Source organism: Microbacterium wangyouchuni (assembly GCF_054072595.1).
Window position 1 is genome coordinate 57,672 of the sequence record NZ_JBSVRM010000005.1, and the last position, 54,153, is coordinate 111,824.

The 54,153-nt window shown below is 64.9% G+C and carries 61 protein-coding genes and 2 tRNA genes (2 of these 63 running past the window's edge); 33 read left to right on the forward strand and 30 right to left on the reverse strand.

Features of this window, described 5'->3' with window-relative positions; translation table 11 throughout:
- Positions 1-1,410, forward strand: partial view of a long-chain-fatty-acid--CoA ligase gene (locus ACW5CM_RS09800; protein WP_457124886.1) — the 3' portion only. The gene continues 288 nt to the left of window position 1, outside the view; the window shows 1,410 of its 1,698 coding nt (coding positions 289-1,698); the start codon falls outside the window, past its left edge; the stop codon is at positions 1,408-1,410.
- A gap of 158 nt (positions 1,411-1,568) precedes the next feature.
- Here ACW5CM_RS09800 and ACW5CM_RS09805 read toward each other — a convergent pair whose 3' ends face one another.
- From ACW5CM_RS09805 to ACW5CM_RS09840, 8 genes are all read right to left on the reverse strand, one after another.
- Complete coding sequence (locus ACW5CM_RS09805) at positions 1,569-2,474, reverse strand: type IV toxin-antitoxin system AbiEi family antitoxin domain-containing protein (protein WP_457124887.1); 906 nt, start codon at positions 2,472-2,474, stop codon at positions 1,569-1,571.
- A 237-nt stretch (positions 2,475-2,711) separates the two neighbouring features.
- On the reverse strand, positions 2,712-3,491 hold the full coding sequence (pstB, locus tag ACW5CM_RS09810) for a phosphate ABC transporter ATP-binding protein PstB (RefSeq protein ID WP_438255476.1): 780 nt from the start codon (positions 3,489-3,491) through the stop codon (positions 2,712-2,714).
- Positions 3,492-3,524: 33 nt separating this feature from the next.
- Complete coding sequence (gene pstA / locus ACW5CM_RS09815) at positions 3,525-4,625, reverse strand: phosphate ABC transporter permease PstA (RefSeq protein WP_457124888.1); 1,101 nt, start codon at positions 4,623-4,625, stop codon at positions 3,525-3,527.
- Between the two features lies 1 nt (position 4,626).
- A complete protein-coding gene (gene pstC / locus ACW5CM_RS09820) occupies positions 4,627-5,598 on the reverse strand; it encodes a phosphate ABC transporter permease subunit PstC (RefSeq protein ID WP_438255474.1) in 972 nt (323 codons plus the stop codon).
- A 116-nt stretch (positions 5,599-5,714) separates the two neighbouring features.
- Complete coding sequence (locus ACW5CM_RS09825; protein WP_438255473.1) at positions 5,715-6,827, reverse strand: phosphate ABC transporter substrate-binding protein PstS; 1,113 nt, start codon at positions 6,825-6,827, stop codon at positions 5,715-5,717.
- Positions 6,828-6,945: 118 nt separating this feature from the next.
- Entirely contained in the window at positions 6,946-7,923 is a 978-nt protein-coding gene (locus ACW5CM_RS09830) for an NUDIX hydrolase (protein WP_457124889.1), read from the reverse strand.
- Positions 7,920-10,085: an RNA degradosome polyphosphate kinase gene (locus tag ACW5CM_RS09835; RefSeq protein WP_439255895.1), complete on the reverse strand. Its 2,166-nt coding sequence runs from the start codon at positions 10,083-10,085 to the stop codon at positions 7,920-7,922. The genes ACW5CM_RS09830 and ACW5CM_RS09835 overlap by 4 nt, the downstream gene beginning before the upstream one ends.
- Before the next feature lie 52 nt (positions 10,086-10,137).
- On the reverse strand, positions 10,138-10,824 hold the full coding sequence (locus ACW5CM_RS09840) for a winged helix-turn-helix transcriptional regulator (protein WP_438255470.1): 687 nt from the start codon (positions 10,822-10,824) through the stop codon (positions 10,138-10,140).
- Between the two features lie 131 nt (positions 10,825-10,955).
- Between ACW5CM_RS09840 and ACW5CM_RS09845 the strand changes: the two genes are divergently transcribed.
- The 4 genes from ACW5CM_RS09845 to ACW5CM_RS09860 all read left to right on the forward strand — a co-directional run bounded on the left by ACW5CM_RS09845 (position 10,956) and on the right by ACW5CM_RS09860 (position 14,114).
- Positions 10,956-11,246, forward strand: coding sequence for a hypothetical protein (locus ACW5CM_RS09845; protein ID WP_457124890.1), 291 nt, complete (start codon positions 10,956-10,958; stop codon positions 11,244-11,246).
- A gap of 169 nt (positions 11,247-11,415) precedes the next feature.
- Positions 11,416-12,018, forward strand: a complete 603-nt coding sequence (locus tag ACW5CM_RS09850; RefSeq protein ID WP_457124891.1) for a nitrobindin family protein — start codon at positions 11,416-11,418, stop codon at positions 12,016-12,018.
- Complete coding sequence (gene ygfZ / locus ACW5CM_RS09855) at positions 12,015-13,151, forward strand: CAF17-like 4Fe-4S cluster assembly/insertion protein YgfZ (RefSeq protein ID WP_457124892.1); 1,137 nt, start codon at positions 12,015-12,017, stop codon at positions 13,149-13,151. The genes ACW5CM_RS09850 and ygfZ overlap by 4 nt, the downstream gene beginning before the upstream one ends.
- A gap of 24 nt (positions 13,152-13,175) precedes the next feature.
- On the forward strand, positions 13,176-14,114 hold the full coding sequence (locus tag ACW5CM_RS09860; protein WP_457124893.1) for a hypothetical protein: 939 nt from the start codon (positions 13,176-13,178) through the stop codon (positions 14,112-14,114).
- A 42-nt stretch (positions 14,115-14,156) separates the two neighbouring features.
- Here the strand turns inward: ACW5CM_RS09860 and ACW5CM_RS09865 are convergent, their stop codons facing one another.
- Positions 14,157-14,984 (reverse strand): class I SAM-dependent methyltransferase, encoded by an 828-nt coding sequence (locus tag ACW5CM_RS09865; protein WP_439255899.1) that lies wholly within the window; start codon positions 14,982-14,984, stop codon positions 14,157-14,159.
- A gap of 47 nt (positions 14,985-15,031) precedes the next feature.
- Here ACW5CM_RS09865 and ACW5CM_RS09870 point away from each other — a divergent pair, with 47 nt between their 5' ends.
- Positions 15,032-15,781, forward strand: a complete 750-nt coding sequence (locus ACW5CM_RS09870) for a phosphoglyceromutase (RefSeq protein ID WP_438255464.1) — start codon at positions 15,032-15,034, stop codon at positions 15,779-15,781.
- Positions 15,782-15,853: 72 nt separating this feature from the next.
- Here the strand turns inward: ACW5CM_RS09870 and phoU are convergent, their stop codons facing one another.
- Complete coding sequence (gene phoU / locus ACW5CM_RS09875) at positions 15,854-16,567, reverse strand: phosphate signaling complex protein PhoU (protein ID WP_438255463.1); 714 nt, start codon at positions 16,565-16,567, stop codon at positions 15,854-15,856.
- Positions 16,568-16,756: 189 nt separating this feature from the next.
- Between phoU and ACW5CM_RS09880 the strand changes: the two genes are divergently transcribed.
- Together ACW5CM_RS09880 and ACW5CM_RS09885 are read left to right on the forward strand one after the other, a co-directional pair.
- Positions 16,757-17,983: a sensor histidine kinase gene (locus tag ACW5CM_RS09880; protein ID WP_457124894.1), complete on the forward strand. Its 1,227-nt coding sequence runs from the start codon at positions 16,757-16,759 to the stop codon at positions 17,981-17,983.
- A complete protein-coding gene (locus tag ACW5CM_RS09885; RefSeq protein WP_438255461.1) occupies positions 17,980-18,663 on the forward strand; it encodes a response regulator in 684 nt (227 codons plus the stop codon). The genes ACW5CM_RS09880 and ACW5CM_RS09885 overlap by 4 nt, the downstream gene beginning before the upstream one ends.
- A gap of 64 nt (positions 18,664-18,727) precedes the next feature.
- Here the strand turns inward: ACW5CM_RS09885 and ACW5CM_RS09890 are convergent, their stop codons facing one another.
- Positions 18,728-19,204: a DNA modification methylase gene (locus ACW5CM_RS09890; protein WP_438255460.1), complete on the reverse strand. Its 477-nt coding sequence runs from the start codon at positions 19,202-19,204 to the stop codon at positions 18,728-18,730.
- 135 nt (positions 19,205-19,339) lie between these two features.
- Here ACW5CM_RS09890 and ACW5CM_RS09895 point away from each other — a divergent pair, with 135 nt between their 5' ends.
- The 5 genes from ACW5CM_RS09895 (at position 19,340) to ACW5CM_RS09915 (ending at position 24,293) form a co-directional block, all read left to right on the forward strand.
- On the forward strand, positions 19,340-19,822 hold the full coding sequence (locus tag ACW5CM_RS09895) for a CarD family transcriptional regulator (RefSeq protein WP_438255459.1): 483 nt from the start codon (positions 19,340-19,342) through the stop codon (positions 19,820-19,822).
- A 121-nt stretch (positions 19,823-19,943) separates the two neighbouring features.
- Complete coding sequence (gene ispD / locus ACW5CM_RS09900; protein WP_457124895.1) at positions 19,944-21,143, forward strand: 2-C-methyl-D-erythritol 4-phosphate cytidylyltransferase; 1,200 nt, start codon at positions 19,944-19,946, stop codon at positions 21,141-21,143.
- Positions 21,144-21,178: 35 nt separating this feature from the next.
- Positions 21,179-22,582 carry a cysteine--tRNA ligase gene (gene cysS, locus ACW5CM_RS09905; protein WP_457124896.1) on the forward strand — a complete coding sequence of 468 codons (1,404 nt, stop codon included), beginning with the start codon at positions 21,179-21,181 and terminating at the stop codon, positions 22,580-22,582.
- On the forward strand, positions 22,575-23,603 hold the full coding sequence (gene rlmB, locus ACW5CM_RS09910) for a 23S rRNA (guanosine(2251)-2'-O)-methyltransferase RlmB (RefSeq protein WP_457124897.1): 1,029 nt from the start codon (positions 22,575-22,577) through the stop codon (positions 23,601-23,603). The genes cysS and rlmB overlap by 8 nt, the downstream gene beginning before the upstream one ends.
- A 51-nt stretch (positions 23,604-23,654) precedes the next feature.
- Positions 23,655-24,293: an NAD(P)-dependent oxidoreductase gene (locus tag ACW5CM_RS09915; protein ID WP_457124898.1), complete on the forward strand. Its 639-nt coding sequence runs from the start codon at positions 23,655-23,657 to the stop codon at positions 24,291-24,293.
- A 98-nt stretch (positions 24,294-24,391) separates the two neighbouring features.
- Here the strand turns inward: ACW5CM_RS09915 and ACW5CM_RS09920 are convergent, their stop codons facing one another.
- The gene (locus ACW5CM_RS09920) at positions 24,392-25,693 is read right to left on the reverse strand and encodes a DUF4032 domain-containing protein (protein ID WP_438254868.1); all 1,302 of its coding nucleotides are present in this window, start codon (positions 25,691-25,693) and stop codon (positions 24,392-24,394) included.
- 67 nt (positions 25,694-25,760) lie between these two features.
- Positions 25,761-26,867: an ABC transporter ATP-binding protein gene (locus tag ACW5CM_RS09925; RefSeq protein WP_457124899.1), complete on the reverse strand. Its 1,107-nt coding sequence runs from the start codon at positions 26,865-26,867 to the stop codon at positions 25,761-25,763.
- A 214-nt stretch (positions 26,868-27,081) separates the two neighbouring features.
- On the opposite strand from ACW5CM_RS09925, the gene ACW5CM_RS09930 reads away from it, so the two are divergent.
- Positions 27,082-28,038: a thioredoxin domain-containing protein gene (locus tag ACW5CM_RS09930; RefSeq protein WP_457124900.1), complete on the forward strand. Its 957-nt coding sequence runs from the start codon at positions 27,082-27,084 to the stop codon at positions 28,036-28,038.
- 28 nt (positions 28,039-28,066) lie between these two features.
- Here ACW5CM_RS09930 and ACW5CM_RS09935 read toward each other — a convergent pair whose 3' ends face one another.
- Entirely contained in the window at positions 28,067-28,777 is a 711-nt protein-coding gene (locus ACW5CM_RS09935; RefSeq protein WP_457124901.1) for an AAA family ATPase, read from the reverse strand.
- Positions 28,778-28,873: 96 nt separating this feature from the next.
- Here ACW5CM_RS09935 and ACW5CM_RS09940 point away from each other — a divergent pair.
- A tRNA-Thr gene (locus ACW5CM_RS09940) sits at positions 28,874-28,949 on the forward strand.
- 141 nt (positions 28,950-29,090) lie between these two features.
- Entirely contained in the window at positions 29,091-29,657 is a 567-nt protein-coding gene (locus ACW5CM_RS09945; protein ID WP_457124902.1) for a hypothetical protein, read from the forward strand.
- Between the two features lies 1 nt (position 29,658).
- Here the strand turns inward: ACW5CM_RS09945 and ACW5CM_RS09950 are convergent, their stop codons facing one another.
- Complete coding sequence (locus tag ACW5CM_RS09950) at positions 29,659-29,958, reverse strand: hypothetical protein (protein WP_439255906.1); 300 nt, start codon at positions 29,956-29,958, stop codon at positions 29,659-29,661.
- Positions 29,959-30,019: 61 nt separating this feature from the next.
- Between ACW5CM_RS09950 and ACW5CM_RS09955 the strand changes: the two genes are divergently transcribed.
- Positions 30,020-30,742 carry a tyrosine-protein phosphatase gene (locus ACW5CM_RS09955; RefSeq protein WP_457124903.1) on the forward strand — a complete coding sequence of 241 codons (723 nt, stop codon included), beginning with the start codon at positions 30,020-30,022 and terminating at the stop codon, positions 30,740-30,742.
- A gap of 11 nt (positions 30,743-30,753) precedes the next feature.
- On the opposite strand, the gene ACW5CM_RS09960 is transcribed toward ACW5CM_RS09955, so the two are convergent.
- A complete protein-coding gene (locus ACW5CM_RS09960) occupies positions 30,754-31,410 on the reverse strand; it encodes an SOS response-associated peptidase family protein (protein ID WP_457124904.1) in 657 nt (218 codons plus the stop codon).
- A gap of 56 nt (positions 31,411-31,466) precedes the next feature.
- Between ACW5CM_RS09960 and ACW5CM_RS09965 the strand changes: the two genes are divergently transcribed.
- Positions 31,467-32,408 carry a DMT family transporter gene (locus tag ACW5CM_RS09965; RefSeq protein ID WP_457124905.1) on the forward strand — a complete coding sequence of 314 codons (942 nt, stop codon included), beginning with the start codon at positions 31,467-31,469 and terminating at the stop codon, positions 32,406-32,408.
- Positions 32,409-32,432: 24 nt separating this feature from the next.
- Here ACW5CM_RS09965 and ACW5CM_RS09970 read toward each other — a convergent pair whose 3' ends face one another.
- Positions 32,433-32,990, reverse strand: coding sequence for a nitroreductase family protein (locus ACW5CM_RS09970; RefSeq protein WP_457124906.1), 558 nt, complete (start codon positions 32,988-32,990; stop codon positions 32,433-32,435).
- Positions 32,987-33,397 (reverse strand): peptide-methionine (R)-S-oxide reductase MsrB, encoded by a 411-nt coding sequence (msrB, locus tag ACW5CM_RS09975; RefSeq protein WP_438254880.1) that lies wholly within the window; start codon positions 33,395-33,397, stop codon positions 32,987-32,989. Before msrB ends, ACW5CM_RS09970 begins: the two co-directional genes overlap by 4 nt.
- Before the next feature lie 75 nt (positions 33,398-33,472).
- On the opposite strand from msrB, the gene ACW5CM_RS09980 reads away from it, so the two are divergent.
- The 4 genes from ACW5CM_RS09980 (at position 33,473) to groL (ending at position 37,095) form a co-directional block, all read left to right on the forward strand.
- Positions 33,473-34,465 carry a DUF2332 family protein gene (locus tag ACW5CM_RS09980; protein ID WP_457124907.1) on the forward strand — a complete coding sequence of 331 codons (993 nt, stop codon included), beginning with the start codon at positions 33,473-33,475 and terminating at the stop codon, positions 34,463-34,465.
- 9 nt (positions 34,466-34,474) lie between these two features.
- A complete protein-coding gene (locus ACW5CM_RS09985; protein ID WP_438254883.1) occupies positions 34,475-34,732 on the forward strand; it encodes a DUF3263 domain-containing protein in 258 nt (85 codons plus the stop codon).
- Positions 34,733-34,790: 58 nt separating this feature from the next.
- The gene (locus ACW5CM_RS09990; RefSeq protein WP_439255913.1) at positions 34,791-35,366 is read left to right on the forward strand and encodes a LytR C-terminal domain-containing protein; all 576 of its coding nucleotides are present in this window, start codon (positions 34,791-34,793) and stop codon (positions 35,364-35,366) included.
- Between the two features lie 109 nt (positions 35,367-35,475).
- Positions 35,476-37,095 (forward strand): chaperonin GroEL, encoded by a 1,620-nt coding sequence (gene groL / locus ACW5CM_RS09995; protein WP_438254885.1) that lies wholly within the window; start codon positions 35,476-35,478, stop codon positions 37,093-37,095.
- Positions 37,096-37,214: 119 nt separating this feature from the next.
- Here groL and ACW5CM_RS10000 read toward each other — a convergent pair whose 3' ends face one another.
- The 5 genes from ACW5CM_RS10000 to ACW5CM_RS10020 all read right to left on the reverse strand — a co-directional run bounded on the left by ACW5CM_RS10000 (position 37,215) and on the right by ACW5CM_RS10020 (position 41,896).
- Positions 37,215-37,502: a WXG100 family type VII secretion target gene (locus ACW5CM_RS10000; RefSeq protein WP_438254886.1), complete on the reverse strand. Its 288-nt coding sequence runs from the start codon at positions 37,500-37,502 to the stop codon at positions 37,215-37,217.
- A gap of 126 nt (positions 37,503-37,628) precedes the next feature.
- On the reverse strand, positions 37,629-39,341 hold the full coding sequence (locus ACW5CM_RS10005) for a sensor histidine kinase (protein WP_457124908.1): 1,713 nt from the start codon (positions 39,339-39,341) through the stop codon (positions 37,629-37,631).
- An 18-nt stretch (positions 39,342-39,359) separates the two neighbouring features.
- Positions 39,360-40,046 carry a response regulator transcription factor gene (locus ACW5CM_RS10010; protein ID WP_438254889.1) on the reverse strand — a complete coding sequence of 229 codons (687 nt, stop codon included), beginning with the start codon at positions 40,044-40,046 and terminating at the stop codon, positions 39,360-39,362.
- Positions 40,047-40,064: 18 nt separating this feature from the next.
- Entirely contained in the window at positions 40,065-40,760 is a 696-nt protein-coding gene (locus ACW5CM_RS10015) for a response regulator (RefSeq protein WP_457124909.1), read from the reverse strand.
- Complete coding sequence (locus ACW5CM_RS10020) at positions 40,748-41,896, reverse strand: sensor histidine kinase (RefSeq protein WP_457124910.1); 1,149 nt, start codon at positions 41,894-41,896, stop codon at positions 40,748-40,750. Before ACW5CM_RS10020 ends, ACW5CM_RS10015 begins: the two co-directional genes overlap by 13 nt.
- A 279-nt stretch (positions 41,897-42,175) precedes the next feature.
- On the opposite strand from ACW5CM_RS10020, the gene ACW5CM_RS10025 reads away from it, so the two are divergent.
- Positions 42,176-42,367: a hypothetical protein gene (locus ACW5CM_RS10025; protein WP_457124911.1), complete on the forward strand. Its 192-nt coding sequence runs from the start codon at positions 42,176-42,178 to the stop codon at positions 42,365-42,367.
- A 154-nt stretch (positions 42,368-42,521) separates the two neighbouring features.
- Here the strand turns inward: ACW5CM_RS10025 and ACW5CM_RS10030 are convergent, their stop codons facing one another.
- The 3 genes from ACW5CM_RS10030 to ACW5CM_RS10040 are packed head-to-tail and all read right to left on the reverse strand — an operon-like array spanning position 42,522 to position 46,189.
- A complete protein-coding gene (locus ACW5CM_RS10030; RefSeq protein WP_438254893.1) occupies positions 42,522-44,165 on the reverse strand; it encodes a DNA repair helicase XPB in 1,644 nt (547 codons plus the stop codon).
- A gap of 27 nt (positions 44,166-44,192) precedes the next feature.
- Positions 44,193-45,911: a helicase-associated domain-containing protein gene (locus ACW5CM_RS10035; protein ID WP_457124912.1), complete on the reverse strand. Its 1,719-nt coding sequence runs from the start codon at positions 45,909-45,911 to the stop codon at positions 44,193-44,195.
- A gap of 2 nt (positions 45,912-45,913) precedes the next feature.
- Positions 45,914-46,189: a multidrug ABC transporter ATPase gene (locus tag ACW5CM_RS10040; RefSeq protein WP_438254897.1), complete on the reverse strand. Its 276-nt coding sequence runs from the start codon at positions 46,187-46,189 to the stop codon at positions 45,914-45,916.
- Positions 46,190-46,283: 94 nt separating this feature from the next.
- Here ACW5CM_RS10040 and ACW5CM_RS10045 point away from each other — a divergent pair, with 94 nt between their 5' ends.
- Positions 46,284-46,664, forward strand: a complete 381-nt coding sequence (locus tag ACW5CM_RS10045) for a cold-shock protein (RefSeq protein ID WP_438254898.1) — start codon at positions 46,284-46,286, stop codon at positions 46,662-46,664.
- Positions 46,648-47,259: a DUF3027 domain-containing protein gene (locus ACW5CM_RS10050; RefSeq protein WP_457124913.1), complete on the forward strand. Its 612-nt coding sequence runs from the start codon at positions 46,648-46,650 to the stop codon at positions 47,257-47,259. The genes ACW5CM_RS10045 and ACW5CM_RS10050 overlap by 17 nt, the downstream gene beginning before the upstream one ends.
- 21 nt (positions 47,260-47,280) lie before the next feature.
- Here the strand turns inward: ACW5CM_RS10050 and serC are convergent, their stop codons facing one another.
- Positions 47,281-48,393 carry a phosphoserine transaminase gene (gene serC, locus ACW5CM_RS10055; protein ID WP_438254901.1) on the reverse strand — a complete coding sequence of 371 codons (1,113 nt, stop codon included), beginning with the start codon at positions 48,391-48,393 and terminating at the stop codon, positions 47,281-47,283.
- A 102-nt stretch (positions 48,394-48,495) separates the two neighbouring features.
- Between serC and ACW5CM_RS10060 the strand changes: the two genes are divergently transcribed.
- The 5 genes from ACW5CM_RS10060 (at position 48,496) to ACW5CM_RS10080 (ending at position 51,539) form a co-directional block, all read left to right on the forward strand.
- Entirely contained in the window at positions 48,496-49,197 is a 702-nt protein-coding gene (locus tag ACW5CM_RS10060; RefSeq protein WP_438254902.1) for an iron-dependent transcriptional repressor DtxR, read from the forward strand.
- A 172-nt stretch (positions 49,198-49,369) separates the two neighbouring features.
- Positions 49,370-50,251 (forward strand): M23 family metallopeptidase, encoded by an 882-nt coding sequence (locus ACW5CM_RS10065; protein ID WP_457124914.1) that lies wholly within the window; start codon positions 49,370-49,372, stop codon positions 50,249-50,251.
- A gap of 328 nt (positions 50,252-50,579) precedes the next feature.
- Entirely contained in the window at positions 50,580-51,077 is a 498-nt protein-coding gene (locus ACW5CM_RS10070) for an HNH endonuclease (RefSeq protein WP_457124915.1), read from the forward strand.
- Between the two features lie 46 nt (positions 51,078-51,123).
- Positions 51,124-51,195: transfer RNA gene (locus ACW5CM_RS10075), tRNA-Arg, on the forward strand.
- A 2-nt stretch (positions 51,196-51,197) separates the two neighbouring features.
- Entirely contained in the window at positions 51,198-51,539 is a 342-nt protein-coding gene (locus ACW5CM_RS10080) for a DUF7882 family protein (protein ID WP_457125045.1), read from the forward strand.
- A 10-nt stretch (positions 51,540-51,549) separates the two neighbouring features.
- On the opposite strand, the gene ACW5CM_RS10085 is transcribed toward ACW5CM_RS10080, so the two are convergent.
- Positions 51,550-51,774: a hypothetical protein gene (locus ACW5CM_RS10085; protein ID WP_438254908.1), complete on the reverse strand. Its 225-nt coding sequence runs from the start codon at positions 51,772-51,774 to the stop codon at positions 51,550-51,552.
- Between the two features lie 171 nt (positions 51,775-51,945).
- On the opposite strand from ACW5CM_RS10085, the gene ACW5CM_RS10090 reads away from it, so the two are divergent.
- Both ACW5CM_RS10090 and ACW5CM_RS10095 read left to right on the forward strand, forming a co-directional pair.
- A complete protein-coding gene (locus ACW5CM_RS10090; protein ID WP_457124916.1) occupies positions 51,946-52,944 on the forward strand; it encodes a YihY/virulence factor BrkB family protein in 999 nt (332 codons plus the stop codon).
- Between the two features lie 94 nt (positions 52,945-53,038).
- Complete coding sequence (locus tag ACW5CM_RS10095; RefSeq protein WP_438254910.1) at positions 53,039-53,356, forward strand: DUF7882 family protein; 318 nt, start codon at positions 53,039-53,041, stop codon at positions 53,354-53,356.
- Here the strand turns inward: ACW5CM_RS10095 and ACW5CM_RS10100 are convergent.
- Both ACW5CM_RS10100 and ACW5CM_RS10105 read right to left on the reverse strand, forming a co-directional pair.
- On the reverse strand, positions 53,346-53,582 hold the full coding sequence (locus tag ACW5CM_RS10100; protein WP_438254912.1) for a hypothetical protein: 237 nt from the start codon (positions 53,580-53,582) through the stop codon (positions 53,346-53,348). The two genes, ACW5CM_RS10095 and ACW5CM_RS10100, sit on opposite strands and share 11 nt — an antisense overlap.
- Positions 53,579-53,788 carry a hypothetical protein gene (locus tag ACW5CM_RS10105; protein ID WP_457124917.1) on the reverse strand — a complete coding sequence of 70 codons (210 nt, stop codon included), beginning with the start codon at positions 53,786-53,788 and terminating at the stop codon, positions 53,579-53,581. Before ACW5CM_RS10105 ends, ACW5CM_RS10100 begins: the two co-directional genes overlap by 4 nt.
- A gap of 112 nt (positions 53,789-53,900) precedes the next feature.
- On the opposite strand from ACW5CM_RS10105, the gene ACW5CM_RS10110 reads away from it, so the two are divergent.
- Positions 53,901-54,153 carry the 5' portion of a hypothetical protein gene (locus ACW5CM_RS10110; RefSeq protein ID WP_457124918.1) on the forward strand. The gene runs 128 nt beyond the window's last position, so only the first 253 of its 381 coding nucleotides appear in the window; it begins with the start codon at positions 53,901-53,903; the stop codon falls past the right edge of the window.

The following is a 54,153-nucleotide window of genomic DNA, read 5'->3' on the forward strand; positions in this document are numbered from 1 at the left end:
GCGGCGCTCCGGCTGGGCGCAATCGTCATCGAACACAACCCGCTCTACACCGCCCGTGAACTGCGTCACCAGTTCGAGGACCACGGCGCCCGCGTCGCGATCGTCTGGGACAAGAGCGTCGACACGCTCGCCGACTTTCCCGCGGATCTCAAGCTCGAGCGCATCATCAGCGTCGACATCACCACTGCACTCCCGTTCGCAAAGCGGCTGGCTCTGCGTCTGCCGTTGAGGAAAGCTCGCGAATCGCGCAACAAGCTGACCGGAACGCCCCAGGCGAGGGGGACGCTCACCTGGAAGAAACTGCTCGACAATCGTCGGATCTCGCGGCGCACTGCCGGTCCCCGGCTTGAGGACGTCGCCCTGCTCCAGTACACGAGTGGCACGACCGGTGACCCGAAGGGCGCGATCCTCACACACTCGAATCTGCGCGCGAATGCCATGCAGGGCCGCGCCTGGGTGCCAGGACTCGTCGACGGTGAGGAGACGTTCTATGGCGTACTGCCGCTGTTCCACGCGTACGGGATGACGTTGTGTCTCACCTTCGCTATGAGCATCGGCGCGAAGCTCGTGCTGTTCCCCACCTTTGATCTCGACCTGGTGACGGATGCTGCGCGCACGAGTCCGCCGACCTTCCTGCCTGCGGTGCCACCGATCTACGACCAGCTCGCCCGTGCTGCATCCCGCGGCTCCATCGACCTCTCGACGGTGCGATTCGCGATCTCCGGCGCCATGAGCCTGCCCGTCGAGACGGTCCGGCGCTGGGAGGAAGCCACCGGAGGTCTTCTCGTCGAGGGGTATGGCATGACGGAGGCCTCACCGGTGGCGCTCGGCAACCCGATGGGTCCCACTCGACGGCCCGGCACCGTGGGCGTGCCCTTCCCGAGCACGGAGATTCGTGTCGTCGATCCGAGTGATCCCGCTGTTGATCTGGCGTTCGGTGAACGAGGCGAACTCCTCATCCGCGGGCCGCAGGTGTTCCAAGGTTATTGGCGGCGCCCTGGCGACACGGCAGCGGTGCTGCTCGCTGACGGATGGCTGCGAACGGGCGACATCGCTGAGGTCTCTGCAGACGGTTTCGTGACGATCGTCGATCGGCTCAAGGAGCTCATCATCACCGGCGGCTTCAACGTATCGCCCACCGAAGTCGAGCAGGCTCTCGAGGCACATCCAGACGTCGTCTCCGCAGCCGTCGTTGGAGTCCCGCGATCGAACGGCAGTGAAGACGTCGTGGCGGCCGTGGTGCTTCGTGAGGGAGCGGTCCTCGATGCAGGGGCGCTGCGGGACTTCTGCCGCACCCGACTCGCGTCCTACAAGGTGCCCCGGCGAATCACCGCTGTCGATGATCTGCCTCGGTCACTCATCGGCAAGGTGCTGCGGCGTCAGGTTCGAGACCGGATGCTCTCGGCATAGCCCGACCCGCCCCCGACCCGACGGTCTCGCCGCAGGGCTGATCCGCGGGTGCCGAATCCCAGACGCCTCCGGTCGGCCTCGGCGTGTCGGCGGGGGATCGGCGCCTGACACGCCGCGTGTGCAACGGCGCGTCTGGGATTCGGCGCACCGTATGCCGATCACCCTCGGAGATGAGCGCCCGCCTGCACCTTCGCGATGATCGCCGCAGCCACCGTCGGCCAGTCATGCACGATCAAGGCGTAGTCGAACCGCAGGGTCTCATAGCCGAGCGCAGCAGCCTTCGCGTCGCGCACAAGGTCTTTATGGCGACGCGAGGTTCGCGCGGCCGTGGCCGATGGATCATCGTCGTGGTTCTCCTTTCCGTCTGCCTCCACGATCAGTCGATCGCCGATGACGAAATCCACTTCGCCGACTCCTTCGATGGACACCTGCGTGCGCACCGATATCCCGAGAAGATGCAGGCGGAGCCTGATCAGAGACTCGAGACCGCTGTCGGCATCTGCGCGCGCGAAGCCGAGCATCCAACGCAGCTCACTCGGAAGGCGCGCACTCAGCCAGGTCATACCGCTCGGCGGGATCAGCGACTTGCGCAGAGCCGACTCCAGCGCGGCGAAGAAAGTCTCGTCGTCTGCGCACACCGCGATCTGCAGAAGCACATTCGCAACAGGAGGAAGATCCCCAGGCACGGCATCGCCGTCGTCCCAGTGCCAGATGAGTGATTCATCACACCCATCGCCAAAGCATGGATGACGTTGCCCCGCGTGACCGATCCACACGTGGCGCGGCGACGAGACAGCAGCGCACGGCTCTCGCTCGTCGAGGATCCACAAACCGTGCATCCGTCCGGCGACCAGGCAGGACGGTGTACCGCCGTGCCATGCGGCATGCAGAAGCTCCTCCGAGGTGTCATGAGCCGCATACAGTCCTTGCCGGATGCGAATGATCTCGCCGGCGGCGCGAGCCCGGGAGATCTCCCGTTTCGTCACGCCGTGAGCACGCAGTTCGTGTGTGCGGACGATCGGGCCGTAGACAGCGAGGGCAGCGGATGCAAGGACGAAGGACATCGTCCGAGCATCCGCTCGTCAGGTCACAGCCGAACCCTCAGAACCCACGATTCGTGGAAAACTCGGCCGTTCCTAAAGATGTGCAGAACGTGTCGGCGGTGCCGAATCGCAGACGGTTGCGTGCTTGTGCGGCGTGTCGCGGGTCCGACGGAGCGCGGCACGCCGAGGCGAACCCGAGGCCTCTGGGATTCGGGACAGGGGCGGGAACCGACCGACGAACCGGCGGGAACCGACCGACTACCCGAACCGGCCGGAGACGTAGTCCTCAGTGGCCTGCACGGTCGGGGTGGTGAAGATCGAGGTGGTGTCGCCGTACTCGATGAGCTTGCCGGGCTTGCCGGTACCGGCGATGTTGAAGAACGCGGTCTTGTCCGAGACGCGGGACGCCTGCTGCATGTTGTGCGTGACGATGACGACGGTGTACTGGTTCTTCAGCTCGCCGATCAGTTCCTCGATCGCATAGGTCGAGATCGGGTCCAGAGCCGAGCACGGCTCGTCCATGAGGATGACCTCGGGCTCAACCGCGATCGCACGGGCGATGCACAGACGCTGCTGCTGGCCGCCGGACAGGCCGGAACCGGGGCGGTCGAGCCGGTCCTTGACCTCATTCCAGAGGTTCGCGCCGGTCAGCGCACTTTCGACCAGTGCGTCCTGATCGCTCTTCGACATCCGGGTGTTGTTCAGCTTCACGCCGGCCAGCACGTTCTCCTTGATCGACATCGTCGGGAACGGGTTCGGGCGCTGGAACACCATGCCCACCTGGCGGCGTACGAGCACCGGGTCGACGCCAGGACCATACAGGTCCTTGCCATCGAGCAGCACTTCACCCTGCACGCGAGCGCCCGGGATGACTTCGTGCATGCGGTTCAGGGTGCGCAGGAACGTGGACTTGCCGCAACCGGACGGCCCGATGAACGCTGTGACACTGCGCGGCTGGATCTCGAGAGAGACGCCCTCCACGGCGAGGAAGTCGCCGTAGTAGACGTTGAGGTCATTGACTTCGATGCTCTTGGACACGTGTGGTTTCCTTACGAACGGATCGGGTGCGGCTCAGCGGCCGGATGTCTTCGGGGCGAACCACTTCGCGATCAGGCGCGCGAGCAGGTTCAGGACCATGACGATCAGGATCAGGGTGAGAGCAGAAGCCCATGCTCGGTCGAGAGCAGCATCCGGGTTCGTGCCCTGGTTCATGTACTGGTTGTAGGCGAACACAGGCAGAGTCATCATCTGCCCGTTGAAGATGTTCGTATTCATGCTCATCGTGAATCCGGCGGTCAGCAGCAGCGGTGCGGTCTCACCGATCACGCGAGCGATGGCGAGGGTGATCGAGGTCATGATGCCCGCGATCGAGGTGGGCAGCACCACCTTGAGGATCGTCAGCCACTTCGGCACACCGAGCGCGTAGGCGGCCTCGCGCAGCTCGTTCGGAACGATCTTCAGCAGTTCTTCGCTACCTCGAACGACCACCGGGGTCATGAGAACTGCCAGCGACAGTGCACCCATGATGCCCATCGAGATGCCGGGCCGGAAGATCAATGAGAAGACCGCGTAGATAAACAGACCGGCGACGATCGAGGGGATTCCGGTCATCACATCGACGAAGAACGTGATGCCCTTCGCGAGCTTTCCGCGGCCGTACTCGACCAGGTAGATCGACGTCATCAGCCCGATGGGCACCGAGATCACGGCGGCGGTGAGCGTGATCAGCAGCGTGCCCCAGATAGCGTGCACGATGCCGCCGCCGTCACCGACGACATTGCGCATCGAGAAGGAGAAGAACTCGGCGTCGAAGCGGTTGAGGCCGTTGGAGACCACGGTCCACAGTAGTGAGACCAGGGGCATCAGGGCGATCAGGAATGCTGTTGCCACGAGTGCCGTCATCAGCCGGTCGACCGCCTTGCGGCGGCTTTCCACGATCATCGACAGCACCGTGATCAGCACCATGTAGATCAGGATGCCGATGATCGATGCGCCCACGATGTTGAAGTCGGCGAGATCCTCACCGATGCTCGTAACGCCGAACACAGCGAACGAGATGACCCACGAAAGCAACAGCAGTGCCCAGGGTGCCCACTTCGGGAGCCTGCCCGATGTGAGCGAGACGTTGGGGGCGCTGGCGGGTGAGACGTCGGGCTCGACGGTGGTGGTCATATCAGTTCGCTCCCGAGAACTCGGCGCGGCGGGCGACGATCCAGCGTGCCAGCGCATTGACCGCGAAGGTCACGACGAAGAGGATGAGGCCGGTTGCGACCAGTGTGTTGACGCCGGTGCCGTGCGCTTCCGGAAAGGCGAGGGCGATGTTCGCGGGGATCGGCGTCGGGTTGGTGGCGGTGATCACCAGGAAGCTGATGACGGCGGACGGTGAGAGCACCATCGTCACGGCCATCGTCTCGCCGAGTGCGCGGCCGAGAGCGAGCATCGCGGCCGAGACCATGCCGCCGCGAGCGAATGGCAGCACAGCCATCCGCACCATCTCCCAGCGCGTTGCGCCGAGCGCGAGCGCCGCCTCTTCGTGGAGGGTGGGCGTCTGCAGGAAGACTTCACGGCAGATCGCGGTCATGATCGGGATGCACATCACAGCGAGCACGAGAGCTGCCGTCAGGATGGTCTTTCCGGTCGAGGAGACCTGGCCTTGGAAGAACGGGATCCAGCTCGCGTTCTCGCTCAGCCACGCATAGATCGGCTGGAGCATCGGGGCGAGAACGAGGCCGCCCCACAGGCCGAAGACGACCGAGGGGACCGCGGCGAGCAGATCGATGATGTAGCCCAGGAGCGAGGCGAGCTTGCGGGGTGCGTAGTGGGAGATGAACAGCGCGATGCCGATGGAGATCGGAGCTGCGATGACCAGCGCCATGAATGCGGCCCAGAGCGTGCCGAAGACCAGCGGCCAGACGTATGTCCAGAACGACTCGCCCTTGAGGATGTGGTTATCGCTGGTATCGGCCTGAAACGCGGGGATGCTCTGGATGATGAGGAACGTCGCAACAGCGGCCAGGACGATGAGGATGATGACCCCGGCGCCCAGCGCGGTTCCGGAGAATACCCGGTCGCCGAGGCGCTGCTTGGCTTTGATCGTGGCCGGCGGATCGGTGCGCGCGGTCTTTACCTGCTCGGTCGTGCTCATGGTCTCCCTGTTTCGGGCGGAGGAGTCGGAGTGAATCGTAGCGTGCTCGTCGATGCCCCCGCACCCTAGTCTGGGTGCGAGGGCATCGACGTCAGCTGTATGCCATCAGGGCGTTATCAGCCGACCTGGATGAGGTCGATCGCAGCAAGGACCTTGTCGCGCAGGCCGTCCGAGATGGGGGCGTTGCCGGCGTTGTCTGCGGCGGCATCCTGGCCCTCGGGGCTGGCGATGTAGGTGAAGTACGACTTGACGAGCTCAGCGACGTTCGCGTCCTCGTACTGCTCGCAGCCGATCAGGTAGCTGACCAGGGCGATCGGGTAAGCGCCGTCGGCTGCAGCAGCAGGGTCAACAGCGAACGCAAGGTCGCCGGCCCCGCGGCCCTCTTCGAGCTCTGCGCCCTCGACGAGCTGCGATGCGGCCTCCGCCGAGTACGCGATGTACTCGCCGTTGACGCCGACGTGTACCTGGCCGAGGTCGCCGACCTGGGAAGCGTCAGCAAAGCCGATCGCACCGTTGCCGGCCGTGATGGCCTGAACGACGCCGGAGGTGCCCTGTGCGGCCTCGCCACCCTCGATCGGCCACTCGTCGGAGACCTCGTAGGTCCAGATGTCGGGAGCGGTCGCCGCGAGGTAGTTGGTGAAGGTCTCCTGCGTGCCCGAAGGGTCGGAACGGTGAACCGGCGAGATGGCCAGGTCGGGGAGCGTGGCGTCGGGGTTGAGCGTCGCGATCGCGGAGTCGTTCCAGTTGGTGATGGTGCCGCCGAAGATGCTCGCGATGGTGGCGGCATCCAGGTTCAGCGTGTCGACGCCCTCGAGGTTGAACGCGACGGCGACCGGCGAGATGTAGACGGGGATTTCGACGATGTCGTCCGTGGTGCAGGCGCCGAATCCGCCGGCGGCGATCTCCTCGGCGTTGAACGCACGGTCGGAGCCGATGAAGCTGCTGCCACCCTCGAGGAAGTTCTCGCGGCCGGTGCCCGAGCCAGTGGGCTCGTAGTTGACGGTGACCTCAACGTTGGCGGTCTGGAACGCGGCGACCCAGGCTTCCTGGGCTGCTGCCTGCGAGGAGGCGCCAGTGGCGTCGATGGTGCCGGAGAGTGCGGTTGCGCCGGTCTCGGCGGGTGCATCGGATGATTCGCCTGCAGGGGCTTCGTTCGCGGCGCAGCCGGCGAGAGCGAGAGCGGCCACGGCGCCGACGGCGCCGATTCGTGCGATTCGGGAGATCTTCACTGTGGATCCTTCGATCGTGGATGGTTGGGCCCGGTGCAGGGCACACAGTGACGCTAAGTGCGACAGTTAACGAGACTCTCCCGCGGAGGTAAACAGAAGGTGAACGACTGGCGAAGCGTCAGACTTTCGGGACGTGCGTCTCGATCGAGATGATCCCCGAGCCGGGGTTGGTCGCCGACAGATGTGCGACCGAGAAAGCCGCCACTTCGAGCGCGGAAGCGCTGCCCAGGTACGACCCCGGCATGGTGCCGGTGGCCAGGGCGAGTTCGCTGAAGATGTCGGGGAGTACCGGGCCATGACTGCACAGCACCGCAGGTTTTCCGGCGCGCACGCGTTTGCCGATCACCATCCGTGTGTCCGAACGCCCCTCTTCCCAGGCATCCTGGCTGATGAGCTCGGTCTGTACGGGCTTGCGATCGAGCGCCTTCGCCAGCGGCGTGATCGTCTGCACGCACCGGACGGCGTCACTGGTGATGATCTTGCGGACCCCGAAAGCGAGGAGCGGTGCGACGATGGCGGCGGCCTGCTTCTTGCCGCGCTCGGTCAGCACCCGCGAAGCATCCGACATCTCCCAATCGGAGCGTCCGACAGCTTTCGCGTGACGCAGCGCGATGATCGGAAAGGTGCGCAGGATGCCGTCATCGACGAGTTTTTCGAACCCATCCAGGATTTCCAGATCCACGGGGTAGCTCAGGCACTTTCGGGCCTTCTTCACACTCACCCATTCCAGACCCGAGATCTCGTGGTTCGGGACGAAGGCCGAGTTGCGGATGGCCTCCTCGGTGGCCTCAGCAGCCCAGTAGTGCACGACTTTCTGCCGCTTGGGTCGCATGAAGTACCTGCTCACCCCGACGGGGACGCCGAGGGCGACGCGGATGCCGGTCTCCTCGAAGACCTCGCGCACCGCCGTCTGGGCGAGCATCTCGCCGGGATCGACCTTCCCCTTGGGAAGGGTCACATCCCGATACTTCGTGCGGTGGATGAGCAGCACGCGGAGTTTGCCGTCCACCAGCCGCCAGACCACGGCGCCTGCCGCGTACACAGCCTTGTCGTCTTGCACGATCTCGGTCGCTCCCTCAGCCGATCGCAACGTCATCGAACCGAACGCGGACGCCGACGGCGTCGAACCTGGTTCATGGTCTTGTCCTGCAGGTCGACCAGCGGGTTGCCCTCGGCGTCGACGGCGTGCCGCTCCCACGTGCCCTCGGCTCCGAGATGCCACGAACTGGTGCCGTCATCCATTGCCAGATCGAAGAAGGTGAGCAGTTCCTTGATGTGGGCGGGATCGGTCACGCGCACCAGCGCCTCAACTCGTCGATCGAGGTTGCGGTGCATCATGTCGGCGCTGCCGATGTGCACCTGCGGGTCGCCACCGTTCTCGAACGCGAAGATTCGCGAGTGCTCGAGATATCTGCCCAGGATGCTGCGCACGGTGATGTTGTCACTGGTTCCGGGCAGATCGACCTTGATGCTGCAGATGCCGCGCACCCAGATGTCGACTTTCACCCCGGCCTGGCTGGCGCGGTAGAGCGCGTCGATGATCTCTTCGTCGACGAGCGAGTTCACCTTGATGCGGATGTGCGCCGGGCGACCCTCGAGGGCATTCGTGCGCTCGTTGTTGATTTGGCGCAGCAGTCCCTTGCGCAGGTGCAGCGGGGCGACGAGCAGGCGCTTGAACTTCTTCTCGATCGCGTAGCCGCTGAGCTCATTGAACAGTCTGGTGAGATCCTTGCCGACCTGTGCGTCGGCGGTGAACAGGCCGAAGTCCTCATAGACGCGGCTGGTCTTCGGATTGTAGTTTCCGGTGCCGACGTGCGAGTAGTGGCGCAGTTTGCCCTCTTCCTCACGGATGACGAGGGCGAGCTTGCAGTGCGTCTTCAGCCCCACAAGGCCGTAGACGACGTGGACGCCGGCCTTTTCAAGCTTGCGGGCCCAGACGATGTTGTTGGCCTCATCGAAGCGAGCCTTCACCTCGACGAGCGCGAGCACAGACTTTCCTGCCTCTGCCGCATCGATGAGCGCCTGCACGACGGGGCTGTCACCGGAGGTGCGGTACAGAGTCTGCTTGATGGCGAGGACATGTGGGTCGCGAGCTGCCTGCTCGAGGAATGCCTGCACGCTGGTGGCGAAGGACTCGTAGGGGTGATGCACGAGCACATCCGCCTTGCCGATCGCGGCGAAGATATCGGCGCGGGTGGCGGAACCAGCCGGCTGGAACGCCACCGCCGTCGTCGGCAGATGTGGCGGGTACCGCAGATCAGGGCGGTCGACCCTGGACAGTGAGAACAGTCCGCGGAGGTCAAGCGGGCCGGGAAGTCGGTAGACCTCCTGCTCGGTGATGTCGAGCTCTTTGATGAGCAGATCCAGGGTGAGATCATCCATGTCATCGTTGATCTCGAGACGGATCGGCGGCCCGAAGCGGCGACGCAGCAGCTCAGCTTCGAGCGCCTGGATGAGGTTCTCGCTCTCATCCTCCTCGATCTCGACATCCTCGTTCCGGGTGAGTCGGAACGCGTGATGATCGAGTACTTCCATGCCGGGGAACAGATCGCCCAGGTGATTGGCGATCAGCTCTTCCAGACGCAGGAACCGCTTGATCTCGCCCGTGCCCGGAACCTCGACGAACCGCGGCAGCATCGGCGGTACCTTCAGACGCGCGAATTCCTGCCGGCCGGTGCGGGCATTGCGAATGCGAATGGCGAGGTTCAACGACAGTCCCGAAATGTACGGGAAGGGGTGCGCCGGATCCACGGCGAGCGGCATGAGAACGGGAAAGACCTGCAGCTGGAAGTACTCGGTCAGAGCTTCGCGCTCCGAGTCGACGAGTTCGTCCCACTCGGTGATCTCGATTCCGGCATCCGCGAGCGCCGGGCGCACCAGATCGATCCACGCGGCGGCATGGCGCAGCTGCAGCGCATGGGCGTCGCGGGAGATGTCTGCGAGAACGTCAGAGGGGGAGCGGCCGACATTGGAGGGCACCGCGAGGCCGGTGACGATACGGCGTTTGAGCCCGGCGACGCGCACCATGAAGAACTCATCGAGGTTGCTCGCGAAGATCGCCAGGAAGTTCGATCGTTCCAGCTCGGGAAGGCTCGTATCCTCCGCCAGTTCGAGCACGCGCTGGTTGAACGCGAGCCAGCTGATCTCTCGGTCGTGGAAGCGGTGGTCGGGTAACTGGGAGTCCGGAGATTCGATGGCGTCGAAGTCATCGTCCTCGGCGTCACCCAGGCCGGCGTCTGCGAGAGCTGGATCGATCATGCTGTATATCTTGGCATCGAGACGTGGCTTAGGTGTGAACGAATCCGGTGTCTTACCGCGACGTGGCGGTCAGTTGGTCTTCGTCGTACACATTGAAGCGGTAGCCGACGTTGCGCACAGTGCCGATGATCTGCTCCTGGTCGCCGAGTTTGGCGCGCAGGCGCCGGACGTGCACGTCGACCGTGCGGGTACCGCCGAAGTAGTCGTATCCCCATACCTCGCTGAGTAGCTGCTCACGAGTGAAGACCCGTGCGGGGTGCGTTGCCAGGAAGTGCAGCAGCTGAAACTCCTTGTATGTCAGATCCAGCGGTTTGCCGCGGAGCTTCGCCGCGTACGACTGCTCGTCGATCGTGATGCCGGATGCCTGCACCCGACTTGATTCAGCCGTCACCGTGCTGCGGGCCAGAGCGAGCCTGATGCGCGCATCGATCTCGGCGGGACCGGCACCGGTGAGCAGGACGTCATCAATGCCCCAGTCCCCGGAGACAGCGCTCAGCCCACCCTCGGTGACCACGAGCAGCAGCGGCGCATCCTGGCCCGTTGTGCGCAGGAGCTTGCACAGCGATTTCGCTCCCACCAGGTCATTGCGGGCATCCACGATCACGACGTCACTGTCCGGAGCGGTCACCAGCTGCGCGGGTTCTGCCGGGATCTGGCGCACCTGATGGCCGAGCAGCTCCAGGGCGGGCAGAGCGTGCTCCGCAGGAGGAGCCGACGACAGAATCAGGATCAGGGCCACGCACTTTCCTCTCGGACGACGTGTGCGACGCCCAGTACGGCAGTCAATACCGTGCGCCAATAATACCGACCGAGCTTGCGCCTTCGCACGCAGAGAAGAGCAATGCGCGTCGAATGCGTAACAATGGACTCATGTCGGAACCCGCTCTCGCGCCACGCAGCCCGCTCAGCGGTGTGCTCATCGTCTGGGCTATCGCACTTGCCGCTGCCATCGCCATCGGCATCTTCGTGCCGGAGATCTGGCGGGTGCAATGGTTGCTCGTCGCCTTCGGCGGCTCGATTCTGCTGTCATTCGCCGTGCAGCTCTGGTACGGCCAGGCGAAGGGCTTCATCTTCCGGCTCGCGGTGAGTGTGACCGGTGCGCTGCTGCTTCTGGGTGTGGTGTCCGCAGGCTTCGCGCTCGCCGCCCTCGTGCCTGCGTAACACAGCTTCGTCTTCATCCGTGGCAGCGGGGGTAGAGTGGGGCTATGGATCTCGTCGCTCTTGAACTCTTCTTCATCGGTCTGCTGGGCCTTGCGAGTCTCGCGATCGTCTTCGTCGCAGGCGTCGTGCTACGCAACCTCTTCCGCGGCCAGCGCTGACCGAGGATTCCGTGCTCGAGCTTCCCGCTGATCTTCCAGCAGACCTCGCCCCGCTGAGCTGGCTCATCGGGGTCTGGGAGGGCACCGGAGTCATCGAGTACACCGCGGGCGACCACCGATTCCAGGGCGAGTTCACCCATCGGGTGAGTTTCAGCCATGACGGAGTCGGGTACCTGAACTATGCGGCCACCGCTTCGATGAACACCGACGGCGCTGAAGCCGCGGTCCCACTCGTCGCCGAGAGCGGATTCTGGCGTCTGGCGCGTCCGGCGACCACGGCGGATGCCGGTCCCGCACTGCTGCCACCGAGCGCCGCCGCAGCCGTGCGCACGGTTCACGACGTCGAGGAGCTGCGTCTGGAATCCGGCGGATTCCCGTTGGAAGTGTCGATCGCGCACTCCGATGGCACTCTCGAGCTCTATCTCGGCGAGGCCAACGGCCCGCGCATCGACATTGGCACCGATGCGGTCATCCGTGGTGCCGGTGGCAAGGCCTATAACGCCGCCAGCCGCATGTACGGCCTGGTCGAGGGGCATCTGCTCTGGGCCTGGGACATCGCGGCGCTCGGCGCTGAGATGAGTTCGCACGCTTCGGCACGTCTGGCGCGGGTATGAGCGCCGCTGCGTTGACCACGGCGTTTGCCGGGCTTGCTGGTGCGGTCGAATCCGGCGGCGTCATCATGCACTTCGGCGACCCGATGCGCGAGCAGCGCCGGCTGGTCAGCGGTTCGGCCGTCGCACCGCTCGGCGATCGCACCGTGATCGAGGTCGCGGGTGAGGACCGGCTCAGCTGGTTGGATTCCATCACCACACAGTCGGTTGCGCGCCTTGCACCCGGTGACAGCACGGAGCTGCTGGTGCTCGACCCGCAGGGCCGAGTCGAGCACGCCGCCGGCGTTCTCGAGGATGGCACGTCCGTGTGGTTGATCGCGGATGCTGGGGATGCTGAGCCGCTGGCGGCCTGGCTGGGACGCATGGTGTTCCGCTCGCGCGTGACCGTGACGCTGCGTCCGGAACTCGGTCTGCTGGGCTTCTTCGGCGGCGGCGACGCCGAGAGCGCATTGCGTGAGATCGCCCTGGCGCCGAACGGCCTATCGCTGCTGTGGAGCGACCCGTGGACGGCGGTGCAGGCTGGCGGTCACCAGTATGCGAACGTGACGTCGCACCCGGCCGCCGAGTACAACTGGCACGTCGCGATCGTTGATGGGGATGCTGCGGCATCCGTCGCGCAACGCGCAGCAGACATCGGCGTCGCAGGGATCTTGGCCGCCGAGGCCCTGCGCATCGCCGCATGGCGCCCGCGCTGGGTGAGCGAGGTCGATGAGCGCTCACTCCCGCACGAATCGGATTGGATCCGCAGCGCCGTGCACATGAACAAGGGCTGCTACCGCGGGCAGGAGACGGTCGCGAAGGTGCACAACCTCGGGCATCCGCCACGTCGCCTCGCAGCACTGCAGTTGGATGGCAGCGATGACGTGCTGCCCGAGCCCGGGGCATCCGTTCTTGCAGACGGCAAGGAGGTCGGCCAGATCACCTCGGCCGCCCGCCATTACGAGGACGGCCCGATCGCGCTGGCGATCCTGTCGCGTCGTGCGCCGGCCGGAGATCTCGTTGTGCACTCCGATGGCACCGACATCGCTGCCGCGCAGCAGGTCATCGTTCCCGCAGACGCCGGAGCGACCGCTGATGTGCCGCGATTGACGCGACTGTCCCGCCGCCCTGAGGGCCAGGACCCGCGTAAGGCATAGCCCCCGCCGCGATAGCGTTGTCGGATGCTCGATGATGTGAAGACCCGGACGAGATGGGAAGACCTCCCCGCAGGCCTGCGAGCCGAGAGCGAGCGCATCCTCTGCGCACCGATCAGCTCGGCGACCAGCCAGGCGGGCGGATTCTCTCCGGGGAGCGCTGATCGTCTGGTCGCGGCGAACGGACGCCGAGCGTTTGTCAAGGCGATCCAGCGCGACCACAACCCCGGCGCATTCGAACTGCACGCGCGCGAGCTCGTCGTGATGGCGGCTCTTCCGGCAACCGTCGACGCGCCACGCCTGCTGGGATCCTGGCGTGATGATGACACGATCGGCCTCATCATCGAAGACATCGACGGACGTCATCCGGGTGAGCCCGCTGACGGGCGCGACCTCGTCGCCATCCTTGACGCCTTTGCCACGCTGCCGGTCGTCACCGGCACTGCACTGGAAGCCCTCCCTCGAGCCGCGGACGAGTTCGTCTCGGAGCGCGACAGCTGGAAGGCTTTGGCGGCAGACAGCGCGGGTGCTGATCTGCCGAACTGGGTCGTCGCATCGTTCGACAGGCTGGCTGACGCGGCATCCGGAGTGTGCGAGGCGGTCGATGGCGAGCATCTGCTGCATCTCGACGTGCGCGCCGACAACGTGATCATCGATCCGAGTGGACGGGCGTGGCTCATTGACTGGCCGTGGGCTGCTGTGGGCGCCCGCTGGGTGGACGGCGTCCCCTATCTGCTCGACGCGCGTCTGCGCGGTGAGCCGATCGATGCCGAGGAACTGCTGCGCACGCATCCGCTCTTCGCCGAGACCACCGACGCCCAGGTTGATGCGATGCTCGCCGGCATCGTCGGCCGCTGGTTCGATCAGGCCCGTCTGCCTGCGCCGCCGAGCATGCCGACGCTGCGTGCATTCCAGCGCAGCGAGGCACTCGCCGGTGTCGCCTGGCTCACCGAGCGCTGGGGCTGACAGGCGGTAAGTTCTCGCGGGTGGCCGGGCATCTCGGCCAGCTCAATGAGCGGCGGGTGCCACGGCACTCCACGGCACGGTGAGCTCGCCCAGGCGCCAACGGGTACGGTCGCCCAGTACCGGCCAGCCCTGATCCTTCAGAGCCTTCACCGCGGCCAGGAAACGCTGGGTCGAACCGAACGTCGACAGCGCGGCCGCCCGTTCCCACTCGCGATCCAGATCGACCAGCAGGTCATGGATGCGCTCACCGGGGATGTTGCGATGAATCAGCGCTTTCGGGAGCCGCTCCGCGACGATCCCGGGATGCTCCAGCTCAGCCAGCCGCAGTGAGATCGTGAATCGTACCGGGGTGCCCGTGGGCGAGACATCGGCCCAGCTGGAGATCCGGCCGATCTCATCGCAGGTGCCCTCGAACAGCATCCCGTCGGGGGCTAGACGTGCGGTCATCGAACGCCACGCTTGTGCGACGTCCGACTCGTCGTACTGGCGCAGCACGTTCATCGCCCTGATCGCCGCGGGGCGGCGTCCGGCGGCAAGCGGCACCTCGAAGCCGCCGCGCGCGAACGAGACACGCAGATCGGGGGCGAACGTGGTCCGTCCGGCGCGGACGTCCTCGAGCTGGCGGCGCGCGGTGGCCACCCGCTCGGGATCGAGTTCGAAACCGATGACCTCGGCGTCGGGTCGCACCTTCGCCAGTCGGGTGGCCAGTTCGAACGCCGTCACGCCGCTGGCGCCGTAGCCCAGGTCGATGACGAGCGGGTCGCTGGCCCGTCGGAAAGCGTCGGATGCCGCGATCCAGCGGTCGTTGCGGCGGAGTCGGTTGGTCCCCGTCGTTCCCCTGGTGGGGTGTCCGAGAGGAGATGACGCCATACGACCATTCTGGCATCGGCAGCGAGGGTGCTCGATAGACTGGAGGCATGACTGCGACGCGCACCCTCATCCTGCTCCGCCACGGCCAGAGCGAGTGGAACGAACTGAACCTCTTCACCGGCTGGGTGGATGTCCGCCTCACCGAAAAGGGAAAGAACGAGGCGCGCCGCGGCGGTGAGCTCCTCGCCGAATCCGGCCTGCTGCCCGATGTGCTGCACACCTCGCTGCTCAGCCGCGCCATCCAGACGGCGAACATCGCGCTGGACGCCGCTGACCGGCTGTGGATCCCGCTGACCCGCTCCTGGCGCCTCAACGAGCGTCACTACGGTGCGCTGCAGGGCAAGGACAAGGCACAGACGCTGGAGGAGTTCGGCCCGGAGCAGTTCCAGCTGTGGCGTCGCTCCTTCGATGTGCCGCCGCCCCTGCTCGACGACGCCAGCGAGTTCAGCCAGGTGAACGACCCGCGCTACGCCGACATCGACGGCGAGGTGCCCCGCACCGAGTCGCTCAAGATCGTCATCGACCGGATGCTGCCCTACTGGGAGAGCTCGATCGTTCCTGACCTCGAGGCGGGCAAGACTGTGCTCGTCGTGGCGCACGGCAACTCGCTGCGCGGGCTTGTCAAGCACCTCGATGGCATCAGTGACGAGGACATCGCCGAGCTGAACATCCCCACCGGCATCCCGCTGGTCTACGAACTCGACGAGAACAACGTCCCCACCGGTCCTGGCCGTTACCTCGACCCCGAAGCCGCCGCTGCCGGTGCCGCTGCTGTGGCTTCGCAGGGTAAGAAGTAACCCACCGTTCTACGCCGAAACCCCGGATTCCTTCGTGAGGAACCCGGGGTTTCGGCTATCGTGCGGGGAAGATCAGGCGAGGCCACTGCTTCCGGTGTCCTCGGACGCGATCTCGGCCGCGGCGAGGGCGATGTCTTCCTCGTCGACGGCCCAGTCGCCGGTGGCAAGGTAAACGACCTTCTTCGCGATGGCGACGGCGTGGTCGGCGAAGCGCTCGTGGTAACGGCTGGCGAGGGTGGCGTCGACTGTTGCGCCGGCCTCACCCTTCCAATTGTCGCTGAGCACCTTTTCGAACACGCGAGCGTGGAGCTCATCGACCTCATCATCGGCATTGCGGATGTCGTCGGCCAGACGTAGATCCTGCGTACGCAGCAGCTCTGACAGGGTGCGCGCGACCTCGACGTCCTTCTCGCCCATCTTCGTGAAGGTGCTCTTGAGCCCCTTGGGGATGGCACGCTCAGGGAAGCGCAGGCGGGCGAGCTGGGCGATGTGCTCAGACATATCGCCCATGCGCTCCAGGGAGGCGCTGACGCGCAGCGCGAACACGACGATGCGCAGGTCGCGGGCGACCGGCTGCTGGCGGGCGAGGATCTCGATCGCCAACTCATCGAGCTTGACTGCGAGCTCATCGATCATCGGGTCGTCGGCGATCACCTCTTCTGCGAGCGAGACATCGCTGGTGGCAAAGGCGCGGGTGGCCTTATCGATGGAGACCGTGACGAGGTCGGCGATCTCCACGAGACGGGACTGCAGATCCTCAAGGGACTGGTGGAAGACTTCGCGCATGTGCGGCGCAACCTTTCATTCGGAACTCGGGCGGGTCCGGCGGCCGTGGAAAGACGTGCAACGGCCCTCAGTGATTGTCTTCGTTGAAGGTTAACGAATGGTGCCCGATAGGTGAATACTAGTTCTCCGTTCGTTGATCTGCCGCGGAAACCCGCCGAAGCGGAGGTGAATGGCGCCTACGCTGTAAGTATGACCACCCCGCAGATTGCGCTGCTCGCACTCGCTGTGGGCCTCGCCATCGGTGTGGGCCTGTCGGTGCTGATCGTGTGGGCGTATCGCGTCCGCGCCAGAGTGGCTCAGGAAGCCTCAGGGGATGTTCCCCATGGTGCAGCCGAGGTGCTGGAGAGTATGGATGATGCCGCCTGCATCATCGACGCTTCCGGACTCGTCCTCGGCAGCTCTCAGGCCGCCGCACGGTTCGGCATCGACGTCGGAGCGACCCTCGACAACCTGGAGCTGCGACAGTTGGTGCGAACGGTGCGCACCACCGGTGCAACCGATACCGAGACGATGCGCATCACGCGGCCTGGTGTCAGCCTGGATCCGCGCCTGGTGTCTGCACGGGCGAGCGCTCTCGGGTCACGCTTGACCCTCCTCATCATCCGGGACGTCACCGAGCAGGAGCGACTGGATCAGGTGCGCCGCGACTTCGTCGCCAACACCAGTCATGAGCTGAAGACTCCGGTGGGTGCGGTGAGTCTGCTCGCCGAGGCCATCGAATCGGCAGCCGATGATCCCGCGCAGGTGCGCATTTTCGCCTCGCGTATCTCAGCCGAAGCGGCCCGTCTCGGCCAGCTCACCGGGCGCATCATGAGCCTGTCGCGATTGCAGGCGGCTGATGGGATTACCGACTTCAGCCCGGTTGCCCTCGATGAGGTCATCACCTCATCGATCGAGGCGCACATCGTGCAGGCAGATTCGGCCGGGGTAGAACTTCTGCGCGGGGGTGACCGCGGCGCTTACGTCCGCGGTGACGCGCAGATCCTCATCGAGGCGGTGAGTAATCTCATAGCGAACGCCATCGTGTACTCGCCCAAGGAATCACGCGTGGGCATCGGTGTGCGCGTCGAGGGCGACGTGGTCGAGATCGCCGTCTCGGACCAGGGAATCGGAATCACCGAGTCCGACCGGGAGCGCATCTTCGAGCGGTTCTACCGCGCGGATGAAGCCCGCTCGCGCCGGACCGGCGGAACGGGGCTCGGCCTGTCGATCGTGAAGCACGCCACCCAGCGACACGGCGGTGAAGTGCGGCTGTGGTCCCGCCCCGGTCGCGGTTCTACGTTCACGATGGCGCTGCCGCGCGTCGAAGCCCCGGCACTCGGGGACACCGACGACCGCAATACCAAGAAGAAGCGCGTACGCAAGGCGGCCAAGCAGGCCGTACCCGTGCGCGTCCGAAACGGAGAGACTGCATGACCCGCATCCTGATCGTCGAGGACGAACCCGATCTCGCCGACCCGCTCGCCTACCTGTTGCGCCGAGAGGGATACGAGGTGGACATCGCCGAAGACGGACCCGGAGCACTTGCCGCGTTCGGAGAGCGAGGCGCCGACGTAGTCCTGCTCGACCTCATGCTTCCCGGGATGCCCGGCACCGAAGTGTGCCGTCAGATCCGGTCCACATCTGCGGTGCCGATCATCATGCTCACCGCGAAGGATTCCGAAGTGGATATCGTCGTCGGGCTGGAGCTCGGAGCCGATGACTACATCACCAAGCCGTATTCCTCGCGGGAGCTACTTGCGCGCATGCGTGCAGTGCTGCGCCGGGCGGTGCAGGCGGACAGCGACGTCGACGAACGGGTTCTCGAGGGCGGCCGTGTCGCTTTGGACATCGACCGGCACACGGTCACCGTCGCAGGCGAGGAGATCAATATGCCGCTGAAGGAGTTCGAGCTGCTCGAGCTCCTCATGCGCAACTCCGGACGTGTGCTCACGCGCGGTCAGCTGATCGATCGGGTGTGGGGCAGCGACTACTTCGGCGACACGAAGACGCTTGACGTGCACATCAAGCGCATCCGCTCGCGCATCGAAGAGAGTCCGAGTGAGCCGGTCATGCTCGTGACCGTTCGCGGACTGGGCTACCGCTTCGAAGGCTGAGCCGAACGCAGAAGAGGCCGGCACCCATCGGGTGTCGGCCTCTTCTGTGTTCAGCAGGAGCGGATCAGTCCTCCTGCGGAACCAAGTCTGCGTAGTAAGGCGTGGTGCCGTCGAGGACGGGAACCTCAGCGGTAGCGCCGGTGGCGTCACCGGACTGGAAGTACATCTCGACCGTGGCGCCGGGCTTCGTGTCGAGGCCGTCGATGCGCAGCGGGTCGGCGTTCGCGCCCAGGCTCACAGTGTCGCCGGCTTCGACGCGGACCGACAGCGGCTCGAGGCCTTCGATCTCGACCGTGAGAGTCGCGTTGTCTTCGGTGTCGTTGACGATCGCTGCGATGAGGTTTCCGGTGGATCCGTCGTCGGTGGCGATGACCATCGCGTTGCGGATCTGCAGCGGACCATCGGAGTCAGGAACGCCGACACCGTCAGACACGTTGTACGGATCGATAGATGTCGCCTGCGGCGTGATGAAGGTGCATCCCGTCGCGCCGAGAAGAACAAGGGCGCTGAGGGCGGCTGACACTACAAGGCGCGTTTTCACGAGTCCTCCTGAAGACTTTGGGATATCCGTATCCATTGTATGGGTATCGGAGAGGTAGCTCGGGAACCGTGCGGGGGCAAACCTTAGCGCATGTCGCCTGTGGTATTCTGGAGGTTGCCGAAAGGACACGATTTTATGCTTTTTGAGGTTGGCGAAACTGTCGTCTATCCGCACCATGGGGCTGCGACGATCATCGAGGTCAAGGATCGCGTCATTAAGGGCGAGACGAAGAAGTATTTGAAGCTCAACGTCACCCAGGGTGACTTGATCATCGAGGTACCCGCCGAGAACGTCGATTTGGTCGGCGTTCGCGATGTCATCGGCCAGGAGGGGCTCGACCAGGTGTTCGAGGTACTTCGTGCGCCGTTCACGGAAGAGCCGACCAACTGGTCTCGCCGATACAAGGCGAACCTTGAGAAGCTCGCCTCTGGCGATGTGATCAAGGTCAGCGAGGTCGTCCGCGACCTGTGGCGCCGCGATCAGGACCGCGGCCTGTCCGCTGGTGAGAAGCGCATGCTTGCGAAGGCGCGTCAGATTCTTATCTCCGAGCTTGCGCTCGCTGAGAAGTGCGACGAAGACAAGGCCGGCGTCATTCTTGACGAGGTTCTTGCCTCCTAAGTAGCAGCGTCGCGAGAAACATCCTGCGGCATGAGAAACATCGTTCTTCGACGTTTCTCATGCCGCAGTTCCTTTCTCGGGCGGCTGTCGGGCGGCTCTCGGGCGGCGGTAGCCTGGGGTGGTGACTCTCCTTCCTGTGCCAACGACCGCGATCATCGTGGTCGCAGCTGGTTCTGGTTCGCGGCTGGGTGCCGGCGCGCCCAAAGCGTTCGTCGGCATCGATGAGCGATCCGTTCTGCGCCACGCGCTCGACGGCGTGTTTGCCGCGGGCCCCGCGCAGGTGATCGTCGTCGCGCCCGCCGAGCGCGCCGGTGATGCCGAGACCGTACTGATCGAGGCCGCCGGCGACCGGCGAGACCTCGGCCGGGTCGTCGTCGGCGGCGAGACCCGCCAGCAATCGGTCGCTGCTGGTCTCCGTGCGCTGTGGGGCGACATCACCACCGTGCTCGTGCACGATGCGGCACGGGCGCTGACCCCGTCATCGCAGATCGACGCTGTCGCGCAAGCGGTCACAGACGCCTCGGGCGTCATCCCGGTACTTGCCGTGATCGACACCATCAAACGAGTGGATGCTGCGAGCATCGTGGCTGCGGTGGACCGCTCTGAGCTCGCCGCGGCGCAGACCCCGCAGGGTTTTCCGCGCGAGCTGCTGGCCGGCGCATACGCTGCTGCGCTCGCATCCGGTGCCGAGTACACCGACGATGCGGCGCTGTTCGCTGCTGCCGGGCACCCGGTGCGGCACGTCCCCGGGTCGCCGCTGGCATTCAAGATCACCACGCCGGACGATCTGGACCGCGCGCGGCACCTGCTTGGCGGCACACCCGATTCCTTCAGCGCGGTGCCGACGATTCCCCGCGTGGGCATCGGCACCGACGTGCATGCCTTCGGCGGCGAAGGCGATCTGTGGCTAGCCGGCCTTCAGTGGCCGGGGGAGCAGGCGCTGTCCGGGCACTCCGACGGTGACGCCGTCGCTCACGCGATCGTTGACGCCCTGCTCGGAGCTGCCGGGCTCGGCGACATCGGACAGCACTTCGGCACCGCGCATCCGGAGTACGCCGGAGCACACGGTGACGTGTTCCTCGCGCGCACCCGCGAGATCCTTGCTGAAGAGGGATATGCGATCGGCAACGTTTCCGTGCAGTTCCAGGCGAATCGGCCGCGGTTCAGCGCTCGGCGGGCAGAAGCCGAGGCCGTGCTGTCTGCCGCGTTGGGGGGCGTGCCGGTTTCCGTTTCGGCGACGACGACCGACGGACTCGGGTTCACCGGTCGCGGCGAAGGCATCGCGGCAACAGCAATCGCCTCGGTTCATCCGATCCGATAGGTAATTGCTCAGCGGCGCCCCGGTACGCTAGAGCAGTGACTTTCCGCCTTTACGACACCCGCGCTCAGCAGCTGCGCGACTTCGTGCCTCTCGACCCCGAGAACATCACGATGTACGTCTGCGGACCCACGGTGCAGTCGGGGCCACACATCGGGCATGTCCGCGCAGCACTGAGTTTTGACATTCTTCGTCGCTGGCTCGTGCGCAAGTACGGCCGGGTCACCTTCGTGCGCAACGTCACCGACATCGACGACAAAGTGCTCGTCAATGCAACGGATGCTGAACCGTGGTGGGCGCTGGCGTACCGGATGGAGCAGGAGTTCACGGCGGCCTATGCCGGTATCGGCATTCTTGCGCCGACGTACGAGCCTCGGGCAACAGCATCCATTCCGCAGATGCAGGAACTCATCACGACGCTCATCGAGCGAGGCCACGCCTACCCGGCGCCGGATGGCTCCGGTGACGTCTACTTCGATGTGCGCTCATGGAGTGACTACGGTGCACTGACGCATCAAACGATCGATGCCATGGAAGCCGCCGAAGACGCGGACCCGCGCGGCAAGCGCAACCCGCAGGACTTCGCCCTGTGGAAGGGCTCGAAGCCCGGCGAGCCTACTGATGCGACCTGGCAGTCGCCCTGGGGAGCCGGCCGCCCGGGCTGGCACATCGAGTGCTCGGCCATGGCGAAGCGCTACCTCGGATCCGCCTTCGACATCCACGGCGGCGGTCTCGACCTGCGCTTCCCGCATCACGAGAACGAACTGGCGCAGTCGACTGCCGCCGGCGAAGAATTCGCGAGCTACTGGCTGCACAATGGGCTGGTCACCGTCGGTGGTCAGAAGATGTCGAAGTCGCTGGGGAACTTCACCCTCGCAGCTGACGTGCTCGCTGAGCATGACCCGCTCGTGATCCGGTACGCCCTCGCCGCCGCGCACTACCGGTCGAGCCTTGATCTGACGGCTTCGTCGTACGCCGAGGCAGAAGCTGCCCTCGGACGCATCCAGATGTTCCGTCAGCGCGTGCTTCGGGCAGCGGATGCCGATCCTGCCGTGTTGGTTCCCGGGACGCTTCCGGAGGCTTTCGCCATGGCGATGGACGATGATCTCGGCGTGCCGCAGGCGCTTGCCGCTGTGCACGAGACAGTACGGGCCGGAAATTCGGCGCTGGATGCTGGTGACACCGCTGCAGCCGTTCAGGCAGCTGCAGCGCTCGCCGCAATGCTCGAGGTGCTCGGATTCGACGGTGCAATCGAAGCCGCCGCAGGAGGAGCCGAGGCATCCGCTCTCGACGCCCTCGTGCAGGCGATGATCACACAACGGGCTCAGGCACGAGCCGACAAAGACTGGGCGGCGGCGGATCGCATTCGAGACGCGATCGCGGCCGCAGGAATCACGCTGGAGGACACTCCGGCCGGAACTCATTGGAGTATTGATGGCTAAGCCACCTCGCCCCGGAGCGGGCAACAGCAAGAAGAAGGGTGCTCCCAAGGGCACCGGCGGACTCGGGCGCAAGTCGCTTGAAGGACGTGGACCGACGCCGAAGGCCGAGGACCGCGCCTGGCACGTCGCCGGCAAGCGCAAGGCGGCCAATGAGCGTTTTGCAGCGGCCGGCGGCAAGGCTCGTCCCGCAGCGGGTGCTGCACGGGGCGGACGCCCGGCATCGGGAAGTAACCCGAACCGCTCATCCAAGGCGAAGTCCGGCGATGACACCGAGAATGTGACCGGTCGTAACTCGGTCCTCGAGGCTCTGCGGGCGAAGATCCCGGCGACGGCGTTCTACATCGCCCAGCGCGTCGAGATGGATGACCGTGTCAAGGAGATGCTGTCGATCGCCACGAACCGCGGTATCCCCGTGATGGAGGTCACCCGTCAGGAGCTTGACCGGATGGCCGGCTTCGACGGCGTGCACCAGGGTGTCGCCATCAAGGTGCCGCCGTACGAATACGCGCACCCGCAGGATCTGCTCGAGAAGGTCATCGACCGGGGGGAGCTCCCGCTGTTCGTCGCGCTGGATGGCATCACCGACCCGCGCAACCTCGGAGCGATCATCCGCTCCACGGCTGCCTTCGGCGGCCATGGCATCATCCTGCCGCAGCGCCGCTCCGCCGGAGTGAACTCGGCGGCTTGGAAGACGAGTGCAGGGGCTGCAGCACGCCTCCCCGTCGCCATGGCGACGAATCTCACCACGCAACTGAAGGAATTCAAGAAGCAGGGCGTTTTCGTCATCGGACTGGACGGTGGCGGCGACGTCTCGTTGCCGGCGCTCCAGCTTGCTGATCGCCCGGTGGTCATCGTCGTCGGCTCAGAGGGCAAGGGACTGTCGCGGCTCGTCACCGAGAACTGCGATCAGATCATCTCAATCCCGATCTCGGCTGCCACCGAGTCGCTGAACGCCGGTATCGCCGCATCGGTGGCGCTGTACCAGGTCGCCACTGCGCGAGCGCAGCAGACCGCGGAATAAACCTTCGACGGCGGATGCTGTCCATGAAGCATCCGCTCAGAAGGAGAACACATGGCCCGCATCGCTGTCATCGGAGGAACCGGCTACGCCGGATCGAACATCGTCGCTGAGGCGGTGTCGCGCGGTCATTCGGTCATCTCGGTGGCGCGTTCGGCCCCGGCTGAGCGCGTGGAGGGCGCGACATATCTCGAGGGCACGATCCTTGATGTGCCGACGCTCATGACGCAGATCGGTGAGGTCGATGTGGTCGTCCAGGCGCTTTCGCCGCGCGGGGACATGGTCGGTAAAGTTCGTCAGGCAACCGCTGAGCTGTTCGCGGCGCTGCCGGACAGCGTACGGCTCGGTGTGGTCGGCGGAGCGGGCGGAAGCCTGGTGGCGCCCGGTGGTGCACGCGTCATCGACTCGGGCTTCCCCGAAGAATTCAAGGCGGAGGCCTTCGAGGCGATTGGCGTGCTCGAGGATCTTCAAGCGGATGCCAGCGGCAAGGACTGGTTCTTCGTGCACCCCGCCGGCGGCTTCGGCGTCTGGAATCCCGGGGAGCGCACCGGGACTTACCGCGACGGCGGCCCGGTGCTCGTGACCGATGAGGCGGGGGAGTCCTGCATCTCTGGCCGCGACCTCGGGGGGGCATTCGTCGACGAGATCGAAAACCCGAAGCACCACCGCGAGAACTTCGCCGTCGGGTACTGAAAACCGCGTTCGAGTGGGTAGCTGTGGCTCGATTTTCTGCGAATCTCGAGCCACAGCTGCCCACTCGCAATGAACGGGAGGGGGCCTAGACCGGGGGCTTAGACCAGGTCCCGCCAGTCGACCTCATCATCATCGGGCAGCAGCATGGTGCCGGTGACGACGGGGAGTGACATTGTCTCGGTCGGCGGGCCCATGATCGTCGCCTCGTCGCGGCGGTGCCGCAGCACCTCGTTGATGTACGAGGTCAGCACCTCAGCGAGCGGAACCGAACGGCCGCTCGCCTGCGAGAGATACCAGCGGTGCTCCAGCACCTGGTGGAATACCTCGGCAGGCTCGAGCTTCGCACGCAGATCGTAGGGGATGGCTCGGACCACGGGCTCGAACACACGCGTGAGCCATTCGTGGGCGAACATCTCCTCATCGACCCACTCCTTCTTCGAGCGTGCGCGGAATTCGTCCAGGTCGTTCAGTAGACGACGCGCCTGGTTCTCCTCGACATCGAGACCGGTGAGACGGATGAGGCGGCGCTGATGGTGCCCGGCATCCACCACCTTCGGCTGGATCTCGACCACCGTGCCGTCTGCCGTCGTCAACATCGACATCTCGTCGATATCGAAGCCCAGGGCGTTGAGGCGCTCGACCCGCTCGGTGATACGCCAGGTCTCGTTAGCGGAGAACGACTCCTCGGCGGTGAGGGCGGCCCACAGCGAGTGATACGACGACACGATGCCATCGGCGATGGCGACAGCATCCACACCATGCTCGAGCCGCCCACCGGCGGCAAGGTCCATGATCTCGCCGGCGATGTTGGTACGCGCAAGGTCGAGATCGTACAGGCGCTGGCCCTCGGTGAGGCCTTCCTCATGCAGTTCGCCGGTCTCCGCATCCACGAGGTAAGCGGCGAAGGCTCCGGCGTCGCGGCGGAAGAGCGTATTGGACAGCGACACATCGCCCCAGTAGAAGCCGACGTTGTGCAGCCGCACCAGCAGCAGCGCGAGCGCATCCACCAATCGGGTGGCAGTGTCGGGCCGCAGCACGCGAGTGAACAGCGCGCGGTACGGCATGGAGAAGCGCAGGTGCGCGGTGACGAGGGCAGCCGGAAGCGGATCGCCCGCGGCATCCGATCGACCGGCGATCACGGCGACACGGTCGACACACGGCACGTCCAGGCGGGCGAGGTTGCCGAGCATGTCGTACTCGCGCTGTGCCATCTGCGCGGTGGTCTCCTTGATCGCCACGACCCGACCGGACAGATCAGCGAAGCGCACAAGATGACGCGACAGGCCCTTGGGGAGCGAGACGATCCGCTCGGAGGGCCATTTGGCGAGCGTTGTCGACCAGGGCAGCGCGAGCAACTCGGGGTTGATCTTGCTGGCGGTGATGCGCAGTGCGTCCTGCATGGTTCTCCCGGAGAAACGACGCGGCGCGGGCGACCCGAAGGTAGCCCGCGCCGCGTGTGTAACGAACTTACGAGGCCGAGATGACCGGCTTGTCGTTCAGGCGCAGACCAGACTCGAGGTCGAATGCGTGCACGTGACCGGCGGTTGCCGCGAGCGTGACCGTCTCGCCAGCGTTCGGGTGGTTACGTCCGTCGACGCGAGCGACGAGGTCGGCACGCTTGCCGTTGACGTCTGCGTGACCGTAGAGGTAGCCGTCAGCGCCGAGCTCCTCGACGAGGTCGATCGTGACCGAGAGGCCCTTGCCGTCGGCGGGGCCGACGACGATGTCCTCGGGGCGGACACCGACCGTGACCTGGCTGCCGTTCGCACGGCCGACGGTGTCGCGGTCGAGCGGAACAACCTCGGTACCGAACCGCACGCCACCCTCGGCGAGGTCGGCGGGGAACAGGTTCATCGCCGGCGAACCGATGAAGCCGGCGACGAAGAGGTTCTCGGGCTTCTCGTACAGGTCGCGAGGCGTGCCGACCTGCTGCAGCAGACCATCCTTGAGCACCGCGATGCGGTCGCCCATGGTGAGAGCCTCGGTCTGGTCGTGGGTGACGTAGACCGTGGTGACGCCGAGGCGGCGCTGGAGCGAAGCGATCTGCGTACGGGTCTGCACGCGCAGCTTGGCGTCAAGGTTCGACAGCGGCTCGTCCATGAGGAACACCTGCGGCTGGCGGACGATCGCACGGCCCATGGCGACACGCTGACGCTGACCACCGGAGAGCGCCTTCGGCTTGCGGGTCAGGTACTCTTCGAGGTCGAGGAGCTTGGCTGCTTCCAGAACGCGGGAGGCGCGCTCTTCCTTGCCGATGCCGGCGATCTTGAGCGCGAAGCCCATGTTCTCGGCGACGGTCATGTGCGGGTACAGCGCGTAGTTCTGGAAGACCATGGCGATGTCACGGTCCTTCGGCGGCACGTCGGTGACGTCGCGGTCGCCGATGAGGATGCGGCCGTCGTTGACCTCTTCGAGGCCGGCGAGCATACGCAGCGAGGTGGACTTACCGCAGCCGGAAGGGCCGACGAGGACGAGGAATTCGCCGTCTGCAACCTCAAGGTTGAGCTTGTCAACTGCCGGGCGGGTGCCGCCGGGGTACAGTCGCGTGGCGTCATCGAAAGTTACGGATGCCATTGTTTTCTCCTTCACCGGCAGGTACGTGCCGGACGATCCGTTGTGATGGATGCGGTGGAAATGCCCACCGTGGCCCGTCATCGGGCCGAACTCAGTATGTCACGGATAGGCGTACCTGGGTGTTTCCCAGCCTGGCTGGTTAACATCGAAGACGGTCCTGCTTAGAGAAGCGGGCGTCGGGGATCCCGTCCCCACCAGACTTTCAAGAGGAACGATGTCGAGCGACGAAACGCCGAATGTCCCTACCCCTCGCAATTCTCGTGAGGCGGTTCGGGAGAAGGCTCAGCAGGTGCATGCCCAGCAGTCGAGGGCTCGCATCATGCGACGGATCATCATCGGTGCGGTCGCGATCGTCGCCGTCGGTGCCATCGGCACGGCGGTGACCATGGCCGTCACTTCGACGATCTCGAAGCCGACGATGAGCCCCAAGGGTATGACGAGCGACGGCATCGTCGTGCAGAACGTCATCGAGTCGGCGACCGAGCCTGTGCCTGGTGACCCGTCGGCCGAGCCCACGGAACAGGCCACGCCGGAGCCGAGTGCTTCGCTGGCCGCGGTTGATGTGCACATCTACGTCGACTATCTGTCTCCCGGGTCCGGCGAGTTCGAGCGCGCCAATGCCCGGCAGCTTGCTGGATGGATCAACGAGGGTGTCGCCACGGTGACGTATCACCCGGTGTCGATGCTCACCGCCAGCTCGAACGGCACGAAGTATTCGCTGCGCTCAGCGGCAGCGGCGGCCTGCGTTGCTACGCACTCCAGCGCGCAGTTCTACGCTTTCAACCACGAGTTGCTCATCGATCAGCCTGAGGTCGACAGCAACGGTTCAACCGATGTCGAGCTCGCCGATCTGGCAGTCGCCGTGGGTGCGGACAACCCGAAGGCTGTGCGCAACTGCATCGAAGATGCGGACTACGTCTCCTGGGCAAAGGAAGCGACGTCTCGTGCGTTGGCAGGACCCCTCGCCGGGTCTGACGACCTGGTGCTCACCAGCGCCCCGATGGTCGTCGTCAACGGCGAAGCGTACGTCGGTTCGCTGAAGGATCCGGCCGAGTTCTCGCAGTTCATGATCACGGTCGCAGCCGATTCGGATGCGACGCCGACACCTTCGCCGTCGACCACGGAAGAACCAATCGAGACACCGGCTGCGGAAGAGACTCCGGCCAAGTAATCTCGATCACCGACTGGATCTGGATCGATCAGTCGAGGTGGCGCAGATAGCGCTCGGGTGAATCGAGGAACCCGCGCCAGGTTCGCACCAGGTCGAGGTCGTCGTACTCTGAGCGGCGCATTCCCCAGTCGCCGAGCTCGTAGCAGTCTGCACCGGGAAATGCTGCGAGGATCGGCGAGTGCGTGGACAGGATGACTTGCGAGCCACGAGCGACGAAGTCACGCAACTGCCCGATCAATGCGAGGCATCCGGAGACGGAGAGCGCGGATTCGGGCTCGTCCAGCATCCACAGGCCCGTGATGTGCTCGCGTTCGGCGACAAGGTCTAGGAACGACTCTCCGTGACTGCGGGCATGCAAGCGATCGCCACCGAACCCGACTTCTTGGAGGTAGGTGTAGAAACCGTGCATGCTCTCCGCGCGCAGGAAGAAGCCCTTCTTCGGTGCTCCGCCGGCGCGGACCAGCTGCAAGTGCTCGCTGAGATTCGATTCAGTCGACCGGGTGGTGTGCATGGCGCCCGTCGAGCCGCCCTCAGGATTCAATCCGTAGGCGATGGCGATGGCTTCGACCAGCGTCGATTTGCCGCTGCCGTTCTCGCCGGTCAGAACCGTGACCGGGCCGAGGTCCCACCCCTTCTGCAGCACCTGCCTCACCGGAGGCAACGTCGCTGGCCATTCGTCTTGAGGGGCCGGTGCGAGAGGGTGCATCTCGACGCGGCGGATCGGTAGTCGCTGAATCACATCTCCAGTGTGCAGTGCGTCTCAGACATCGCGCGGTCAACTGTTGAGGTTTGGTGTCATAGAATTTGTAGTGCGGGATCGTTTCCGGTGCCGCATGCCGACTTAGCTCAGCTGGTAGAGCACCTGTCTTGTAAACAGGATGTCGCGAGTTCGAACCTCGCAGTCGGCTCCATGTAAACACCTGGTCCAATGGTTTATCAGCATCGTGTGCTGTTGCTCTGCCCCCAGCGGGTGAGGAACCCTGCTACCGTGAGCCACAGTTTGCCATCGCACGTCCGTGTCCTGGTGGCCTCGTGATTGGAACTGGATCAAGATGCCGCGCAACACAGTCACTTCCCTGTCCACAGTCATCGTCACTGGAATTGCCGCACTGCTCCTTGCCGGTTGTGGTTCACCGGCCAGCAATGAACCGGCATCGTCGGGCGCCGGCGCACAGTTAGACACCACCACCGCAAGCGACGAGAACGAAGCGGGTGCGTCCACCGCAAGCGACGAGGACGAAGCGGGAGCATCCAGCGCTCAGGGCGAAGCCGTACTGAGCTACGGCGACACTTCGTATTCCGCTCAGCTGGAGTTCTGCTCACTCAGCGGAACCGAGGACGCCCTGTTTCACGGCATGGCATACGACGATGCAGGAGAGCAAGTCGGGTATCTGAATGGCGACTTCGGTGCACTCACCGACCTCCCGCACGGCGAAGCACGCATCGACTTCGGGGCGACGGCCAAGTTGCAGAGCACCGATGAATTCGTCGCGATGGGGACCGTCGCAGGTCATATCGTGGTCGCTGACTTCAGCGACACCGACCTGATCGTCGTGGGCGGAGCGTGGGATCAGGCTGGCACGCAGCTTCCCACCGCAACGCTGAAGGTCACCTGCTGAGTCAGCTGCCGGTACCGGGCTTGCGCCCACGCCGCGGACGGTTGTGCCAGGCTTCGATCGCCTCGGGTGTGAGATCGTCGCGGTCCCACAAATAGCCGGAGACATTGCCGATCGGATCGATGAACGCATCGCTCGCCGCGGATGCTTCACCGGAATCGCGTCGGCGCATCGTCTGGCGCAACGACACCGGCGTCACGCCCATGAGCGCTGCGACTTCGTCGATGGTGGCATAGCGGGCAGCGAATCGCGGTTCGACGGTGCCGTCGCGCAGAGCGCGCGGACGCGGCTTCTCATCGGTCATGTCTCATCCTCCAGAGCCCCACGCTAGCCGACGGGTGCGTGGGCGCGGCTAGCATGGCCGCATGGATGTCGGGATCACACGGCTCAATGTGCCGGGCACGTTCAACTTCCGCGAGGTTGCTCCTGGGGTGCTGAAGCCGGGAGTGCTGTACCGCTCGGATGCGCTTCACCGTCTCACCCGCGTCGGACGAAGCACGCTGCGGGAGTTCGGCATCCGGCAGGTCATCGACCTGCGCTCAGGGTTCGACCGGCGAATCGGTGGGCGCGATCGTCTGCGCGGCACTGGCGTGGATTATCTCTCCGTTCCTATGGATGGTGCGCCGCCGAATGTCGACCCGAAGACGGTGACGCTGCGCGAGGTCTACGAAGTCGTGCTCGCCCGGCACCAGAACGATTTCGGCCGAGTGCTGCGCACCATCGCCGCGGCTGACGGCGCGACCCTCGTGCACTGCACAGCCGGCAAGGATCGCACCGGTCTGGTCGCCGCCCTCGCCCTGACGGCGATCGGGATCGATCGAGACGTGATCCTCGCCGATTATGCCGCGACAGCGGCGAATCTTTCGGGGGAGTGGACAGAGCGGATGCTGCGAAAGATACGACGCTTTCGCGTCCCGGTGACGGATCAGCTCGTCGAGGTTCTCGCTGGTTCACCGCCGACGCTGCTCAGCGGGGTGCTGGAGTGGATCGACAGCGAGTTCGGCAGTGTGCTCGGGTACCTCGACGAGGCCGGTGTCGATGCTGGCGTGCGCGAGCAGTTGAAGCGCGCGCTGCTGCCCGCGGCCTGAGGCTCCCGCCTTCAGAACAGCCGGTCCGCTGCGCCCTTGTCGCTCTTACGTGGAGTGACCGTCACCCGCTCATCGAGGGATGCCGCTGCGAGGAGTGCCTCATCGATGATCTCGCGACCGCCGTCGGCGTGCAGCCAGTCGTGCGCGAACGCGGTCGGGATGAGTACGGGCATCCGGTCGTGCACTTCGGAAAGATGATCGGCGGCCGGACGCATCACGATCGAATAGCAGGTGAATTCTTCACCATCGGCGGTGCGGCCGGGCTGCGTGACGGCGGCCACCCCGAACAAGGCGTCATTGTCGAGGGCGAACTCTTGCCAGATGCGGTCGGGCTTGTGCATCTCGAACCAGCTGCTCATCGGCACGATTCCGCGGCCTTTCAACCCGCCGGGCCGCTCTTGCAGCCGTTCGGATCGCGTGTTGATGGACGGGAACTTCGCCGGTTCACCGCGGACAAGATACCCCCACCAAGATGCTTCCCACGCTGCGTCCCCATCGCGCGGCACGACCAGCGGATTCAAATTGCGCAGATTCTTGCCGGTCGGACGCACCGTCTCACCGGCGTTGCGCTCAGCCCAGACGCGCAGACCGTCGAGGATGTCGGCGTCGGCCTCGGCCAGCAGCTCAGCGTCGGTGAACCGCGGATCCAACCCATAACTCGCGCACATGCGGCAAGAGTAGTCCCGCCCACGGACATTCGCTGGGACTCGGGTAGTGTGCTCGGGTGACTGAGACGCGGGCGATACCTGCCCCCATTGCCCTGGCCGGTGCAGCTTCCATCGGTGCGATGACCGCGATTCAGGCCCGGGTGAACGGTGTGCTGGGTGCGCGGATTGATGATGGGATCATCGCCGGTCTCATCTCGTTCGGCGTCGGACTCGTCGTCCTCATCGTCATTACCGCGACAGCGCCGAGCTCCCGGGCGAGCGTCGCGCGGCTGTGGCGAGGCGTCCGCTCGCGTTCGATTCCGGTATGGATGCTACTGGGCGGCGCCTGCGGCGCACTCACCGTCTCAACACAGGGCGTGACAGCCGGTGTCCTCGGCGTCTCGCTGTTCACCGTCGGAGTCGTCGCCGGGCAGACCATGAACGGTCTGGTGTTGGATCGTATCGGCTTCGGACCATCCGGAGTGGTCGCCGTCACCCCGGGACGGGTGCTTGGCGGCGCGCTGGCGTTGGTCGCCGTCGGCATCTCGCTCAGCGGAGACGTGCTGGCCCGCACGCCGCTGTGGCTGCTTCTGCTGCCTCTTGCCGCCGGCATCGGTATCGCGTGGCAGGTGGCGACGAACGGACGCCTCGCACGGCAGATCCAGTCTCCGATGACGGCAACCCTGATGAGCTTCATCACCGGAACCCTGGTGCTGTGCGTGGCCGCGGGGATCAGCATTCTGGTGCGCGGGATGCCGGCCGCTCTGCCCAGCGAACCGTGGCTGTACGTCGGCGGGTTGCTCGGGTTCGTGTACATCCTGCTGGGAGCTGTGATCGTCGCGCACACCGGTGTGCTGCTGCTCGGTCTCGGAGCCGTCCTCGGTCAGCTCGTCACCTCGGTCGTGATCGACCTGCTCTGGCCGACCACCGCGGGGCCGGCGTTATGGCAGCTGGTGACGATGGTTCTGGTTGCGGTGGCATCCGTCGTGGTCGCCGTGCCGTGGCGCAGAAAACGGTGAGCGTTGTTTCTCGCGCTTCGCCGCTCAATGACCGGAGGTTGAAGCGGGGCGGGGCATCTCGGTGAGGAGCGCCGACGCGTCGACGCTCTTGCGGCGCCCCGGAGACTTGCCCGCGGGCTTGCCGCCGACGTACAGCCAGCCCAGCAGCTGTTCGTTCTTCTTCAATCCGTGAACCTTCGCGACCGGCTTCGAACGCGTGTGTCCGCCAGTGCGCCAGATGACGCCCCACCCGGCTTCATCCAGCAGCAGGCTGAGAGTATGCGCGACTCCTGAAGCGACTGCTTCCTGTTCCCAGTGCGGCACCTTGTCGCTCTTGCGGAAGCTTGCCACGACCGCAATCAGCAACGACGCCCGCAGTGGTTTGGTTGACGGTTTCGTGTCGCCCTGCGCTTTCGCGATCGCTGCGCCCAGCGCCAACCGGTCGTCACCGCGCAGCTCGATCAGCCGCCACGGCTGCAACGCGGAATGATCAGCGACGCGCCCTGCTGCGGCAACCAGCGCCAGCAACTCTTGCCTGGTCGGCGCATCATCGGTGACCTTCGACCAAGACTGACGCGCCAGCGCCGCCTCGAGTGCGCTCACGCCGGGGGAGCTTCGGGAGAAAAGTTCAGTGCCAGCGAGTTCATGCAGTAACGGTCGCCGGTGGGCGTGCCGAATCCGTCCGGGAACACATGCCCGAGGTGCGAGCCGCAGGCGGCGCAGCGTACTTCGGTGCGCTGCATGCCCAGCGTGTTGTCTTCGATCAGCTGCACGGCATCCGGGCGGATCGATTCGTAGAAGCTCGGCCACCCGCATCCGGAATCGAACTTCGTACCGCTCTTGAACAGTTCCGCATCACAAGCGCCGCAGGTGTACAGCCCGGAGCGCTCCTCATCGAGCAGCTCGCCGGTCCACGCGCGCTCGGTCGCGGCTTTGCGCAATACCGAGAACTCCTCATCGCCGAGCTGCTCGCGCCACTCGGCATCCGTCTTCTTCACGCTGTAGTCCATCAGTCCTCCTGGTTCCTCTCCATTGTCCCCCTCACGAGGCCGATCGGGGCCGCTCCGGCACGCGAGAATGGACAGATGACGGATGCTGTGCGCGAACGCTACGACCGCTTCGCCCGTGACGAAGCGCCGGGCCGCTCCGCGCTGTACGAGCAGTGGGCGGCAGGGGTCGCCGGCGACGCCGAGGTTCAAGCAGTGCTCGCGCGCATCCCGGAGACGCACCGGCAACCGCCGTTGGTATTCGCCGTGACCCGGATGCTCGGGGTGAAACTCGACGGATTCGACCAGTGGCGGGAGTTTCTGCTCACGCACGCCGACGAGGTCGTCGCCGAATGCGCCGCGCGACGGGTGCAGACCAACGAACCACTGCGCCTGGGGCCGCTGTTGCCCGTGCTCTCCGAGATCGCGGGGCCGATCGCGCTGTTGGAGATCGGGGCATCCGCCGGTCTCTGCCTGTACCCCGATCGCTACTCGTATCGTTTCCTCGATGCCGCCGGACACCTACAGGCAGCGCTCGACCCTGCAGACGGGGCCTCCGAGGTCATCCTCACCAGTCAGGTGCGCGGACGCATGCCAGCGATGCGGATGCCGCAGATCGTCTGGCGGGCCGGAATCGACCTCGATCCGCTCGACGCGCGAGAGGAACGCGACCGCGCCTGGTTGCAGGCTCTCGTCTGGCCGGGCGAAACCGGACGTCAGGAGCGCATCGTCGCAGCTCTCGACATCGTGGCAGCGGATCCGCCCCTGCTGGTGGCGGGGGATGCCGGCGACGAGGTCGCTGCGCTCGCCGCATCCGCACCTGCCGAAGCGACGCTGGTGATCACCACGCCGGGCGTGCTTGTACACATCCCGAGGCAGGCGCGGCACGCGCTGATCGCTCAGCTGCAGCAGCTTCCGGCCCGGTGGATCACGATCGATGCCCCGGCGCTGCACGACGCCTGGCATCCGGCCGTCGACGCCGACGACTGGCCGGGATTCGTCGTCGCGCTGGACGGGCAGGTGCGCGGCGCAGCCGACCCATTGGGGCGCTGGTGGGAGTGGCGTGCCGCGTTCGGGGCGTGCCGCGCCTAGCCTGGACGCATGCTCGGAGACCTCACCGATCGCGATCGTGCGATCCTCGCGCTGGAGTCGGCGTGGCCGCGGCACGGCGGAGCGAAGGAAGAAGCGATCCGCGCAAAGCTCGGCATGAGCCCGGCACGCTACTACCAATTGCTCGGACGCCTGATCGATACCGAGCAGGCACTCGATCATGACCCGCTGCTCGTGCGGCGTTTGCGTCGGCTGCGCGAGAAAAAAGCAGACCAGCGGGTGTCGCGAATGCGTGGATTCGCCGGCTGAAGCGTCACCGAACGGCATTGAGAGTGGATTCCAAGGCCGTGCCCGATAACATCGACGAGTGACTCAGCTCGTCAAAGATCGCTTCGATGATGTTCCCCGTTCCTCTGGACGCGTAGGAGCTCATCGCGCCGAAGCCCCCGGAATGAACGGCTGGGTCGTGCTGCTGTGGTCGCTCGTTGCCGCCCTCGTGATCATCGTGGTCGGCATCTTCGTCGCCCTCGTGATGATGGGCCGCATCGCGCTGTTCCCGGACGCGGATACTCCCGGACCGTCCGCGCCCGAGGTGCAGGGTGTCGTTGATACGACGTATTCGGTGATCGTGCTCAATGCCACATCGGAGGAGGGCCTCGATGTGCAGCTGCGTGACACGCTGCTCAACGCGGGTTGGACCGCCGACGGCGTGACTACCGGACTGGCCGAATCTCCGGAGTTCGCGGACACGACGATTTACTACGCATCGACTGCGGATGAGCTCGCTGCAATCGGCCTGGCCGATCTCATCGGCGGGGCTCAGGTCGAGCAGAGCGATTTTTACGCGGACCCGAATGACCCGGAGCAGAAGCAACTCGTTGTCGTCATCGGCCTCGACCGTACGGCCGCCGCTCCCGAGTCTGCGGAGACTCCCGCAGAATAGACGTCCCGTGGCTTGCACTCGATGGGGTCGAGTGCCAGAATGGGCGTTAGCACTCTCGCACTGTGAGTGCTAACCAGAACGTCTACGTCCAGGAGGGACGACAAAACTCATGGCAAAGATCATCGCTTTCGATGAGGAGGCCCGTCGCGGTCTCGAGCGCGGCCTGAACATCCTCGCCGACGCTGTCAAGGTGACCCTCGGCCCGCGCGGTCGCAACGTTGTTCTCGAGAAGAAGTGGGGCGCCCCCACGATCACGAACGACGGTGTGTCGATCGCCAAGGAGATCGAGCTGGACGACCCGTACGAGAAGATCGGCGCGGAGCTCGTCAAGGAGGTCGCCAAGAAGACCGACGACGTCGCAGGTGACGGAACCACCACCGCGACCGTCCTCGCTCAGGCACTTGTCCGCGAAGGCCTGCGCAACGTCGCAGCCGGTGCAGACCCGATCTCGCTCAAGCGCGGCATCGAGAAGGCTGTTGCGGCGATCACCGCGGAGCTGCTCGCCAGCGCCAAGGAGATCGACTCCAAGGAGCAGATCGCGGCTACCGCTTCGATCTCTGCTGCTGACACCGAGATCGGCGAACTCATCGCCGAGGCCATCGACAAGGTCGGCAAGGAAGGTGTCGTCACCGTTGAGGAGTCGCAGACCTTCGGCACCGAGCTTGAGCTCACCGAGGGCATGCGCTTCGACAAGGGCTACCTGAACCCGTACTTCGTGACGGATGCAGACCGCCAGGAAGCCGTGTTCGAGGAGCCGTACATCCTCATCGCGAACTCGAAGATCTCGAACATCAAGGATCTTCTCCCGATCGTCGACAAGGTGATCCAGGACGGCAAGGAGCTCGTCATCATCGCTGAGGACGTCGAGGGTGAAGCCCTCGCGACTCTGGTGCTGAACAAGATCCGCGGCATCTTCAAGTCGGCTGCCGTCAAGGCTCCCGGCTTCGGCGACCGTCGCAAGGCTCAGCTGCAGGACATCGCGATCCTCACGGGTGGACAGGTCATCACCGAAGAGGTCGGCCTCAAGCTCGAGAACACCACGCTCGACCTCTTGGGTCGTGCCCGCAAGGTCATCATCACCAAGGACGAGACCACCATCGTTGAGGGTGCTGGCGAGACCGAGCAGATCGAGGGTCGCGTGACCCAGATCCGCCGCGAGATCGAGAACACCGACAGCGACTACGACCGTGAGAAGCTCCAGGAGCGTCTTGCGAAGCTTGCTGGTGGCGTTGCGGTCATCAAGGCCGGAGCAGCAACCGAGGTCGAGCTCAAGGAGCGCAAGCACCGCATCGAGGACGCCGTTCGTAACGCGAAGGCAGCCGTCGAAGAGGGCATCGTCCCCGGTGGTGGCGTCGCGCTTATCCAGGCCGGCACCAAGGCGCTCGACACTCTCGAGCTCACCGGTGACGAGGCAACGGGCGCGAACATCGTGCGCGTGGCCATCTCGGCTCCGCTCAAGCAGATCGCGCTCAACGCCGGTCTCGAGCCCGGTGTCGTGTCGCACAAGGTCTCCGAGCTGCCCAGCGGTCACGGCCTCAACGCCGCAACCGGTGAGTACGTGGAGATGTTCGCCGCTGGCATCATCGACCCCGCCAAGGTGACGCGCTCGGCGCTGCAGAACGCAGCCTCGATCGCCGGCCTCTTCCTCACCACTGAGGTCGTTGTCGCTGACAAGCCCGAGAAGGCCGCCGCTCCTGCTGGCGACCCGACGGGTGGCATGGACTTCTAAGTCCACACGCACAGACAGAAGCGCCCCGGCCTCGGCCGGGGCGCTTCTGCGTTGCNCACCACCCAAAAAGCAGCCCCGCCTTGTTTCTTCCCTCCCCGCTTCTGCGTTGCGTCGAAGGGTCAGCGGAACAGGCTTGCCGAGTACTGATCGGCATCGGAGTACTGCGTTGCCGCAGAGCCCAGTGCCACGCCAATCGAATCCAGCACCTGCTCGACGTGCATCTGCGCGGCACTCCACTGATCGCTACATCCTTGGAACGCGACCGATGCTGCGCCGGTCCAGGACGACTGCAACTGGGTGAGCTGCGCTTTCAATGCGAGCGACTCGCTGCGCAGTCGCTCCATCGTGGCTCGTGCTGCCGCGTTGGCGGCAAAGACGGCCTCAGTGTCAACGGTGTATACGGACATGGGAACTCCTCTCGTCGGAGCTCATACGCTACGAGAGCGCGGGACTGCGCAGGAGCGCGGAACCCGTGTTCGGTGGATGACCGCCGAGATCCCGCAGCTGTGCAGAAAGAGTCCCTGCTGCCCGGCTCAGAGCTGGTCGAGGTCCAAGCGCTCCAGCGGTTGCGTGTCTGCCAGTAGGTGCTCCGGCGTCGCCTGCGCCGAAGCGAGCGGGAACGTCACGGTGAAGGTAGCGCCGCCCTGGGGTGTCTCGTCGACGCGCACGCTGCCGTGCAGCGCCGCCACGATCGACGACACGATCGCCAAGCCGAGGCCCGAGCCGCCGGTCTCCCTGGCGCGGGAGGTATCGGCGCGCCAGAAGCGCTCGAAGATCTGTTCGCGGATCTGCGGGGGGATGCCCTCACCATGATCGACGATCGCGATGCTTGCAGTACCAGCTAAACGATCCGAATCGACGACGAGCTCAATCGGGCTATCTTCTGCCGAGAACCGGCGCGCGTTGCCCAGGAGATTCGCGATGACCTGACGGATCTTGTTCTCTTCGCCCAAAACGATCGGCGGTGTCCGCACCGGGATGTCTTCGGCTTCCGTGAAGTCGATCTCGGGCATCGCCGGCCCGGAGTTGCGAGGCTTCCGGCGCAGTCGAGCGAGCGCGCTGGCCCGGGCTCGGGCTGCCGGAGTGCTGCTCGTCTGCGGGGAGGAGGGGGGGATGCGGATCGGCGTGGTGGCGACAGCATCCAGAGTCTTGTCGATGACGGTGATCGTCCGTCGCGGGGCGGCAGCACGCAGGTCGAGGGCTGCGTCGCGGGCCACCGGCCGCAGATCCAGCGCCACGATCTGCAGTTCGGGTTCTTCGTCCAGGCGCGCGAGGGCGAGCAGATCCTCGACGAGCACGCCCATCCGGATCGCCTCCTTCTCGATGCGCTCCATCGCCCGAGCAGTGTCCTCGTCGCCGCGAATCGCTCCCATGCGGTACAGCTCGGCGTAGCCGCGCACGCTCACCAGCGGAGTGCGCAGCTCATGACTGGCGTCGCCGATGAAACGGCGCATATGGCGCACGGTGCGGTCACGCTGGGCGATGGACTGATCAATGCGCTCGAGCATCGTATTGATCGCGAAGTTGAGCCGGCCGACCTCGGTGGACGGCTCCAGATCGGTAAGGCGCTGGCTGAAGTCGCCAGAGGCGATCAGCATTGCGGTGGACTCCACCTGCCCCAGCCGGCGGAACGTCAACGTGACGAGGCCGCGGATCAGGAGCGCGGCGATCAGCGTCGTGACGAGCGCGACGGTGGTGTAAACGGCGAAGTACTGCCCGATGATGGCATCCGCTTCTGCCAGTGGCAAAGCCACATATTGCACGTACAGCGTGGAGCCGGGGCCGCCGCGCCCGGCGACGGATGCGCGGAACACGCTGCCGTCCGCGCTCTCCAGCGTGATGATCTCGCCCTCGAGCGCGTATGCCTGCTCCAGCGTGAAGGTCTCGGGAAACAGTGGTTGTGCTTCGGGGTCAGACAGGCGGGGCGCCTGTGCCAGCTGTGTGCCGTCGGCTGCGTAGACGGCGAAGACGTAATCGGACGAACGTGGTGCGGTCTCGGCGTCACTCACCTGCAGCTCTCCGCCGACAGACTGAAGGTGGAACCACCGGCTGGTCAGATCGCTGGTCACCAGAGACGGCAGTTGCGTCTCGATGTTGTGGACCAGCGAATTGCGCAACAGCGGCACGGTGCCGATGCCGGCAACCAGCAATCCGAGCGCAAGGACAGCAACGGTGACGCCGGTGACCTTCGCGCGGAGGCTGATGCGCCGCCACCATCCGGTGATCGCGTCAGGCTGAGTGCCCATGCGGGTTCTCCTCGCGGACTACTTGCCCACCTTCAGCATGTAGCCGAAGCCGCGCTTGGTCTGGATAACAGATTCTTCGGTGAGCGGATCGATCTTGCGGCGCAGATAAGAGATGTAGCTTTCAACGATGCCGGCATCGCCGTTGAAGTCGTACTCCCACACGTGGTCGAGGATCTGAGCCTTCGACAGCACGCGGTTCGGGTTCAGCATGAGGTAGCGCAACAGCTTGAACTCGGTGGGGCTCAGCTCGATCGGCTCCTTGCCGACGAAGACATCGTGGGTGTCCTGATCCATTGACAGCTCACCCGCACGAATGATCGACTCCTCATCTGCCTGCATGGTGCGGCGCAGAATCGCCTGTGCACGGGCGACGATCTCATCGAGCGCGAAGGGCTTGGTGACGTAGTCGTCGCCGCCGGCGTTCAACCCTTCGATCTTGTCCTGCGTATCGTCCTTCGCGGTGAGGAACAGGATCGGTGCGGTGAATCCTGCTCCGCGCAGGCGCTTGGTCACGCTGAACCCGTTCATATCCGGGAGCATGACATCGAGGATGATGAGGTCCGGCTCCTCTTCGAGGACAGCCGAGATCGTCGCCGCACCGTTTGCCACCGTCCTCACCTGGAATCCGGCGAAGCTTAAGCCCGTGGACAGCAGGTCGCGGATGTTCGGCTCGTCGTCGACCACCAGAATGCGCGCATCAGTCATGACCCCATTATGGTGACTTCAGTGATGTAGTGGCTGGTTATCTTGCGGAGCGCCCGATTTGTCATCCCCAGCTTCGTGCACACAGACGGCGATCTGCACGCGATTAGCCGCCGGAAGCTTGTCCATAATCCGGCCCACATGGGTCTTCACGGTCGCGAGGCTGAGGAACAGCTCACGAGCGATCTCGGCGTTGCTCAGACCGCGTGCGACCGCGCCTGCGACCTCCCGTTCACGGGTGGTGAGTGCACTGAGCCGGGCGTTTGCGAGTCGGCGTCGATCGGCGACCCGACTGTCGGTGGCGGCGACGACCAGCTGGCGAGTGACTGAAGGGGAGAGCATCATCCGATCGTCTGCGACCTGATGCAACGCCGCGATCAGCTCCGCCGGCGGTGTGTCCTTGAGCAGGAAGCCCATCGCACCGCTCTCCAGTGCACTGAGCACTTCGGCGTCGGCGTCGAATGTCGTCAGCATGACGATGCGCGCTTCGGGTCGCTCGGCGAGGATGCGTGCTGTCGCGCGGATGCCGTCGAGCCGAGGCATCCGGATGTCCATCAGCACCACATCGGGTCGCAGCCGAAGCGTCGCCTCGATCGCTGCTTCGCCGTCGGCTGCTTCACCGGCGATACGGATACCATCGCTGCCATCCAGCAGCAGGCGAAGGCCCGTGCGCACGAGCTGTTCGTCATCGACGAGCAGGACGCTCAACTCGGCCATGGCAGTACCACCTCGACTCGAAAGCATCCGTCCGTGTCGTCGATGATGAGCTCGCCGCCGGCCAGACGGACGCGTTCCGCGACGCCGGTGAGTCCGAAACCGGGCGGGGCGACGGGCGCGCCCACATGGTTCTGAGCGGACAGACGCACACCGGTGACGGCATCCGAGGTCAGCTGGAGGAAGACGCGCTCGCCAGGAGCGTGCTTGCGAGCATTGGTGAGCATCTCCTGCACGATCCGGAACAGGTGACGGCCGAGCTCTGCCGGCACGGCGTCGGTCTCCAGCGCACTGATCACGATCGGGCTTCCTGCCGCGCGCGCATCGGCGATCAGCGTATGGATATCGGCAGCAACCGGCTGCGGAGTGCGCTCCGTGTCACCCGGAACTTCGTCGTGAAGAACCCCGAGCACATCACGCAGCTCCTCCAGCGCCCGGTGGGAGTTCTCGCGGATCACCCCGGCCGCCTCCGCAGACTGCTGTGGAGAAAGATCCCGGCGATACTCGAGCGCACCGGCGTGCACGGCGATGAGCGACAATCGGTGTCCCAGCACATCGTGCATCTCGCGAGCGATACGCGATCGCTCTTGGGTGCGCGCCTGCTGTACCTGCGCCGTGTGCGCGGCGTCGGCCGCCTCATCCAGCTGCCGTCGTGCGCCGATCAGAAGGCCGAGCAGGACCAATGCACCCGTGAGAATTCCACCGATGATGAGCACCAGCCACCACGGTGTGCCGTCATCGAACGGGTGCACTGTGATGTCGATGCAGTTCACCGCGGTGTACAGCGTCGCGGCGACGATGATTTCCGACGGACGCCTGCGGGCGGAGACGAATACGAGGAGGGCAGCGGCAGCGCCAGCACCCAGCCAGGAGAACGCGGTCAACGCGATTCCCACTGCGGGAATGACCCGCGGGGCACGGCGGCGGAATGCGTACAGGCCGAGCACGACGATGCCGAGGGCCACATCGATCAGCATGCGGGCGCCGATCGCCGCCAGTTCCTGGCCGTTCGGATCGACGGGTTCCAATTCGATTCCGTAGCCGCCGACGAAGACCAGCATTCCGATGAATGCAGCGCAGGCCCAGCGCCAGAAGCCGCTCCACCAGCGCCCGCGTGCAGAAGACGAACGAGAGGTCACGTATTAAGACTAGGGGGCTGGTGCGAGGCGACGTATCGACCGAAAGGATGACCGATGGCGGTCACCGCCCGCTCTTTCGGTCGATGCGGATGCCGCAGTGGTGGGACGAAGATCGACACATGAACCCTGGTTGTTCGTCGCTCTGATGGTGCCGTTGATCCTGATGCTGCCTGCACTCGTCACGGTTACGACATCTGGGGCGGGCTCAGCGTCGGAGTCTTCGCCATCGTCGCAGCGTGGCTGACCTGGCGCACCGGAGGTCTTGAAGCCGCGATCGCGATGCACATCGTGAACAACGGACTGATCTTCGTATTCGGCTCCTTCTCGCTCGTCGACGCGAACGCGACAGAGGGAGCCCCCGCTGACCTCATCGCATCCGTGATTACGATGATCGTGTATGCGCTTCTTGCTGATCGCTGGGCGCGCGTGCGAAGGCTCGCCCGCACTGCGCCGGCTGCGATGGCGGAGTAGCCTGACGGCATGATCGAGGAGGAGACGGGCGGTGACTCCGCCTGCTGGCTCGCACAGGTGTGCCCGGAGTGCGGGGCGATGCTGGACGATCGCGTCAGCCCGTGCTGGCGCTGCGGTACAGCGCCGGCGTCAGCCGACGATACGGAGTGACCGGCTAAGCCGCTTCTAGCGCGTCGGCGTCGAGGATCGTGTAGCTGTAGCCCTGCTCGGCAAGGAAGCGCTGGCGATTCTGCGCGTAATCCTGGTCGACGGTGTCGCGGGCGATGAGCGTGTAGAAGCTCGCGGTGTGACCGGACTGCTTCGGGCGCAGCAGACGTCCGAGACGCTGAGCCTCTTCCTGGCGGGAGCCGAACGATCCCGAGACCTGGATCGCGACCGAGGCCTCAGGCAGATCGATCGAGAAGTTCGCGACCTTGGATACCACCAACAGTGAGATCTCGCCCGTACGGAACTGCTGGTACAGCTTCTCGCGGTCATCGACCGGGGTCGCCCCGGTGATCTGCGGGGCGTTCAGCGCATCAGAGAGCGTGTCGAGCTGGTCGAGATACTGGCCGATCACGAGAATGCGCTCGCCGGGGTGCTTGGCGATCAGCTCGCGAACCGCGTCGATCTTCGCCGGCGCAGAGGCTGCGAGCCGGTAGCGATCCTCATCCGTTGCGGCCGCGTACTCCATCCGGTCATCCGGCGGAAGATCCACCCGCACTTCGTAGCAGGCAGCCGGGGAGATGAATCCCTGCGCTTCAATCTGCTTCCATGGTGCGTCAAAACGCTTCGGTCCGATCAGACTGAAGACATCGCCTTCGCGACCGTCTTCTCGTACGAGCGTGGCGGTGAGCCCGATGCGGCGGCGGGCCTGCAGATCGGCGGTGAGCTTGAACACCGGAGCCGGGAGCAGATGCACCTCGTCGTAGATGATGAGGCCCCAGTCCAGCTCGTCGAGAAGTGACAGGTGCGCGTACTGCCCCTTCCGCTTCGCCGTGAGGATCTGATACGTGGCGATCGTGACCGGCTTGACCTCTTTGACCTGCCCGGAGTACTCGCCGATCTCCTCGGGCGTGAGAGACGTGCGCTTGAGGAGCTCATCGCGCCACTGGCGTGCCGAAACGGTGTTCGTGACCAGGATTAGCGTGGTCGTCTTGGTCGTCGCCATCGCTCCCGCACCGACGATGGTCTTACCCGCTCCACAGGGGAGCACAACGACGCCGGAGCCGTCCTTGGCGAAGGCATCCACAGCATCCTGCTGGTAGGGACGAATCTGCCAGCCGTCCTCGGCGAGCTCGATCTCATGCGGGGTGCCCGGCGTGTAACCGGCGAGATCCTCAGCCGGCCAGCCGATCTTGAGCAGCTCCTGCTTGATCTGACCGCGCGCCCAGGCGTCCACGATGAAGGTGTCCGGGGTCGGGTGGCCGATCAGAAGCGGCTGGATGCGCTTGTTGCCAGCCACCTGCGTGAGCACGGCCGGATCCGTCGATCGCAGCAGGAGAGTACCCTCGTCGTCGCGCTCGATCACGAGACGTCCGTACCGGTTCACCGTCTCGCGGAGGTCGACGGCCACGGATGGCGGTACGGGGAAGCGCGACCAGCGCTCCAGCGTCTCCATCATCTCTTCTGCGGTGTGGCCGGCTGCCCGCGCATTCCACAGTCCCAGACGAGTGATCCGGTAGGTGTGGATGTGCTCGGGAGCGCGCTCCAGCTCGGCGAAGATCGCCAGCTCGTGGCGGGCGCTCTCGGCGTCTGCGTGCGCGACTTCGAGCAGGACGGTGCGATCGCTCTGGACGATCAGTGGGCCATCAGACATAGCAGGCCAGTCTACCGCGCTGCGGTGTCACGAGGCCGTGTCTGCGGCGACGACGCGCGCTGAGCGGATGCTTTTGACCGGAAGTGTGCGTTCGACATCTGCTGCCCGGTCGCGTCCGCGCAGACGCCCGCCACCCAGGCCATTCGCCTCCAGCTGCATTTCGCGGATGGAGCCGTCCGGCATCATGATCTCGATCAGCAGCAGGGCCTTGGCGCGCACTGCCGCTTCCAGCTCGCGGTCAAGCCAAGCGGCATCAGCGTCCGGCCCCTGCTGGGCGCGTAGCCGGGTGATCAGCGCAGCATACGTCTCTGGAGTGGCATCCGCTCGCGGCGGAGCAGGGTTACGTTCCACAATCTGCGGCAGTCCGTCCGACCCGACGATCGTCGTCGGGTATCGAGCATCCGTCAGAGCCCAGTAGACCGTGTCGCGGCTGACGCGAGAGCTCAGGCCCTCGGCATCCCGAGTCAGTCCGATCGGCCGTAGTGCCTGGTCAACGCCCAGGGCGTCGAGCATCGTCGCATCCGAGCTGACGACGCGGGTGCGGCCGGTGTCATCATCCGTGAAGACGCGAACCAAGCCATGACGCTGCGCGGTCTGGGTAACGAGATACTCGAGCGGCTGCGGGATGCCGGTCAGCGACAGCGCGTCGAGGAACTCAAGGATCGACGATGTCGTCTCACCGGCAGCGATCGCACGCGAGATCGATTCGACGGTGAATCGGTACGAGGATGCCTGTGCTGCCGACTCGCGCGTGGCAATGCCGCGCAGTCGAACATCCAGGGCAGGGACGAGTGGGCCGGGAGCGATCGCTGAGAGATCGTTCTGCAAGAAGATGCGGTCGACTTCGTCGGGCAGCATCGCCTGCAGCGCCGTCGCATCCGCGCTCTCGCCATCGCGCAGCGGAAGCACCCACGCCGGCTCGCTGCCGTCATCAGCGATCAGGCCGAGCAGGTGCGCGCGTCGGCGAAGCTGGGTGCTGCGGTCGTTCCACGACGAATCCCAGGGATGCTGGTGAGGCCACGTCGGCACCGGCAGCCACCCGCCGGACGGAGTGCGAAGGCCACGGGGAAGAGTGACACGGAATGATTCGGCCAGTTGTGCCCACCGTTCGGATGCCGCCAGCACCAGCCAGCTCTCGCCCTCGGCTGTCAGTCGCACCTGACGAGCATCCGTGGTGACGAGACCGGCAACACCGGCGATCGTGATGAGGTCGTCGGCCGTTTCGCTGGGCATCCCGGCCTCGGCCATGCGCCGTTTTTCGCCCGCGGCAAGATTCCCATTGGTCAGCAGTGCCAGCGGCGCCTCCCTGGCGAGCAGCAGCACGTCGGCGAGGGCTGCGACGCTGGTGAACGCCCGCTCTGCCGCATGAGCTTGCGCGTCGGCGGACGAGAGGGTGGGCCGGATCGTTTGCGGTGATTGCTGCGGCTCAGGACGTGCGGAGACGGCCTCGGCGACCGGCGGCGGCGGGGTACCGTCATCGCGCAACAGCGCCAGAGCGAGCAGCGCTTCAGTCTGATCACCGGCATCGTGCCCATCCACCGCACGACGAAGTGCCGTCGCTTCGGGGAGAGTCAGCTGCGTCAGTATTCGATCGATGGATGCTGCATCCAGCAGTGCTTCAGCAGCATCGAAGAAGTCGAGCCAGTCGACCTCAGCACGCACGCCACGCGCGCGCAAAAGTGCGGCGAGTTGCGCATCGGGCGCAGCAGCCAGCCATACAGCAAGCGGGCGTGCGTGCGTGCTCATGGTCAGGAGCGCTTGGCGGCGCGTCCCTTCCGTATAAAGCTCATGATCAGCAGCGCGATGATCAGCACGAATGCGATCGGCAGCCCGTACAGCGGAACCGCGGCGACCAGTGGCCAAGCGCCCGCATTGAAGGCGTGCTGATCGAGTCCTGCGGCGCTGCCGATGATGATGGCGAAGAAGCAGATGACGGAGAGCGCAGCCAGTGTCAGCGCCGTGTAAGCGAGGATGCGATCGACCCTGCGGACGGGAACCTCTGATCCAGAATTCTGCGTGCTCATCCCTCTCAGCCTAGCCCCTGGAACAGCGGTAAGCTGATCGGTGGTCGCGCATGTGCACGGCTGCTTCAGTACCATCACACAGCGAGGTTCTTCCATGCCCACCGGCAAGGTCAGGTTCTACGACGACGAAAAGGGATTCGGCTTCATCGCCAGCGATGACGGTCAGGATGTCTTTCTGCACGCATCCGCCCTGCCCACAGACGCCACAGTGAAGGCAGGTGCCCGCGTAGAGTTCGGCGTCGCCGACGGCAAACGCGGTCTGCAGGCGCTTTCGGTGCGGATTCTCGAGGCTCCGGTCTCGCTGGCAAAGGCGAAGCGTAAGCCCGCTGATGACATGGCCATCATCGTCGAGGATCTGGTGAAGCTCCTCGATGGGATCGGCAGCGACCTGCGCCGTGGGCGCTATCCAGCGAACGGTCAGAGCCGCAAGATCGCGGCAGTTCTGCGTAAGGTCGCTGATGACCTCGACGCCTGAGCCGGATGCTCGCCTGATCGGCGCGCACGATGTCGCGCTCGCGGCGTTGCACGAGATCACCCCTGCCTCGACTGTCGGTCCGCCCGCGGGCTACCTGCTTGAGGATGACGGATCGGTGTCGTTGCGTTTCGAGAACCGTCTGTCCGGTTACCCGGGGTGGTACTGGACTGTCACGCTCGCCCGCGTTGAGGATGCTGAGCCCACCGTGCTCGAGTTGGAGCTGCTGCCCAACGACGGTGCGCTGCTGGCCCCGGAATGGGTGCCGTGGGCCGAGCGCCTCGCCGAGTATCGCGCACACCAGGTAGAGCTCGCCGAGCAGGCTGCGGCTGAGGCCGCGGAGGCCGGGACAGTCGAAGCATCCGATGACGACGGCGACGATCTCGACGGCGACGATCTCGACGATGACGATCTCGACGACGACGATCTCGACGACGACGATGACGACGATCTCGACGACGACGACGACGACGACGACGACGATGACGTGACGGAGTCGCGCGTGCTGCACGCCGGTGACCTCGACGGCGTCGACATCGACGAGCTCGACGATTCAGTAACCCACGCGGACGTATCGGAGTCCGACGAAGAGGAGTAGTCCTCCGTCGGACCGTCCTGCTTACGCCCCGAGGTTCGCGAGGACGTAGTCGATCGAACGCGTCAGCTGGCGCACGTCATCCGGCTCGATCGAGACGAAGGTCGCGACGCGCAGCTGGTTGCGGCCGAGCTTGCGGTACGGCTCGGTGTCGACGATGCCGTTCGCGCGCAGAGTCTTAGCAATGGCCGCCGCGTCGATGCTCTCGTCGAAGTCGATGGTGACGACAACGGGGGAGCGGTGCTCCGGGCGCGTTACGAAAGGCGTCGCCACAGCCGATGCCTCTGCCCACTCGTACAGCGCCTGCGACGACTCAGCCGTGCGTGCGCCGGCCCAGGCGAGACCGCCGTTGTCGTTGATCCACTTCAGCTGGGAATCCAGCAGGTGCAGTGTCGTGAGGGCGGGCGTGTTCAGCGTCTGATTCAACCGCGAGTTGTCGACGGCGTTCTTCAGGCTCAGGAACTCGGGGATGTAACGGTCGGATGCCGCGATCCGCTCGATCCGCTCGATTGCAGCAGGTGACACCGCGGCGAACCAGATGCCTCCGTCGGATCCGAGGTTCTTCTGCGGAGCGAAGTAGTAGACATCGGCCTGGGCGAGGTCGAAGTCGATGCCGCCGGCGGCGCTGGTTGCATCGATCACGGTCAGCGCGCCATCGGCGGCTACGCGCTCGACGGGGGCTGCGACGCCGGTCGAGGTCTCGTTGTGCGGCCAGGCGTACACATCGATGCCGTCGGCCGCTTCGGGAGCGATGAGCGAGCCAGGCTCGGCGCTTCGCACGTCAGGTGCCTGCAGCCACGGGGCAGCTGCAGCCTTGGCGAATTTGCCTCCGAACTCACCGAAGGTGAGGTTCTGGCTGCGACGCTCGATGAGGCCGAAGGCGGCAGCATCCCAGAACGCCGTCGATCCGCCATTGCCGATCAGGATCTCGTAGCCATCAGGAAGACGGAACAGGCTGGCGAACTGTTCGCGGACGCTGCCGACAAGGTTCTTCACCGGTGCCTGACGGTGAGATGTGCCCAGGATGCTCGCACCGGAGGTGACGAGCGCCTCAAGCTGCGCTGGGCGCACCTTGGACGGGCCGCAGCCGAAGCGGCCATCAACGGGCAGAAGGTCACGGGGAATCTCGATCGCCATGGGTCGATTCTAGGGCCGTGTCGGACCGATGACCTTCACTGTGACTCGACGCCGATATCCGGCCGGGAATGTAGGCTTACCTAAGAAGACCCGGAGGGCCAGATGGCAGACTTGATCGACACCACGGAGATGTATCTCCGCACCATCCTCGAACTCGAGGAGGAGAACATTGTTCCCCTGCGCGCGCGCATCTCCGAACGACTCGGTCATTCCGGTCCGACGGTGTCGCAGACCATCGGGCGCATGGAACGTGACGGGCTCGTCATCGTGTCCGACGATCGCACGCTCCAACTGACCGAGGCCGGTCGGCGCAAGGCCGTCAACGTCATGCGCAAGCACCGCCTTGCGGAGCGGCTGCTGTCCGATGTGATCGGGCTCGACTGGGCCTATGTTCATGACGAGGCCTGCCGCTGGGAGCACGTGATGAGCGAACAGGTCGAGCGGCGCCTCATCGAACTGCTCGGACACCCGACCGAGTCGCCGTACGGCAATCCGATCCCCGGACTCGATCAGCTCGGCGGCGCGCCTGCGCGAGTGTTTGACGAAGGCGTGATCGGGCTGGTCGCAAAGCTCAATGCTGCGGGTGAGTCGACCGAGGGAACAGTTCGTCGTCTCGCCGAGCCTGCCCAGGTTGATCCCGAGCTGCTCGAGCAGTTGCGCGACGCAGGAGTCGTGCCTGGCGCTCATGGAAACTACCGTTATAACGAGGGCTATGTGCTCATCGAGATGGACGGCAATGAAGAGAGCCTGGAGTTGCCGGTTGAACTGGCTTCACACATCTTCCTCGTGGGCGAACCGGCCTGACGGGGGATTGTCAGGTTCCCAGGGTGACAGAATCGTTATCATCCGGTAACCTCGGACAGGTCGCCAAAGAAGAAGCCCGTTGGCGGCAGAACCGAGAAGATTGCCTCACCGGCTCGTCATCTTCTCGGACAGATCGCACCAAGTGCCCCGAGCAAGTGCCACGAGAAGCAGAGTGCCGACGAGCCAGCGCAACCCGAGCGTCGAGGCGCAGGAGGATCACCTTTTGGCCCTAGATATCGAAACCACTACGAACACGACTGAGAAGGCCGCCAAGCGACCCCGCACTGTGGTCACCCGCGACGCGGCTCGCAAGATGGTTAAGCCGATGCGATCGATGGCGATCTTCGGAGCAGTAGGTGTTCTGGTTGCCGGCATCGCTCTTCCCTCATTCGCTGCCTCATCGACTCCCTCTGCGGATGCTCCGGCAACTCTGCAGCAGGTTGCATTCGATGACGCTCAGTCGTTGGTTGTCGCATCCGAGGCGACGGCGTCGCCGCTGGATCGCGGTACATACGCGGCGACGACTCCTGAGGAGATCGAGAAGAAGAAGGCTGAAGAGGCCGCTGCTGCACGGGCCGCAGCTGCCGCTGCCGCTGCATCCGTCGCTTCACCGGGCGTCAGTATCAACACGGGAAACTACGAACTGGTCTCACCCGGTTCTGGCGAAGTTCGCTATCCGCTTCCGCAGGGCTCGTACAACGTCAGTCGCACCGTCGGCGGTGCGCACCAGGGCGCCGACATGCTCGCACCACAGGGCACCCCGATCTACGCCACCGCGGCCGGAACGGTTCGCGCATCCGCGGAGAGCATCGGTGGCTACGGTGTCGCCGTCATGATCGATCACGTCATCGGTGGTCAGGTCGCCTCGAGCGTTTACGGTCACATGGTCTACGGTTCGCGTCAGGTCCAGGTCGGTCAGTATGTCGCAGCCGGTCAGCTCATCGGCTTCGTCGGCAGCACCGGTCGTTCCACCGCGAACCACCTGCACTTCGAAGTGCGCGTCAACGGTGGGCTGATGGAGCCGATCGCGTGGCTGCGCGCTAACGCCGGCTGATCCTCTCTGCTGTTCGGGCACGACACGCGCCGAATTGTTCACCTGCTGTTTCGTCATCTGTCGGCACGATGGGTTAGCCTGTACCCGTCGTCGCACGGATGGGAGAAAGCCGATGGAACGAATACCGAGCATCCGCACCATGGATGCACTCGGTCGTTACGTTCTTCGGCATTGCCCGCAGGGATGCACTGAGCTTGTCGTGTGCGAAAGGCGCTGTCTGTAAAGACGGCGCCTTTTTTGGTTCCTGCGTACTTTCCTCTGTCGTCCATGTGGCGTCGTGTGAGTCGAGAGTGCCGGGAAGCCGTCCCGGCGGATCGAGAGGATGACAATGCGCACACTTGTTCTTAACGCCGGGTATGAACCGCTTGCGGTGGTCTCCTTCAAACGAGCGCTGGTGCTTGTGATGAATGAGAAAGCCACTGTCGTCGAGCGGGTCGAAGACGATCCCGTCTGGGCTGCCCAGGGCGCCTATGATCGACCGGCCGTCATCATCCTCTCCCGCTATGTGCGCATTCCGATGAGCCGGCGCGCTCCGGTGACCAGGCGCGGTGTTCTGCGACGGGACAACCATCGATGCGGTTACTGCGGGGGCGCGGCATCCACGATCGATCACGTGCTTCCACGTTCTCGCGGCGGGGCGGATTCATGGGAGAACCTCGTCGCCTGCTGCCTGCGCTGCAACAACGTCAAAAGCAATCGCACCCCGCAGGAGATGCACTGGCAACTGCGGTTCAATCCGCGTCCGCCGCGGGGGACAGCGTGGACTGTCCGCGGCACCGAGCGCAGTGACCCATGCTGGGAGCCGTATTTGGCTTTGGCGGCGTAGGGCGCGAGGAACAGCGCTGGCGCGAATGGTTAGACTGGTCTGGTCAGCCTCTGTAGCTCAATGGAAGAGCAGTTCCGTCCTAAGGAAAGGGTTGGGGGTTCGAGTCCCTCCAGGGGCACAATCTTCACAGACTCTAGAAGCCCCCGTGATCCTTGCCCGAGTAGCGTTCATTTCAGGGGAACACTCGAGTACAACAGCTCTCGCCCTGCGATCACTGTCGACGATGAGACCTTGGCACACGTCAAAATTGTGATCGGAACGAAGCTACGTCGTCACGAGAGCTTCATGATGACATGGCTGCGAGACGAGAATGGTCCTGCCGGTCGTCTCACGATCTGGATGCATCCGAGCATCCCTCTGGTCCTTGCGTTCGACGAACCGAACAAGCCCGTGATCGACGCGAAGAGGGTCGAGCACATAATGGAGATCCTCAACGCTCACGGAGAACTTGTCCTCGACTAACTCGGCTGGGTCAGGAATCGGAAGACTCCGGCTCCACCTGAGGGCGTCCGATGATCCCGATGCCGACGGCCTCGTGGCTTGGCTCGGGTTCGGTCCGCTCTGGCGCCTTGGGCTCCTCGCCGGGCTCTTTCTCCGTGCTCGGCTCCTGGAGGTCTTCTGTGGAGGGCATCTCCTCTTCGTCGGGAGTGTCCGGCTCATCCGGGCGGTCTGCGGTGGGCTGATCTGAGTTGCTCATATTCTCTCCTCTGGGTATCCGTCAACCCTCGCGCACCCGGCGCCCGGGTCGAACCGGGTTGACAAACGAGAATCGATGACCGAGTTCGTTACGGCGAGAGCGCGTGGAGTGTCAAGGGAGTAAGCGAAACGGATCCGGACTGCCATCCTGATAACAAAAGGAGAGCCTGTCATGCCGTTGAATCGCTCCGAAAAACCAGGGTCACCCGCGCAGATCGAACGCCGCTCATGGAAGCTCGCTGTCCGGCGTACCTTTCGTGCCTTCGGTACAGACGAGTGTCCTGACGTCGCCGCGAGTCTGACGTTCTACGCAGTGCTCGCCCTGGTGCCGGCTGCGATGGTCGCGTTCTCCGTGGTGAGCCTGCTCGGGCGTGGGGAGGAAACAGCCCGAATAATCAGCGCGGTTGCGCAATCCCTGGTTCCGGATGCCTCGACGGAAGCGATCCGCGACGTGATCGGTCAGATCGCTGATGCGCGTCTGTCGGGCATCGTGCTCGTGCTCGGCCTCGCACTGACGTTGTGGGCTGTCGCGCGCTACGTTGCAGCGCTGGGGCGGGGCATGAATCGCATCTACGGGGTCGCTGAGGGGCGCACAGCCGCGAAGTTGAAAATCGGGCAGCTCCTGATCGCACTGGTGATCATCGTCTGTGTTGCAGCCATTGCCGCGCTTCTGGCCGTGTCCGGCGGTATCGCGGAAGCGATCGGTGGTGCGATCGGTCTGGGCGAAACGGCGCTGTTCGTCTGGCGTATCGTGCGCTGGCCGCTTCTGGCCATCGTCGTCGTTTTCGTGCTGGCTTTCCTGTACTACTTCGCACCGAACGTACGGCCGGCGCGGTTCCGGTGGATGAGTCTCGGCGCCGCCATTGCGCTTGTGGCTCTCGTGCTGGCGTCGCTCGGCTTCCGCCTCTACGTATCGACCATCGCCGAGTACGATCGCATCTACGGTGCCTTCGCCGGTGTCATCATCATCGCGCTCTGGCTGTGGATCGCCAATATGGCCCTGCTTCTGGGTGCGGAGTTCGATGCGGAAGTGGAGCGCGTGCGACAGTTGCAAGCGGGCATCCACGCCGAGACGCAGGTGCAGGTACCGCTCAGAGACGCGACGCGGATCGCGAAGAGCGTTCGCCGAGATCGAAAAGAGGCAGCCGCGGCGCGCGACATTCGCCGATGAGGACACGGTGACCCGGAGAGGCTAGATTCAATGGTGACGCACGACCCCGCACGGTCGGCAGTTCAGCTGCGCGTGATGAAAGGCCAGGACGCTCATGGGAAGTCTTTATTACGGTGACTCGAATGAACCCATCAATATCGAAGATCGTGCGCTCGCGCACCTGAAGATCGTCGTGGCCACCAAGCTGCGTCGCAGCGAGAGCTTCACTCTCTCGTGGCGTCACCCCGAAGGGGAAGTAAGTGGTCGTAGCACGATCTGGCTACACCCTTCGATTCCACTCCGGTTCGTGTTCGACTCCGTCGAGCCGTCGGACATCAGTCGGAAATGGGTGGAGGACTTGGCGAATTCTGCTCACTCCACGGGTGGCATCACGCTCATCGATGAGCACATCGAAGCAACAACTACGGCTTAGGCGGTCGAGGTCCGACTCCCGGGGCGTCATTCATTCGCGACGCGTCGGGGATCTCGGCTTCATCATCCGGATCGATGCGCACCCTGTCCGCTGAGCCGGAATCGGCACCGGCCCGACCGGCCGGGACCTGCCCGGTCTCTGTGTGCTCTGCCGCATCTTCGGATTCTTCCACGGGTGCCTGCTCGACGCCAGGAGGGCGCATACCCTGGTCTTCGATGCCGCTCACAGGTCACCTTCTTCTGTCGGTGCGCCAGATGCCATTCGATCTGCTGCGGCGCTGTCAACCTGGGCGGGATCGATGTCAGGATCGACGACGCGTTCGCCATCGTGCTCGATTGTCGCCATGTCGTCGACACCGGGTTCGGCTACGCCTTCGTCAGTGATGCGATCGTCATCGGGTAGGGGCAGAGGGGGGAAGGGAGGGTTGGACATGAGAGTTCCTTTCGCTGGTGTCCGCGACCTTACGTCCACCGAACAGCGTTCACGACCCTCTTGACTGATCCCCGATGCCGGACTAGGCCGCCACGTCTTCTACGATGAACAGGTGAGCCCACTGGACGCCCTTGCAGCCGTCGGCGAGGTGCTGTCTTGGATCGGTCTCGGCGCCGGCATCCCGCTCCTCATCGTCGCTGGCATGATCGCGCTCGCCGAAGGGCGCTGGGAACCGGTCGACATCGCCGTCATCGAACGTGATGGGGAAGCGATCGCCCGCTGGTTTGCCGGAGGCGACTTCCGCGAACGCCCCCTCACCCAGCGCGAGAACGTCGCCGACGGATGGCACGAGGGATTCGTCAGTG

Bases quoted from the DNA above. Each gene is read 5' to 3' on its own strand.
- ACW5CM_RS09805 (WP_457124887.1), bottom strand. From the start codon at position 2,474: ATGTCCTTCGTCCTTGCATCCGCTGCCCTCGCTGTCTACGGCCCGATC.
- pstA (WP_457124888.1), bottom strand. From the start codon at position 4,625: ATGACCACCACCGTCGAGCCCGACGTCTCACCCGCCAGCGCCCCCAAC.
- pstC (WP_438255474.1), bottom strand. From the start codon at position 5,598: ATGAGCACGACCGAGCAGGTAAAGACCGCGCGCACCGATCCGCCGGCC.
- ACW5CM_RS09830 (WP_457124889.1), bottom strand. From the start codon at position 7,923: ATGACGTTGCGATCGGCTGAGGGAGCGACCGAGATCGTGCAAGACGAC.
- ACW5CM_RS09835 (WP_439255895.1), bottom strand. From the start codon at position 10,085: ATGATCGATCCAGCTCTCGCAGACGCCGGCCTGGGTGACGCCGAGGAC.
- ACW5CM_RS09845 (WP_457124890.1), top strand. From the start codon at position 10,956: ATGTCGGAACCCGCTCTCGCGCCACGCAGCCCGCTCAGCGGTGTGCTC.
- ygfZ (WP_457124892.1), top strand. From the start codon at position 12,015: ATGAGCGCCGCTGCGTTGACCACGGCGTTTGCCGGGCTTGCTGGTGCG.
- ACW5CM_RS09860 (WP_457124893.1), top strand. From the start codon at position 13,176: ATGCTCGATGATGTGAAGACCCGGACGAGATGGGAAGACCTCCCCGCA.
- ACW5CM_RS09865 (WP_439255899.1), bottom strand. From the start codon at position 14,984: ATGGCGTCATCTCCTCTCGGACACCCCACCAGGGGAACGACGGGGACC.
- ACW5CM_RS09870 (WP_438255464.1), top strand. From the start codon at position 15,032: ATGACTGCGACGCGCACCCTCATCCTGCTCCGCCACGGCCAGAGCGAG.
- phoU (WP_438255463.1), bottom strand. From the start codon at position 16,567: ATGCGCGAAGTCTTCCACCAGTCCCTTGAGGATCTGCAGTCCCGTCTC.
- ACW5CM_RS09880 (WP_457124894.1), top strand. From the start codon at position 16,757: ATGACCACCCCGCAGATTGCGCTGCTCGCACTCGCTGTGGGCCTCGCC.
- ACW5CM_RS09885 (WP_438255461.1), top strand. From the start codon at position 17,980: ATGACCCGCATCCTGATCGTCGAGGACGAACCCGATCTCGCCGACCCG.
- ACW5CM_RS09895 (WP_438255459.1), top strand. From the start codon at position 19,340: ATGCTTTTTGAGGTTGGCGAAACTGTCGTCTATCCGCACCATGGGGCT.
- rlmB (WP_457124897.1), top strand. From the start codon at position 22,575: ATGGCTAAGCCACCTCGCCCCGGAGCGGGCAACAGCAAGAAGAAGGGT.
- ACW5CM_RS09915 (WP_457124898.1), top strand. From the start codon at position 23,655: ATGGCCCGCATCGCTGTCATCGGAGGAACCGGCTACGCCGGATCGAAC.
- ACW5CM_RS09920 (WP_438254868.1), bottom strand. From the start codon at position 25,693: ATGCAGGACGCACTGCGCATCACCGCCAGCAAGATCAACCCCGAGTTG.
- ACW5CM_RS09925 (WP_457124899.1), bottom strand. From the start codon at position 26,867: ATGGCATCCGTAACTTTCGATGACGCCACGCGACTGTACCCCGGCGGC.
- ACW5CM_RS09930 (WP_457124900.1), top strand. From the start codon at position 27,082: ATGTCGAGCGACGAAACGCCGAATGTCCCTACCCCTCGCAATTCTCGT.
- ACW5CM_RS09945 (WP_457124902.1), top strand. From the start codon at position 29,091: ATGCCGCGCAACACAGTCACTTCCCTGTCCACAGTCATCGTCACTGGA.
- ACW5CM_RS09950 (WP_439255906.1), bottom strand. From the start codon at position 29,958: ATGACCGATGAGAAGCCGCGTCCGCGCGCTCTGCGCGACGGCACCGTC.
- ACW5CM_RS09955 (WP_457124903.1), top strand. From the start codon at position 30,020: ATGGATGTCGGGATCACACGGCTCAATGTGCCGGGCACGTTCAACTTC.
- ACW5CM_RS09960 (WP_457124904.1), bottom strand. From the start codon at position 31,410: ATGTGCGCGAGTTATGGGTTGGATCCGCGGTTCACCGACGCTGAGCTG.
- msrB (WP_438254880.1), bottom strand. From the start codon at position 33,397: ATGGACTACAGCGTGAAGAAGACGGATGCCGAGTGGCGCGAGCAGCTC.
- ACW5CM_RS09980 (WP_457124907.1), top strand. From the start codon at position 33,473: ATGACGGATGCTGTGCGCGAACGCTACGACCGCTTCGCCCGTGACGAA.
- ACW5CM_RS09985 (WP_438254883.1), top strand. From the start codon at position 34,475: ATGCTCGGAGACCTCACCGATCGCGATCGTGCGATCCTCGCGCTGGAG.
- groL (WP_438254885.1), top strand. From the start codon at position 35,476: ATGGCAAAGATCATCGCTTTCGATGAGGAGGCCCGTCGCGGTCTCGAG.
- ACW5CM_RS10000 (WP_438254886.1), bottom strand. From the start codon at position 37,502: ATGTCCGTATACACCGTTGACACTGAGGCCGTCTTTGCCGCCAACGCG.
- ACW5CM_RS10005 (WP_457124908.1), bottom strand. From the start codon at position 39,341: ATGGGCACTCAGCCTGACGCGATCACCGGATGGTGGCGGCGCATCAGC.
- ACW5CM_RS10010 (WP_438254889.1), bottom strand. From the start codon at position 40,046: ATGACTGATGCGCGCATTCTGGTGGTCGACGACGAGCCGAACATCCGC.
- ACW5CM_RS10015 (WP_457124909.1), bottom strand. From the start codon at position 40,760: ATGGCCGAGTTGAGCGTCCTGCTCGTCGATGACGAACAGCTCGTGCGC.
- ACW5CM_RS10025 (WP_457124911.1), top strand. From the start codon at position 42,176: ATGCACATCGTGAACAACGGACTGATCTTCGTATTCGGCTCCTTCTCG.
- ACW5CM_RS10030 (WP_438254893.1), bottom strand. From the start codon at position 44,165: ATGTCTGATGGCCCACTGATCGTCCAGAGCGATCGCACCGTCCTGCTC.
- ACW5CM_RS10035 (WP_457124912.1), bottom strand. From the start codon at position 45,911: ATGAGCACGCACGCACGCCCGCTTGCTGTATGGCTGGCTGCTGCGCCC.
- ACW5CM_RS10040 (WP_438254897.1), bottom strand. From the start codon at position 46,189: ATGAGCACGCAGAATTCTGGATCAGAGGTTCCCGTCCGCAGGGTCGAT.
- ACW5CM_RS10045 (WP_438254898.1), top strand. From the start codon at position 46,284: ATGCCCACCGGCAAGGTCAGGTTCTACGACGACGAAAAGGGATTCGGC.
- ACW5CM_RS10050 (WP_457124913.1), top strand. From the start codon at position 46,648: ATGACCTCGACGCCTGAGCCGGATGCTCGCCTGATCGGCGCGCACGAT.
- serC (WP_438254901.1), bottom strand. From the start codon at position 48,393: ATGGCGATCGAGATTCCCCGTGACCTTCTGCCCGTTGATGGCCGCTTC.
- ACW5CM_RS10060 (WP_438254902.1), top strand. From the start codon at position 48,496: ATGGCAGACTTGATCGACACCACGGAGATGTATCTCCGCACCATCCTC.
- ACW5CM_RS10070 (WP_457124915.1), top strand. From the start codon at position 50,580: ATGCGCACACTTGTTCTTAACGCCGGGTATGAACCGCTTGCGGTGGTC.
- ACW5CM_RS10085 (WP_438254908.1), bottom strand. From the start codon at position 51,774: ATGAGCAACTCAGATCAGCCCACCGCAGACCGCCCGGATGAGCCGGAC.
- ACW5CM_RS10090 (WP_457124916.1), top strand. From the start codon at position 51,946: ATGCCGTTGAATCGCTCCGAAAAACCAGGGTCACCCGCGCAGATCGAA.
- ACW5CM_RS10095 (WP_438254910.1), top strand. From the start codon at position 53,039: ATGGGAAGTCTTTATTACGGTGACTCGAATGAACCCATCAATATCGAA.
- ACW5CM_RS10105 (WP_457124917.1), bottom strand. From the start codon at position 53,788: ATGTCCAACCCTCCCTTCCCCCCTCTGCCCCTACCCGATGACGATCGC.